The sequence below is a fragment of the Shewanella zhuhaiensis genome (genome assembly GCF_022484835.1).
Lineage (GTDB): Bacteria > Pseudomonadota > Gammaproteobacteria > Enterobacterales > Shewanellaceae > Shewanella > Shewanella khirikhana.
On sequence record NZ_JAKUDL010000007.1, the window covers coordinates 56631 to 114301 of the forward strand.

Here is a 57671-nt window from a genome sequence, read left to right on the forward strand (position 1 = left end):
CGGCCAATGCAAGTTGCCTGGGTTTAATCGATGAAAGCCCGAAAGAGGCGTAGGGAGTGAGGGTTGCCATACATGTCCTTATCTGTCGCAAGGCGGTGACTTTCAGCAGTGCCTTTGCGATACAACCCATTTAATTCAGGAGGTTATCAATAGCAAATGCAGGCGGGCAAGCGCCTTTGCTGTGGTCATCTTTTATCTCGTCAGACAATAAGAGCAGCTTAAACGAAAGTTTTCAACACTTTTGAAAACTTTCGATATCGAAATTAAGTCACCCCAATGACATATGTCATCCGAAACTGCTGACAGCCCACACTGCCTTCAGCCCTGCGAGCGGCAGATACTTATCCCATCAACAGATGGAGGATAGGATCATGCAACAGACTTCAACCGTTTCTGAGTCACTGGATGTGCAATTACAGGCATTTCGGCAGCAGCGCGGCCTGGCAATGCCGCTATCGGGCACCTTTGTCTGGGCTGTACTGTTCGGTCTGAGTTGTATACTGCCCAAGTCGCAGCTGGTGATGGCAACCTTTATCCTGACCGGCAGCATAGTTTACCTTGCCATGGGTATCAGCCGCTTCACCGGCGAAAACATCTCCTTTAAGAAGCAAGCGAACCCTAATTGGTTTGAGACTGTCTTTCTGGCTTCGGTCGGGATGAGCTTTCTTACTTTCAGTATCACCTTGGTGGCGTTCAGGGAAAACTACCTGCTGCTCCCCTTCGCAGTGGCGGTGCAAAGCGGGCTGATGTGGCTGGTGTATGGGGTGTTAGCTGGCCGCACAGTTGCCGTGGTCCACGCGATTGTACGTACCCTGCTGTGCACAGTGGCTTTTTTGCTCTGGCCCGAGCACAGCTTTACGCTGCAGCCGCTGATTGTGGTGTTGTGCTACGGATTCAGCATCCCACTGATGGAAAAGCACTGGCGCCGCCGTCAGGTGCTCAGCTTACATGCCGCCTGACAGTGGCGAATTCAAACACCAAGGGCGCCCGAGACAGGCGCCCCTGTTATACCAGAGGCTTGCTCGCCTTGATGGAAAACACCAAAGGCAGCGGCTTGCCTTCAAGGCGCTGGCGGAAACGCCCGGGTTCCTCTTCCACCAGATTGTCGAAACAGTCATAGGGGCTGAAGTCATATTCCCGCAGTGACTCAATCACCAAACCGGCGTTAATCAGCGCCGACACCACCTCACCCAGATCGTGAGACCAACTGACCATGGTGTTCTCGGCCTCGCGGCTGTTTTCGGTGTAACTACCTTCCTGCTCCACATCGGCCTGGCCGGTGTGAAAATAGTCGTAACCGTCCATCAGTGCCTTGATGGGATGAAACTCGGCAAGGAAGAAAAGACCGCCGGGCTGAAGGCAGGAGGCGATGGTGTTGGCCCAGGCCGTTAAATCCGGCAACCAGCACAGCACCCCGTAGGAGGAATACACCAGCTCGAATTCACCCTGCACCAGAGCACGGGCATCGAGCACATTGCCACAGACGAAGTTCGCTCTGTCATCGAGCTTAAGTTCACTGGCAATGCTTGTTGCGGCGGCAATCGCCTTGGGGGAGAGATCAAGCCCGGTCACCGATGCCGCGCCTTCGCGGGCCCAGGACAGGGTGTCCTGACCGAAGTGGCACTGCAGGTGTAGCAGGCTCTTGCCGCGCACATCCAGCTCGGCGAGCTCTATTTCGCGCAAGCTGGTGTTGCCCGCCAGAAAGCCGGGGAGGTCGTAAAAATCAGATTCGAGATGCAGCTCGGTACGATTGTCCCAAGCGTTTTGATTTACAGTGAGAAAGTCGTCCATGATGTTATTTTTTAGCCGATGTTGCTGCCAAACATACCCGCTTTGACACTCAAGCACCAGCCATTAACAACATGGACGCCGTTTCAGCCAGCCTGCTTTCGAAAGCTTCAACCGGCCAGAGAGACTTTCTTCTTGCCGGCCGCCTCGGCCCGCATGTCGATATACAAGCGATACAGACCAAACAGCGGCAACAGCAGCATCAGCTTAAGTTGAAGGTCCACCAGCGGCAGCTGCGGGAAAGGGGCTTTGGCCTGCAGGGCACTGATCAGCAGCGCCAGATACAAGGCACCCAGTACAAGCATGCTGGTACGGGCCGACAGTCGGCAATCAGGTACGTAGCGCCAGGCGAGACGGGCGCAGCCCCAACCAAGCCAGGCACCCATAACGATATCCAGCGGCCAATGGGCACCATTGGTCACCCGGCTCAGCCCAACCAACACGGCGCCAAGCAGAATAATGGCTTTCAGATCGGCGCGGCGACACAGCGACCAGGCAATACCGGCCAGCGCAAACACTGTCCCCGTATGGGCAGAAGGCAGGCTGTGATTGAGACGCATGGCGCCAACAATCCGAATATCATCCAGCACGGCGGCGGGACGCATCACATCCAGACCCTGCTTCATGGCGTTGATGATAAGCGCGCTGAGGGCAATGGCACCGAGGGCTTTCCACAGCACCGAAGGACGAAAACACAGTAAAGTCACCCACAGGCAGGCGGCGATAACGCCATTGCCCAGATTGGTGATCAAGGCCAGCGGGGTATCAGGAAATGCCCTGCCCGCCTGATTTAGCCACAAAAATCCCTGTTTGCTGGCTTCGGGAAACAGGCTGAAAAAAACAGCCAATGCACCCAAAAGGAAAAATACACTCTGCGCACCAGAGAGTTCTGTGTTACCCAGCTTCATCAAGCCGCCTCATTGTTATTTTTATGTAACTTTCGGCGTTAGCATATCGCTGCTTATGTCAATGAAGTGTCCACATCCGTCATACTTTTGTTGAATAGCACCCGGGCCACCACTTCACTCGGGGCCATTTCGATGGAAAACTGCCAGCCATAGCGCTTGCAAATGTCCTCCACCAGGATAAGCCCTATGCCATGGCTTTCCCCATGGTCTATGGTTTCTCCGCCCAGGTTGGAGATCAGCAGGCCACTGGTATCCACACTCAGGAGTACCCTGGCCCCCACGCTATGTATAAAGGCATTGGCCAGCAGATTTTCAATCAGGCAGCTCACCAGCAGTGGGTGGGCATCAAGCTCGCAGGGCTGTACCCGCATGGCAAAATCGGCGGCGCTGCTTTGCCTGCGGGTAGCAAGACGCTCAAGCAAAGGCGCCAAAAACGCCTCGTCCAACAGGCAGCGGCCATCTTTGCGTTCTGTCTTGCGGGCCAGCAGCAACAGCACACTGGCCAGGTTCTCCATTTGCTGCACCGCCCGCTGGGCACGCTGCATCGGCGGCGCATCCTTCTGCGCCATCTTGCCAAGGGCCAGCTTGAGTACCGTCAGCGGCGTGCGGAATTCATGGCTGACGTAATGGGTGAAGTTTTTCTCCCGCGCCAGCGCCTGCTTTACCCGCGCATGGCTTTGATTCAGGGCGTTGACCAGCGCCACGTATTCGTGGGTATCGTCGGCAAGGGGGATCGGCTGCAATGCCTCATTGCCGGTTTCCAGACTGCCGCGTTCCAGATGCTGCGCCAGGCTGCCAAAAGGTTTACCGATGCGCCTTGCTGTGCTGCGGATGTACAGGCTTGAAAGCAGCAGCAAGGCCGCACCGCCGCCAATCAGCAGGGTATCGAGCAAAAAGTCCTGCCAACCTTCCAATTCAAACAAATCCGGGCGCTGCACCAGATACAGATGCCCAGCCTCCCGGGCCACCACCAGCACGTTAAATTCCACATCAATGTTGGGGTGACGCAGGTTATAAAGCCCGGGCTCACTGGATGGTAGCTGGGCGGCAAGTTCGGCAGGCAGCGATGGCAAAAGCTGGATCTGCGCCTCATCGGAGGGCGATAAGGCGCCATGTTCATAGGCATCGATCAGCTGGGGAGCAACCGTCTGCAAAAAAGCGCCACTGAGGTGGTTTTCCAGCGCATGGATGCCGTATTCAATCAAGAGTGCATAACAGGCCAGCAGCACCGCAGCGCCAATCATAAAGCTGCGGTTAATCTTCTGTTCGATATTGGCATTCACAGCAGCCGGTATCCTTTGCGGGCCTGGGTGTGGATCCGCTTTTCGGTAAAGGGTTTATCGAGTTTTTGCCGCAGCAGATAAATGTGCTTTCGCAAAATATCGTCATCGGGCGGGCCTTCGGGCCAGACTGCCCGCTCCAGCACTTCGCGGCCGATAAGCTCGCCGGGGTGGCGCATCAGGCAGGTCAGCAGCGCAAAACACACCGGCGGCAATAACAGTTCTTCACCGGCGCGGTAGGCTTTATGGCTGCGTAAATCCAGCTCAATATCTTTATAGGTTAATGACTTGGAGAAACCTGCGCCGGAACAGCGTCTCACCACGGCATCAATCCTGAGCCTGAGCTCGTCCAGATCGAAAGGTTTAATCAGGTAGTCATCGGCGCCGGCGCGCAGGCCATCGAGCAGATCTTCACGGGTGTCGCGGGCGGTGAGCATGATGACAGGCGTATTGACGCCGCCGTCCCGCAGGCGCTTGCACAGCGCCAGACCATCCATGCCGGGCAGGTTCAAATCCAGCAGGATCAAATCGTAATTGTTCGACTGCGCTAACCTAAGACCTTGTAATCCATTGATTGCAAAGTCCCAGTCGTTATCACACAACTCTTCAGCCAGAGATGCCGCAATGTCGGCGTTGTCTTCCACCAGCAGAATTTTCACTCGGCGCCCTCGGTAACCTTTTCCGAATTAGATACGGCATTTGCACTTAGGTTCCCGCTGCCAGCCCCTGAGGCTATCAGGGCTTCCTTGCTGACCCTGGACAGTTTTTTCACCGCCAGTTCGCGCCGCAGCGCATCGCCGCGACTGCCAACATGCTCCTGATAAACCAGAGAAAGCGGCCCTCGACCACGCAAATATTTGGCCGCCTTGGGGCCGCCGCCCTGATGTTCACCGAAGCGGCGCGCCACATCTGTGGTCACGCCGGTGTAAAGCTCACCCCCACCACAGCGGATGATGTACAGCTGCCAGCTCTGGCTCACTCAAGCCCCCGGTGATGCAGGTTGAAAACGTACTCCAGCGCCATATCTGCAAACTGGCGATAATAACAACCCGACTCGCCGCCGTGCCCTGCATCCGAATACCGCTGCCAACTGTCTATCACTCAAGCCCCCAGTGATGCAGGAAGAAGCCATACTCCAGCGCCATATCTTCAAACTGGCGGTAGCGGCCGGACTTACCGCCGTGGCCCGCTTCCATATCGGTCACCAGCAGCAGTTCGTTGCTGTCGGTCTTATAGTCACGCAGCTTGGCGACCCATTTGGCCGGCTCAAAATACTGCACCTGAGAATCGTGCAGCCCCGTAGTCACCAGCATGTGTGGATAGGCTTTACGGGCCAGATTGTCGTAGGGAGAGTAGCTCAGCATATAGTCAAAGCTGGGCTTTTCATTGGGGTTACCCCACTCGTCATATTCGTTGGTGGTCAGTGGAATCGACTCATCCAGCATGGTGGTTACCACATCCACAAAGGGTACGCCTGCGTTGATGGCCAGGTACTTTTCACCCGCCATATTGGCCACGGCGCCCATCAGTAAGCCGCCGGCACTGGCACCGCTGGCTACCACCTTATCTTTGGCGCCGTAACCCAGTTTGACCAGGCCATCGGTCACATCGATAAAGTCGGTAAAGCTGTTTATCTTGTTGAACATGCGGCCGGCGTCGTACCAGGGGCGCCCGAGCATTTCGCCGCCCCGGACGTGGGCAATAGCGTACACCACGCCCCGGTCAAGCAGACTCAGGGCCGACAGCGAAAAGTCAGGGTCGACCACGCTGCCGTAGGCGCCATAGCCATATTGATACAGCGGATTGCTGCCATCTTTGTTGAACTTGTCTTTGCGGTACACCACAGACACAGGCACCAGGGTGCCGTCCCGCGCAGGCAACATCAACCGCTCACTCTGATACGCCCCGGCTTCAAAGCCCGGCACCTGCAGCTGCTTTTTCAGTTCGCGCTTGCCGGTACTCAGGTTGTAATCAAAGGTGGAGTCCGGCGTGGTGAGGCTGGAATAGTGAAACCGCACCAGAGTTGAATCCTGCTCCGGATTCATCCCCAGCCAGGTGACATAGGCCGCTTCATCGAATTCGATTTCAGTGGGCGCAGTGCCATCGGGCTGATAGATACGGATATGGGTTTTACCCGCCTCACGGGTTTGCAGTACCAGTGCCGACTTGAGCACCAGCACATCTTCAATCCGTACCGCTTCATCGTAAGGCAATACCTCACGCCACCTGGATTTGTCGGCAGTATGGGCCTTATCGACCGCCATCAAACGGAAATTGGTCGCCTGCCAGTTGGTGAGCACATAGTAGGTGTCGCCAAGCTTGGTAATCGAATACTCATGGTCTTCTTCCCGTGGCAGGAAAGGTACAAACTCGCCAAGAGGCGCATTGGCATCCAGCAGCTGCACTTCACTGGTGGTGGTGCTTTGGTGATAGAGCAGAATTTGGCTGCCATCCAGACTCTTGCCAAGGTCGATATAGAAGCTGTCGTCCACCTCTTCATACACCAGCACATCTTCGCTTTGGGGCGTGCCTAACTTGTGGCGGAATACCTGATAACCCAGCAGGGTTTGCGGATCTTTGGCGATGTAAAACAGGTGCTGGCCATCGTTGGCCCAGATGGCTTCGCCTTCGGTGTTTTCCAGCACATCGTCAAGCAAGGCGCCAGTGGCAATGTCTTTGATATAAATACGGTAAATGCGGCGACTTAAGGTATCTTCGCCAAAGGCCAGCAGCTTGCCGTCTTCGCTGATGGTAGTTCGGCCAAGGGAGTAAAACTCGTGCCCGGCGGCACGTTCATTGGCGTCCAGCAGCACCTGCTCCGGAGCATCGAGCGACACCTTGCGGGCAATGATGGGGTATTCCCGCTCGCCTTCGACCCGGCGGTAGTAATAGTGCCCCTTCCAGCGATAAGGCACCGAGCTGTCATCCTTCACCAGTCGCGATTTCATCTCATCGAACAGGGTGTCTTTCAAGGCCGTCCAGCCGCTCATGCGTGCCTTGGCATAGGCATTCTCGGCGTTCAGATACGCCAGAACCTCGGGGCTTTCACGCTTATCATCCCTGAGCCAATAATAATTGTCGGTGCGACTGACACCATGCAGCGCCATGGTGTGAGGCACCTTGTTGGCAAAGGGGGCGTCAGCGGCTTCAGGCGCCTGGGCGTTGTGATGACTGCAAGCAGACATAAATAAACATACTCCTGCTATCAAGGCGTTAGGCTTCATAATTGCATTCCTTGGCTGAAACTGTACTCAGGGATTTCTGGCGGGCTCATGGTAGCAAAGGGCGCCTGCCCCGACGTTTTTTGTTGTTGTAGATTCTTTTTTGTTGTTGCGGATCATAGTGCTGCCACGTCGTGTGATTTGCAAGACAGGCATAGCAACGGCGTCAAAGAGAAACTGGACTCAGCCCGGGCTTAGTAGGACAATATCGCCGCTGTCATCCAGGTGGCGGCATACATTCTCAGGGCGGGGTGAAACTCCCCACCGGCGGTAGATGAAGGGTCGTGATTTTACAGCACAACTCCTCAAAGCCCGCGAGCGCCTGCGAGCCAAGTTTCGCGCAGGGTCAGCAGATCCGGTGACGCAGCCATGCTGCCATTCCGGAGCCGACGGTGTTGTCCCGAAAGGTGAGCTGTGGCTGCACCTTTCATTCAGGGGCTCAGTCCGGATGGGAGAGAATGGTGAAACAGGTTCGGTTGTCCCGTCTGCCTTTGGCTGGCCGGGGGTTATTGCTTGCCGCAAACATGCATAGCGGCGGCGTAGCCGTACCTCACCTCTTGTCGGTTGCTCTTGCCAGCAATCCGACATGTCTTTCTGTGCCCTGATCCAATAAATCAATGATGTTAAGGAATTTATTATGGATCAGTTTCAATCAAACCCTTCTTTGCTGGCGCAATACGGCAACCCGATTGAGCGGGTCGAAGCGGCCTTATCTGCCCTTCGAAACGGTCAGGGTGTGTTGGTGGTTGACGATGAAGATCGCGAAAACGAAGGCGACCTGATTTTTGCTGCCGAGAGTCTGACGGCGGCGCAAATGGCCATGTTGATCCGCGAATGCTCCGGCATTGTGTGCCTGTGCCTCACCGATGAGCGGGTTAAACAGCTGGAGCTGCCGCCAATGGTGGAAGACAACAGCAGCCAATACGGCACCGCTTTTACCGTGAGTATCGAAGCCAAACACGGGGTTACCACGGGTGTGTCGGCTGCCGATCGGGTGACCACTATCCAGGCCGCCATTGCCGACGGTGCCAGACCTGAGCACCTAGCGCGCCCGGGGCATGTGTATCCACTGCGGGCTCATCCGGCCGGGGTACTGGGTCGTCGCGGCCACACCGAAGGCACGGTTGACCTGATGCGCTTGGCTGGTCTTAAGCCCTTTGGCGTACTGTGCGAACTCACCAACGCCGACGGCACCATGGCCCGTTTGCCCGAAATAGTCGCCTTTGGTCAGCGCCACCAGATGCCGGTGCTGTCCATTGAAGATCTGGTGCAATATCGCGAAGCCCTGCTGGCAAAAAGCGCCTGAGTGAAGTGCGGGGCCGCGGGTGCCACAGCATATTATGTGGCGGCCAATGCCTTAGCCGCGCGGCGAAAGCCAGCCCCGCAATTGCTTGAGTTTTAAACAGCACACCCACCACGAAGGCGACTCAATGTCGCCTTTTTTCAGCCCATTACCGTACACCAACCCCAAAAAATCAGTTTTTTGTCTGCCTTTTGTGACCTGGATTAGAAATCGATGAATTAAGGTTAGCCGCTCAATTTTCGCTGTGCTAAATCTTGCCGACCAAACGCTCTCACAGGGAAGTAAAGAGGTGCGATTACAATCCAAGATGGGGCTCTTTTACACATGGTGTCGCTGCACGACTACAGCCTGAGACAAAAACTGATCCTGTTTGCCGTTTTGCCTATTGTCATGCTGGCGGTATTCGGTATTGTCCGCGCCTGGGGTCTGCATCAGGAATTTCTCACCGCCCACCGCAACGCCATGGCGATTCAGGTCAGCAATCAAGTCAGCGACCTGATTTACGAACTGCAAAAAGAGCGCGGCCTGAGCCTCAACTGGCTGAGCGACCACCCCTCCACCACGGCCAAAGATCTCAACGCCCAGCAATCCATTACCGACCTGCACTACCGCCAGTTAATCCAGAGCGATCCGCTCGCCAAGTTACTTTCTGGGCTTGAAGAAATCGACCGGCAGCTGTTCGATGAATGCCTCGCCAACATCAAAAAAAGCGCCAATCGTCTCACCCTTATTCGCCAGAAGCTGCTGCAGGAGCGGCGTATGGACGAACGCGCTTTTTTCAACGCCTTCAACGATGAACTCCTGCTGCTGGTGAACCAGCTGCAACATCAGACCAATGATGCGGTGCAGTCGCGGGCCTATTCCGACCTGCTGCTGGCTCAAAGGATCCAGGAGCTGGCAGCCCGCGAGCGGGGCCTGCTCAATAATCTGCTCAGCTCAGACTCACTGGAGCTGGCGGCGATGCAGCCGCTACAGGCGCTGATCCTCGAGCAGGCCCACGCCATGGGTCTGGCGCAGGACACCTTTGAGAACGAGCACCGGCTGCTGTTCCTGCGGCTGCAATCCACATTGCAAAACCAGCAGGTGAAAGAAATCCGGCTGCTGCTCGACCAGCAGCGTCAGATTAGCCAGCTCGCCTGGGAACTCAGTGCCGGGCTTGGTTACGGCGGCCTTATCCATCATTTCAAAAACTATTTGCTGCGCGGTGACGAGGCCTATGCCGATGCCTTCAACGCCGACTGGCAACGCATCAACCAGTTGCTGGCACAGCTGGAATCCAACAAACACTTAAGCCATATCCAGCGCAAGGCACTGCAGGATATTCGCGCCACCACCCTCAGCTATCACACCTATTTGCAGCGGGTGCGCGAGCTTAACCTTCAGGGCCTGAACGTGCGGGCGGTGGATGCCCTGGTGCAGGTGGACGACGGTCCCATGATGCGGGCGCTTGAGCAGCTGAAGTATCCAGCACCGCCGGTGGCGGCGTCCCTGTGGTGGGATCTGGCCAGTGAGCGTATTGGTATGCTGCATGATCTAGGCCATCAGATCAGCGGCAATATTGAAGAACTGAGTCGCCATCAGATGCGCATGGCGCTGTTATTTATCAGTATTTACAGTCTAGCCGCCGCACTCACCCTGCTGATATCCCTGCTGCTGGGGCGCAAAATCATCGCCAGCTTTATGGGAAAAATTGAGAGCATTGCCACCGACATGCAGAAGATGGCCGATGATCCCAGGCTGGAGTTAACCATCAAAACCAAGGGCTCGGACGAGATTGCTCGCATGGCCGAGGCCATGAACAAGATGCTCAAAGAGCGCAAGAAGTATCGCCAGGAGCTGGGGCGTGCCGCTGCCGTATTCGAGTATTCCGCCGAAGGCATTATGGTGACCGATGCCGACAACCATATCGAATTGGTCAATCCCGCCTTCAGCCAAATTACCGGCTACAGTCTCGAGGAAGTCAAAGGCCGCAACCCGTCCATTCTCAGCTCCCACCGCAATCCAGCCCACCTGTACGACGCCATGTGGGAATCGCTGCGCACCACGGGCAAATGGGAAGGAGAAATCTGGAACCGCCGCAAGGACGGCCAGGTGTATCCCGAGTACCTCGCCATCACCCTGGTGCGCGACGACGAGGGCCGCATAGTGCAGCACATTGGCCTGTTTATGGACATCAGCCGTCGCAAGCAGTACGAGCAGGACATCTGGTACAAAGCCAATTTTGACACCCTTACCGATCTGCCCAACCGCAAGCTGCTATCGGAGCGTCTGGGCCATGAAATCAAGATGGCGCGCCACGACTCCCGCAAGCTGGCGGTGATGGTACTGGATTTGGACAGGTTCAAATTCGTCAACGACACTCAGGGCCACGACTCGGGCGATCTGCTGCTGAAAGCCGTGGCTGAACGACTGCAGCAGATTTTGGGCTCCACCGACTTTTTGGCCCGCATCGGCGGCGATGAGTTTGTGATAGTGCTGCCAAGATTGGCGCAGGAATCCAGTGTCGAGCAGCAAGCCAAGCGGATCCTCGCCGGGCTCAGCGAGCCCTTTGTGTTGCACGGCGCCAGCGTCGATGTGTCCGCCAGTCTGGGGGTAGGTATTTATCCCCAGGATGGTTTGGATGTGGAAACCCTGCTGCGCAATGCCGAAACCGCCCTCTATGGCGCCAAGGACGATGGTCGCGGCCACTTCAAATACTTCACTCCCGAGATGAATCAGGCGATGGTGGAACGGCTCGCCATGGAGCAGGCGCTGCGCCGCGCCGTGAGCCGGGATGAGTTTTTACTGCATTATCAGCCGGTCATGGACATTAAAACCGGTGACATCACCGCCATTGAAGCTCTGATCCGCTGGCAGGATCCGGACAAGGGGCTGATATCTCCTGCGCGCTTTATTCCGGTCGCCGAGGATATGGGGCTGATGCACGCCATCGGCAATTGGGTGATAGACAAGGCGCTTTGCGACCTGTCGCGCCTGCATGCCATGGGGCACGGTTTGAGTGTGGCCATCAATGTGTCGGCCTGTCAGTGCGAAAGCAAGGGGCTGTCGCTGGAAGAGCAGCTCAGAGGCGCTCTGTCGCGCCACGGCGTAGCGCCGCGCCATTTGCATGTGGAAATCACCGAAAGCATGTTGATGGACGACAGTAATCATTGCCTCGAAGTACTGGGCCGCATCCGCGATTTGGGCTGCGCCATCTATCTGGATGACTTTGGCACCGGCTATTCTTCATTGAGTTATTTGAAGAAATTCCCCATCTCAGTTATCAAGATAGACAAGAGCTTTGTGGAGCAGCTGCCCGGCTGCGACTCAGATGCCAACCTTATCCGGGCCATTGTGCATATGGGTAAGTCGCTGGGGATGAAGCTGGTAGCAGAAGGCATAGAAACCGAACAGCAGCAGGCGTTTTTGCAGATGCTTGGCAGCGACTATGGCCAGGGCTTTTATATCTCCAAACCGCTGGCGTTTGACGAACTGACCCTCTGGCTCAATGAGCGCCTGGATCAGCGCCGAGGCCACTTCGACTCCATGAATATCTGAATCAAAAAAAGCGGCCACCGGGCCGCTTTTTTTGATTCCATTACCGCTTAAACGGCGGCAGGCTTCATAATGCTTTCGGCTTCTTTGGTGGCCAGCATTTCCAGGTCTTTATCGATAAAGAACAGTGCCTTGCCGTCTTCACCTACCAGGCGGATTTTGTCCACTATGCTCTTGAACAGCTTTTCTTCTTCGTGCTGCTCGGCCACGTACCACTGCAGGAAGTGGAACGTGGAGTAGTCATGGCTGGTGAAGGCCGCATGGGCCAATTCATTTATTTTACGGGTAATGGTCTGCTCGTGCTCGTAGGTGTATTCGAACAGCGACAGCAGCGAAGTGAAGTCAGCACGGGGCGCTTCAATGGTGCCAATCAGCGGCAGGCCACCGGTTTCACTCACGTAGGTGAACAGACGACGCATATGACCCATTTCCTCATCGGCATGGGCACGCATAAAGTGGGCCGCCCCTTCAAATCCTTTGTCCTCACACCAGGCGCTCATCTGCAGATAGAGGTTGGATGAGAAAAATTCGAGGTTAATCTGCTCGTTGAGCTTGTCGATCATTGTGGCTGCCAACATGGTTCGTCCTTCATCTTTCGGGTTATTTTTACGTCGCGGCATTGTCCTCAACCCGCTGCAAAAGATCAACAAAATTTACCTAAATCAATGATTTTCAAATAGTAACACTTATCATTCTGATGCTTATGGCGCTTACATTTACTTACCATTGGCTCATGTTCTGTTTACATCTGCCTATTATGCTTCGCAGCATGCCTGAAACAACCGGCCCCAGCCATGAACCTGACCCACACCAGCACCCGCAACCCGGCTGCCACCACAGTTGCTTTGATGCTAATTCTGATGTTTGGTCTGCTGGCCATTGCCAAACTGCCGGTGCAACTGCTGCCCAGCATTGAGCAGCCGCAAATCTCCGTGTTTAACAACTGGCGCGCAGCAGCGCCGCAGGAGATGGAATCCAACATCATAGAGCCGCAGGAAAATGTGCTGCGCCAGGTGCCCGGGGTCACTGAAATGACCTCCAATATTTCCCAGGGCTTTGGTGGCATCACCCTCACCTTCGATGTGGGTACCAATATGCAGGAGGCGATGATTAACGTCATCAACGCTCTCAATCAAACCCCGCCAAGGCCGTTGGACGCCGGCGAGCCCTTTATCAATGTGGGCGGTGGCAACGGCGGTACACCCAATCTGGCATCGCTGCTGATTTACACCCTGCCGGACAACCCCGAGACCGACCTGTCGCGTTACCAAAAGCTGATTGACGATCTGGTGGAACCCAGGCTGCGTCAGGTCACAGGCGTTGGTGCGGTGCAGCTGCAAAGCCGTCTTCCCAAAGAGCTGCACATAGAATTTGACCCCTTCCGCGCCGCAGCGCTGGGTATCACCCTCGATCAGCTGCGCTCGACCATTTCCCGCGCCGCCGATATTTCCGGCGGTACCGCCAAGGTAGGCAGACGCGAGTACACGGTGCGCTTTGCAGGCCAATACCAGCCTGAAACCCTGGGCCAACTGATTGTGGCCTACAACAACGGCCGCCCTGTGTATCTGCACGAGCTGGCCGAAATCCGGGTAACCACCACGGAGCAGCGCGGCTTTACCAAACGCAACGGCTTCCCGGCCTATTACATCACCTTGCAGGGCACCTTCGATGCCAACACTGTGGTGGCACTTGATGGGGTTAATCAGGCCATCGCCGATCTGAACCGTGAGGTGCTCAACCCTCAGGGGCTGACCATAGAGCTGTCGTTCGATGCATCGATTCACATCAAGCGCGCCATTCTGTTGGTGAAAGGTAATCTGGGGATTGGGGTGCTGTTGGCTTTGCTGATCCTGTATGCCTTCCTGCGGGATATGCGCGCCACCCTGATGATTGGCGTGACCATTCCGGTGGCGCTGTTGGTGGCCTTTATCACTCTGGAAGCCATGGGCCGCACCCTCAATATTATTTCCCTCGCCGGGCTGGCCTTCGCGGTGGGACTGGTGCTGGATGCGGCCATCATAGTGCAGGAAAACATAGTGCGGCTGCGCCAGCAGGGAATGGCGCTTGCCGAGGCGGTGCTTACAGGTACTGCCCAGGTTAAGGGTGCCCTGCTCGCTTCCACCGCCACGACTGTGGCCATCTTCCTGCCGGTGCTCTTTATGCCCGGAGTGGAGGGGCAGCTGTTTTCCGATCTGGCGCTGACTCTCTCGGTGGCGGTGGTGTCATCTTTTCTCAGCGCCATCAGCATTATTCCCATGCTCAACATGGTGTGGAAGGTCAAAGCCAACCCTGCTCAAGGCAAGGACTATTGGCGACCACTGGCCGCCTGGATTGGCAAGCTCACCCACAGCCGCAAACTGGCAAGCTTTTGGTGTGCGCTGCTGATTGTGGGCACCAGCGCGGTGAGTCTGGTGTTGATGCCGCGGGTCGATTTTCTGCCCCAGGCCAGCGGCGATGGCATTTTTACCTTCTTCTCCCTGCCGCCCGGCGCCAATATCGAAGCCATGGAGGCCGAGCTTGGCACCTTGCTGATCAGTCGCCTGAAACCCTATTACGACAAGGAAAAACAGCCTTATATCAAGGGCTACAACTTCTCGGTGTACGGCACCTTTAATGTGCTGTTTATCTACCCAGAGGATCCAACCCGCATCGAAGAAATGATAGGGCTGCTTCGCAGCGAAATCCTTAAAGACCTGCCGGATACTCAGGCCTTCCCCAGCCGCAGCACCCTGCTGAACTTTGGCTTTAACGGCGGCCGCGCCATCAATATCGACCTGATTGGCTCTGACATGGAGCAATTGATGGAAGTGGCCTCCGCCGCCATGCCCATCATCAGCGAGGCTCTGCCGGGCGCCGTGGTGCGGCCAATCCCCGGGCTGAGTCTGGCGCAGCCGGAGCTGCAGCTCATTCCCGATGAGCATCGGCTGGCTCAGGCTGGCGCCGACCGCAGCCAGATTGCCAACGCCATTCGCGCCTACACCTCGGGTTTGTGGGTGGGGGAATACTTCGACGGCAACGAGCGCATGGACGTACTGCTGAAAGGACCAACCTGGGAGTACCCAGAGCAGCTCGCCGCCACCCCTGTATTTACTCAGGGCGCCGGGGTGCAAACCGTGGGCGAGCTGGCGCGCATCTCCCGTACCGTGGGGCCGACCCAGCTGCAACGGGTTAACGGCCGCCGAGCGATTTCGCTGTTGGTCATCCCGCCCCAGGATTTGTCCATGGATGAAGCCATGGAGCAACTTAACAACGATACTCTGGATAAAATCCGCTCCCTGTTGCCCGCCGAAGGCTCGCTGGCGTTCCGGGGGGTGGCCGACCGTCTCAGCCATACCATCACCCAGATGGGCACCAACTTCCTGATGGCCGTGATCATTCTGTTCCTGCTGATGGCAGCGCTGTTCAAGTCCGTCAAAGACAGCCTGCTGGTGATACTGTCAATGCCACTGGCCATTTGCGGTGGGGTGCTGAGCCTGCGACTGCTGAACCTGTTTAGCTTCCAGAGTCTGGATTTGCTCACCATGATTGGCTTTATCATCCTGCTGGGACTGGTAGTCAACAACGCTATTTTGCTGGTCGACCAAACCCGTCAGGGCTGCCGCGACGGCATGACTCTGGACGATGCCATTGCCGATGCCATTGCCACCCGGGCCAGGCCGGTGTACATGAGCACCCTCACCTCCATCTTCGGCATGTTGCCACTGATGCTGGTGCCAGGGGTAGGCAGCGAAATCTATCGTGGCCTTGCCGCCGTGATTGTGGGGGGCATGACCTTCTCGGCGCTGTTTACCCTGCTGTTGATGCCAAGTCTGCTGCGTCTTGCCGGCAGCCCCAAGGCCACTACGCCCGTACTGAATGAGGTAACCCAATGAAACCTGCCATCCTGACCGGCTTGCTGCTTGGCCTTGCCCTGAGCAGCGCCCATGGCGCCGATGAACGCACCGTTGGCGTGGCCAGCGTCGAACAACGACCGCTGTCGCCCAAGCTGATGGTGGTGGGCACAGTGCACAGCCGCAGCATTGCCGAACTAACGCCGGGAGTATCCGGCAAACTCGAATGGGTGATGGAGCCCGGCATCCGGGTCAACAGCGGTGAAACCGTTGCCCGACTGGAAGACACCCAGCTCAAGCTGCAACTGGCAGAGCAGCAGGCGCTGGTTGAACGTGAGCAAATTACCCTGAGCCGACTGGAACGCAACCTGGAGCGGCTGGAGCGACTCGCGGGCAGCCAGAGTATTTCCCGCACCGAGCTTGACGATACCCGCTCCGACCGCGACCTGGCCAAGAGCAACCTGACCCTGGCCAAGGTGCGGCTCGATATCATCCGCGACAACCTGAGCCGCACCCAGCTCAAGGCGCCATTCAATGGTATTGTGATTGCCCGCCAGCATCAGGCCGGTGAAGACATAGGCCCGGCGGAACCCGTATTAACCATCACAGACCCGGATCATCTGGAGCTGCGACTGCACGCGCCGCTTAAGCACAGCCGCCGGGTGAATGTGGGTAACGACCTCAGGGTGTATCACAGCCAGGGGGAGTTCAGCGCCCGTATTCGCAGCCTGATCCCTGTGTCAGACGTGCGCAGCCAAACCTTCGAGGCCCGGCTGGATTTGCCCGACGAGATGGCCCAAATAATCAACATAGGCGAGCTGGTATCGATGGCACTGCCGATAGCACCGGCCACCCTCACCACCCTGGTGCCACGTGATGCGCTGGTGCTGCGCTCCAGCGGCGCGGCCGTGTTCAGGGTAAGCAGCGAACAAACCGCCGAGCGCATTCCGGTGACCCTGGGCGACGGCGAAGGTCCCTGGATTGCGGTGGAAGGCGAGCTGAGCCCCGGCGATCAGGTTGTGGTACGCGGCGCCGAAACCTTGAGCGACGGCATGAAACTCAGCATCCGCCCGGGTAAAAGCCAGGCGATAGCCGCGGTGAAATAAGCCTGCCAGCCACTTGTGGCCCCCTTGGGCAGGCAAACTTGCGCTCAAGCACATTTTTGCCTGCCCAGATCATACAGTTATCCCCTCAGGACATGGCATAATGGCCGCTTGTTACCCACATTCGCCAATGACCGAGAACCTGAATGCACAGCCAAGACCCTTGCAGCAAACCGGGACTGATGCACCCGGACGACGCCATCGTTCAACTCCTGAGCCAGGTCAACACCATCAATTACACCGAAGTGGTGCCGCTCACCGACGCCCTGGGTCGGGTGCTGGCCGAAGATCTGGCCAGCCAGATTGACCTGCCACCGTTCAGCAACTCCGCCATGGATGGTTATGCCTTCCGCTTCGATGAGCTGCTCGCCCACAAGGGCGTGCTGACACTTGCCGGCAATGCCTTTGCCGGTCACCCATTCCATGGTGAACTCAAGCCCGGACACTGTGTACGCATCATGACCGGCGCCCCTGTGCCCACTGGCTGCGACACAGTACAGATGCAGGAAGAAACCGAGGCCAATGGCGAGCAAATCCGCATTCAGGCCCCCAAGGCCAAAGGCGCCAATGTGCGCAGCCGCGGCGAAGAGCTAAGCGCCGGTGACAAGGTGCTCACCTCAGGGACCCGCATCCGAGCGGCAGAGCTGGGCGTATTGGCTACCGTTGGCGTCAGTCAGGTGCGGGTGTACCGCAAGCTGCGGGTGGCGTTCTTTTCGACCGGAGACGAGCTGCGCCCGGTGGGCAGCGAGCTGGCACCGGGGCAGATTTATGACTCCAATCGCTACTCCATTCGCGGCCTGCTGGAAAAAGCCAGCATGGATTGGCTCGATTTGGGGGTGATCCCCGACAGTCCCGAAGCCATTCGTCAGGCCTTCCGCGATGCCGCCAGCCGTGCCGATGTGGTGCTCACGTCAGGCGGCGTGTCTGTGGGTGAGGCCGATTTCACCAAACAAATTCTCGGCGAAGAAGGACAAATCACCTTCTGGAAACTCGCCATCAAACCGGGTAAACCCTTTGCCTGTGGCCGCATTGGCGAGGCACTGTTCTGCGGTCTGCCCGGCAATCCGGTCTCTTCCATGGTGACCTTCCAGAAGCTGGTGTGGCCCATGCTGCGTAAGATGCAGGGCATGGCGCAAAAACCGGCTCTGCTGATTGAAGCCACTTTGGCCTCGCCTATTCGCAAACAGCCAGGGCGGGTGGAGTATCAGCGCGGAATTTTAAGCCGCGATGCCAACGGACTCTCGGTGCGGGTCACCGGCAGTCAGGGTTCAGGCATGCTCACCTCCATGAGCCTGGCCAACTGCTTCGTGCATCTGGCCCAGTTCCAAGGCGATACCGCCGCAGGCGAAACCGTGTTGGTGGAACCCTTTGATTCAGTGCTGGATTAAGGACCCATTTTGATGACCGAAGAGATCCTCAGCGACAGCGAGATGCTGCGTTACAGCCGCCAGATTTCCATCAAGGCGATGGACATAGACGGCCAGGAAAAACTCAAGCAGGCCAAGGTGTTGGTGATTGGTGCCGGTGGACTTGGCTGCGCCGCGATTCAGTATCTGGCAGTGGCCGGTGTGGGCGAGCTGACCCTGGTGGACTTCGATACCGTCGAGCTGTCCAACCTGCAACGCCAGGTGTTGCACCGCGACAGCCGCATTGGCATGGGCAAGGTGGAATCGGCCAAAGTCGCCGTGACTGAGCTGAATCCCCATGTGCAGGTCACAGCAATCAACGCCGTGCTGGACGATCCTGAGATGGATGCACTGGTGGCGCAGCATCAATTGGTGCTGGATTGCACCGACAATGTGGCGGTGCGCACTCAGCTCAATCAGGCCTGTTTTAACCATAAGGTGCCGCTGGTGTCCGGTGCTGCCATTCGCATGGAAGGCACTGTCAGCGTGTTTGATTATCGTGGCGATACGCCCTGCTATCAGTGCTTCTCCAGCCTTTTTGGCGAGCAGCAACTGACCTGCGTTGAGTCGGGCATTCTCGCGCCCGTGGTGGGTATGATTGGCTGCATTCAGGCAGTGGAAGCCATCAAGGTGCTGACCGGTATGGGCAAACCGCTGGCAGGACGTCTGCTGATGGTGGATGCCATGACCATGGAAATCCGCGAGATGAAACTGCCAAAGCAAGCAGGTTGCAGTGTTTGCGGCGCATCATCCAGTTAAGGCGAGAATAAAAACAGCAGGGCTGTTTCTTACTCAGCCCAGCCTCGACCACTCCTCGATACCCCAGCCATCCAGGGCCGCAAGACGTTTAAGCAGCGCCGCCCTTGGGTGCTGCGACTCATTAATGTCCAGACTGTGAATACCGTAACGGCGACAAAGCCTCAGCAGCACCAGCGCCAGCTCGTCGGTTTTATCTTTGCTATCCAGCGACAGCCACATCCAGCGTGACCGTTTGGCTTCCCGGGCCACAAAGCCCCCAAGGCGCCTTGGCTCACCCTGCTCCTGTAACACATAGAGCACTCCGGTGCGGGCCGGCAGCTCAGGCAAGGACGTGAGTTTGAGCGTATGAAATCCGAACATCTGCTCTCCTACAACAACAGCGGCAGTAACCTGTTGAAGATGACCAGATTTGTGTTTGGGATCAAGCAGAAAATGGGTGACGAAATGTAACGTCACCCACGGCATCAATAGAAGGGTTTGGGGTCCACATCCAGGGTGGAGGGGGAAACACCGCGCTCGATATGCAGCTCTGACTTGAGCAAGTCGACGAAGGTGACTTCGGTGTAATGGCGGTGCTTGAGCGAATAGAAGCACTTCACCACCGGGTGCAGCGCGTCTCTGTCTTTGGACTCCCACACTATACCCACGCGGCCATCGGACAATTCCACCAGCGAGCCCACAGGGTAAACACCCACACAGCGGATAAACTCGTACACCAGCTCAGTATCCAGGTGGAAAGGGGTGAGGCTGAGCAGAATTTTAAAGGCCGCCGCCGGACTCATGGCCTCTTTGTAACAGCGGGTAGCTGTCAGGGCATCGAAAATATCCACGATGCAGGACATACGGCCATGCAGCGGAATTTCATCACCCTTGAGCCCCTTGGGATAACCACGGCCATCGAGCTTTTCGTGGTGCATCAGGCACACGTCTTTGGATATTTGCGACAGGCCTGTGGCTTCTTCCATCACATCAATGGCATACACCTGATGCAACTTCATGTGCTCAAATTCTTCCGGCGTCAGTTTGCCGGGCTTGTGCAGCACCTTGGAGTCGACCTTGATTTTGCCGATGTCGTGCAAAATGCCGCCGATGGCCATTTGCTTGAGCATCTCGCGGTCGAGCTTGAGGTATTTGCCGAAGGTGACCAGCAGAAAAGCCACGTTCACCGAGTGTTCCAGCAGGTAGGCGTCTTTATCACGCAGCGCCGAGACGCACTTGAGTGCATCATCGTCCAGCATGATTGACTCAATCATGTTGTCTGCCAGCGCCTCAAAGGGGGCAACCTCGATGGCTTTGCCTTCGAAGGTTTCAGACAATACTTTGCGGATCAGCCCCTTGGCTTCGCCCAAAATCTTTTTTGCCTGGGTTTGCCTCACTTCACGGTTGGCTTTGGGCTTGGCCGCTTTGGGGGTGGCATCTGCCTCAACGGCAGCGCCATTGGTCTTTTTCAGACCGCATTCGTCGGACGAACGCTCAACGTCCACCCACACGGATTTAATGCCGTTTTTGCTGAGTTTAGCTATGGTATCCCGGCTTTTGATTTGCCCCGCATTGGCGATGGCAACCTTACCGTTATTATCGATGGCCGTGACAAACATACCCGGCAGCAGTTTGCTGACAGGCAGTTTTAAGAGATTGGTATCCGGCGCCTTATCGGCCATGGCGTGAATTCCCCCGTTTGTCACCATCAAGTGCTAATTATAATCCTAAGCCACAGACTGATGGCTTGCCTGAATCTTTGCTTTATACAACAAAAGACCTAGTAAACAATTCAGGAATACGCATTTTATGACGGTATTGCAACTCACACCACATTTCAAACTGGAAAGGCGGTGCTGCGGAGTGAGTTTTACGGGGAAATATAGGCGCCAACCCTTATAACATCAAATACTTAATTATTATTTCAATTGCTGTTTTTTCATGCACTCAAAACTGCCCACACTCCAGCGCCGATGGGCACAATTGAGACAGGAGGTCAGCACATCGTCCTGCTGCTCATCTTCATCGTCTGCCAAAAAGCCATCGCAGGCCGACGCCGCCTGCCGGGCCTTGATGAGATCCTGCCCAAAACGAAACCAGGCACGGCCATCGCGAATGTCAAAGAACGCGTCCATTAATAGTCCTTCAATTGCTGCTTACGGGCATTACGCCACGCGCCATCGACCCGGCTTACCAAAATCGCACTGCGGCCATGGCGGCGCACCGCCTTGAGCTTGCCCTGAATAAGCACCCGGTCATCATCGGGCAGCGGCTGGTCATCAAGGTCTATCACGGCATCGACACGGGTTTTGGCCAGCAGCGCACGCACCGACAATTCAACGCCCTCGCCTGCATGCTCACCTTTCCCGGCGCCTGCCTTGGCTGAGCCCGCTTGCACAGAGACACCCTGACCCACATCAAAATGCCCCTTGAGCCTGCCATCGTTACCATCGAGCCACAACCCAAGCCCGGCCAACGCACCTATCACCCCCTGACCCGTGCCGCCATGCTCAGACAGATGCACACCCAGGGTATTGGCAAGGGCGTAGGCCTGAGCCTTGGTCAGCACCATGGTCTTGGCGCTGTGACCAAAATCCACAAGCTTGGCTTGGGCGGCAAAATCATCCAGACACACAAACGCAAGACCGGGGTCAGCGGCAGGCGCCGACTCGGCATGCAGCACAGCCACGGCAATCGCCTCGATTGCCGCCGCCGCAGCCTCGCCCTCATAGACAAAGCACATGGCACTGTTGTGGGAAGTGTAGGGAATATCCGGATGTACATACAGCTGATGACGCGACACCCAGGACGCCTCGCCGCCGCACCTGGCCAGCAACGCATTGGCGATATCAGTAGCAATATCTCCGGTGCCACGGGTGCCAATATCGTCGGTGTCATCAATCGCAATCAAATAGCGGTAAGCCATGGTCAGGGCTTCTCCTCATAAGCAGAAAAAGAAATCAAATCATGAGCCTGCATTCGTTTTATCACCGGCGGCACCAGAACAGCTCCCAGCAGCGCAAACACCAACCCACCGAGAAATTCGATACCGCCCTGCGCCAGCGCGGCGCTGAAATCCATTCCGGCAAGGCTGGCAGCCACAAAGTCCCTCAGCCCCCAGGCAAGCGCGCCCGCCAACGCCAGAAAGATAAGCCGCAGCCACAAACTCTTATTGACCAATGAGCCCTTGCCCGGCAGCCCAAACATGGCCAGCAACATCGCCATCAGCTCCATGGCCAGTGCCGGGGCGCCAAATTTCACCAGCAGCAATACCCCCGACTTCCCCACTCCGAGCATCATTGCCAACAGGCCTGACAGCAAGCCGCAGGCGAACATGGCACCAGGGCGCGCCACCACCAGATGACACAACAGATAGAAGAAGCTCATCAGCAACATAGAGTGGCCCGACAGCCCCAGCTTCAACCGCAACATGCTCTTGAGGGCAATCATCAGCGAGGCGCAAAAACCGATAAACAGCGCCTGCTGTAACCCAAAGTCAGTTTTCATCCCTTTCTCCTTGCCGCGGCCATTGGGTAGGGCGCGGATGTTCGCCAAATCGTCGACTTTTTGCCGCCAGTGCCTGGCGCTGGGACAGCTTGAACAGCTCCAGCAGCATCGGCGCTATCACAGTGTTTATCAGCTCGCCCCAGTTGCCGGGCGAAAGCAGCTCTTTGGGTGCAATGCGGGCACCACGAAGACGTTGAATGCGGTAGATCTCGCGGGCTTCCTGCAACAAAAACGGCAGGGCGTTGAGCGAGGCAGTCAGCACAAAGGCCCAGCGCGGCGGCAATGCCGTGGCAAACAGGCCACCCAGGCGCTCGGGTGCAAAACGCACCGCCAAAAACCAGGGCGGCACAAAAGCCAGCACCAGCCGGAACGACACCAGCAGGGCTTCATCGAGACGGCTGCTGCCCCAGAGCACAGCGTAAATGCTGCAGGTAATAACGCATTGCCACAAAAAGAGTTTAAGCAGCGGCATCGGGCTTACCTGGCGACTGCCCAGCACCAGCATGGGCACGGCGAGCCCCGCTACCCACCAAAGCCATACAGGCGGCGCCATCAGGGCTGCCATCGACATGGCCAGGCTCGTCAGCGTTGCCGCCAGGCAGACGGGATCATTTATCCAGCGTTGCCTGTGGTCGCGGCTTAGTTGGGGCGGCTTAGAGCCCAGGACTTTTTCTTCCAGCGCTCTTGACGTCAGAGCTCTTGACTTCAGTGCTCCCGACTTCAGTGCTTTCATGGCGCCGCCTCAGTGCAACGGCCGCGAGGCTGCTGGCCGCAGTCATCGGCAAACAGCGCACCGCCAGCAATCCGCCAGCACGACTGGGTTGCCAGCGACTGGGGCACTCGGTGGCACGCCAGCAGACACGTACCCCCTTCGGACAGATACCACTCCAGCAGCCGCAAGCAGGCGCCAAGGCTGGCATGGTCCAGCCCGGCGAATGGGTCATCCAGCAGCAAAACTGCCGGTTCGGTCAACATCAGAGACGCCAGTAACACCAAGTGCTGTTGGCCCCAGGACAGTTTGTGGGGCGAGCACTCACCAAGGTGGCTGATATTTAAAAAGCTCAGCATACCGGCCACCCGGGCCGACGAATTGGCGGTATGACGGATCCCAAAGGCCAGCTCTTCGCGCACACTGAGCTCAAACAGCTGCCGGCAGGGCCGCTGCAGCATCAGTGCCATGCCGCCTTTCCCGGGTTTCGGCTTTCTGCCGTTGACCGTGATTGGCAGTCGCGTTCCATCCAGCAGCCCGGCTATGGCCTTGAGCAGGGTCGATTTGCCGCTGCCGTTGTCCCCCACCAGCAAGCTAAGCTCGCCGCGACTAAGGCTTAAGGGGGCAGCGGAAACCAGCAGCGGGGGCGCTTTGGCGTCGGGTTTCAGTTCAAAAGGGCCAATGGTGAGGACTTTCTTCCCCAAGTTGGCAGCGCGAAAATCAGCGGCCTGCCCCACACCCTGCGGCTGAGACAAGGCCGCGGCTACAGGCACCAGTTGCTGACCAAGCTGCCAATATTTGTCGATAAGCCCTTGAAACGCTTCAGGGTGATGCTCGGCAATCACAATAGCCATGCCCCGAGCCTTGAGCTGCGCCAGCACGGCTTGCAACTCGGTAACGCCCGCATCGTCGAGCTGTGCCCAGGGTTCATCGAGCAGTAATACTCTGGGTTCAAGCACTAACTGGCTTGCCAACATCAGACGGTATTTTTGCCCGAGCGACAGGGTGTCGACCCGGGTTTCGAGGGGCATGTTCAGACCCGTGCGCTTGAGGGCGGCCTGCACTTTGGCGGGCATCAATTCTGGAGCGAGGCCAATGTTCTCCAGCCCAAATGCCACTTCGGCACCGACAGTACGGCGAATAAGCTGCACCTGCGGGTCCTGCATCACCAGCGCGACGCGCACCCCCTTGCCTGCCAACACGCGCCCAATCAAAGGCCGCTCATTAAGAGCGGCCATGGCATAAAGCAGAGTCGATTTGCCGCTGCCGGTTGTGCCCAGCAGACAATGGCACTCCCCCGGCAACAGCCGTAAATTCACATCGGCAAAAAGCGGCATATCAGGGGCGTAGCCAAAGCCCACCCCTTCGAGCGCTATCAGTGCCTCTGCACTCACAGACGCCAATCCACGCCCACAAACCACTGACGGCCCGCCTGCGGCAGTGACTCACTCTCGGCGTAGTTTTCGTCCAGCAGGTTGGTGGCCTTGATGTAGAGCGACAGCTGGTCGTTGAACAGCGGCTGCGATAACTTGAGGTCCAGCAGGTCGTAGTCGGGCAATTGATGGGCTTCCATTTGCTTGCCGCTGCGAACAAAGTAAATCTGATCCACCACCCGCTGCCAATCCAGGTGCAGCCGGGTGTCGGTGGGCAGACGGTAGTCCAGGGTCACGCCATATTGGTGTTTGGGGCGATACTGCAGACCTTCGGTGCTGCCGGGGGTATCGTCCTCGCTGTCGAGATAGCTGTAGGACAGCCCCAGATCCAGTGATTCAGTCAGTGCCAGTTGCACCCGGCTGTCGATTCCGCGGAAGCGATAGTCGCCCACATTGGCGTAGACCCCGCCCACATCCTTAGCAATATAGTCATTGGCACGGGTTTCATAGGCATAAATTTCCAGACTGCCGAGGCCAAAACCCTGCTCCAGACCAAGCTCAAAATGCTCTGAGGTTTCGCCGGTCAAATCAGCGTTGCCAGCGGAGAGCGAGTGCAGGTTTTCCATGGTCGGGAAGCGCGCTTTGCGCGCTGCCGAGGCGCTCAGGCGGGTATGCTCCAGCGCCTGCCAATAAAGGGCCGCCATGGCAGCAGGCTCGTCCACCGACTGCTCGCCATCATATTGATACCAGGCGCCGCCAAGGGTGGCACCCCAGGCATCGGCCTGATACTGATATTCCGACGCCAAACTATAGAGCCAGGCGCTGTCAGCAAAACCAGTAACGCCAGCGGTGCTGCCCGAACCACTGCCTGAGCCACTACCTGAACCACCGCCCGAACCCGAGCCGCCGGAGCCACTACCTGAGCCACCGCCTGAGCCAGAGCCGCCGCCGGAGCCAGTGCCTGAACCACCGCCAGAGCCGGTACCCGTGCCGGTTGACCCAAACTGCTCAGACACTTCATCCCAGCGCTGCTCTTCTGCACTGGCGGCGAAGGTCAGCAGGCTGCGGCTGCCAAGTTCGCTGATCAGTTGCAGGTTCAGCCCCTGCACCCTGGATTCGCCGCGCTGGCGCTGGGTCAGGGTGTCATATTTACCGTCGCTGTAGACACTTTCCAAAGTCTCGGTGCGATTGAAATAGCCATAACCCCGCAGGGTGAATACGTCGTCAAACTGGTGGGCAAGGCTCAGCTGGGCGCCGGTGTTTTTAAAGTCATCAACCCGTTCAAATTTGGCTTTGCCGCTGCCACTGCCGTCGCGGCCGGGTTTGCCCCACTCGCCCTGGCGCAGGGTGAGGTTGGCACCAATTTGAGTGCGGTCAGAAAGCCAGTAATTACCCTGACCATAAAAGCTGTCGATTTCCTTATCGGCATTGAGGCGATCGCCCTTGGGCTGATTCGGTGCACCGGCATAATCGTCAGACAAGGGCCAGCTGTCACGGCTCTGCCGGGAGGCACTGACAAAACCCTGCCAGCGCTCACCGCTGCCACCCAGCGCCATGTCGGCGTTAAAGGTGTCGTTTTCAGCCAGTTCCATGCGACCACTCACACCGGCATCTGCGCCGCTGCGGGTAATCACATTGATAACCCCGGCCGCGCCGCCCACGCCGTAAAGCACGGATGATGGCCCCACAGACACATCCACCGCGGCAATCTGGCTGGTTGGGATCACGCTGGGGTCGAACTGACCATCGGCGGCACTGCTGGCTGGTACGCCATTGATTAAGAAAGTGACATGGCGGGTCTTGAGACCACGGATATCGATACGGGGCGTGCCTTCACCGCCGGTACGCACATGAATGCCGGGCACTGTGGCCAGCAATTGATCCAATGAGGCCGCGCCGCTTTGGCGAATATCATCGGCATCGATGCGCCAATGGGTGGTGGCCATGGCTTCGGCAGTGGGCTGCTCGCCGCGCACCACCACAACCTCAGCGACGTTCAATAAGGGGTCGCGGGTGTCGGCACCATGGGCCAGCCCGGAGGTAACAGCGAGCGTGAGCAAAGAAAGGCAAAAATAAGGCTTGGATACAGTCATTTTGTTGTTGGAATGGCATACGAATTCCACTATTTCAAAGACCTGGCACCCGAGTCTCAAGCAAAAGAATGACAAAATACGCCTTCGATCGACATATTTTGCATTTGTCCGAAGCCGAAAAGTCCCGTTGGGACATTTTGTCCGACACTGAAATCGGCACAGGGTCAAAAGGGGGCAGATCACACAAGCGATGCAAAGTGACGGGCAACGCACAAAATCAGCATTTGCTCATTTAGCTTTTCGGCCGGATTCACACCTTGGACGCCTGACGATTGACACCGGCCAGCATGCTCTTTAAGTTTGGACGAACAACAATAAAAGCAGTGTGTTGCATCACTACCGGAGACCCTTTTGTCTGTCATGTCGCTGCCCGAGGCACGCCTGTCCCTCGAAGCCAAAATTCAGCGCCTTCGCCTTGCCCCGAGCAGTGAGCCCCTGGTTCAGCTGACCGAGACCGTGCACGCCTTGCCGCTGATCTCCTGGCTGGCATCGCAGGCCGTGTATCCACGTATTTATTGGCATGGCCGCGATAAAGAAGAGGAAGTTGCCGCCATTGGCGTGGCTGCCGATTTCTTTTTCGACAGCCCGGTAACAGACCACAGCCTGGCCGAAATCTATCAGCGTCAGCGGGACTTGAGCCGCAACCAAAACATCCGCTATTACGGCGGGGTGGCATTTGATCGCGAAGTGGCAAGCTGGCCCGAATTTGGCCGGGCGCGCTTTGTGTTGCCACGGATTGAGCTAAGACGCAGTGGCAAAGACTTTGTGCTGCTGCTGAACCTCAATTTTGAAGGCAAGTCGCGGGAAGATGAATGTCAGGCGGCGCTGAATGTGCTGGCGCAAATCCAAAAGCCCAGACCTTTGCCACCACCGGGCAAGGTGAGTCTGCTCGGCCGCAGCGAATACCCTGAGTTTCCACGCTGGAAGCAGTTGGTTGAGCAGGTGACCGCCGACAAGTTCAATCAGCACACCCCCAAGGTAGTGCTGTCGCGACTGTCGCAGCTGGAAATCAACGACCCTGTGGACCCCTGGATGGTGCTCGCCTGCTGGCAGGGGCGCAACCCTTCAAGTTTCCAATTTGGGTTTCAGTTTTCCCCGGAGCGTACCTTTATTTCCTGCTCGCCCGAACGCCTGTATCGACGCCGCCAGCAGGAGCTGTTCACCGAGGCGCTGGCCGGCACCACGCTGCGCGGTATTACCCCGGAAGAAGATGACGCCCTGGCCAATGCACTGCTGGATGACAGCAAAAACAGCCACGAGAATCAGTTGGTGCGTCAGCACATAGTGGAACATCTGGCGCCGCTGAGTCATTACGTGGGTGCCGAAGAATCGCCACGGATCTTTAAACTGCCCCATATCCAACATCTGCACCGGGCTATCCGCGCCGAGCTACGCCCTGGTGTGAATGATTTTCAGCTGCTGCTGGCACTGCACCCTACCCCGGCCGTTGGCGGCCTGCCACGGGACAGCGCCATGAGTTTTATCCGCCAGCAGGAAGGCTACAACCGCGGCTGGTATGCCGGAGCCTGTGGTTATCTGAACAAACACGAGAGTGAGTTTTCGGTAGCTATTCGCAGCGCGCTGATTGAACCCGGCCGTATCAATCTGTTTGCCGGTGCGGGCATAGTTGCGGGCTCAGATCCCGAAGCTGAGTGGCAGGAGCTGGACAATAAACTGGCGACTATTCTGTCGATTCTGGTGGAGCTTTAATCTTCCAACCCCAGCGCCTGTTGGGTTTGTCTGAACAGCTGATCCTGTATGCCATCGTTGATCATCTGTTTATGTGCCTCATCGAAATGCACTTTCAGCGAGGCGCCGAAGCGGGTATCGGCAAAGCCAAAGTACACCTCAGCACTGAGCACATTGTCCATAATCACGTAATTCACCGGCTTGCCTAAGCGGCGGGTGGCGGCCTCCAGCCCCGGACGGTAGTCCAGCACCGCATCGATACGGCCCTCGTTGAGACGCTCAAGCATATCCACCAGGCTGCTGCTTTCTTCGTAATACATGGTGTGGGGAATAATACGGTCGAACCCATAGGCGAGATAGGCCTGCACCTTTCGCAGCGCCAGGCTTTCCAGTCCTTTCCAATCGCGGGCCATGGCGGGGGTAAGCGCGATATCCACCTGATCCAGCTCCACCGCATACTGACTGTATGAGCCACGGCGCAAATCGCCCTGATACACCCCCAACACTACGTCGGCCCGTTCGTGGGTCAGCAGTTGGATACTGCGGGCAAAGGGCACCACTGTGATTTTGAGTTCCCACTCGGGGGCCGGAAATGCCCGTTTGAGAATTTCGAAGTAATAGCCCTCACCCCGGGTATCGGCGTACCCCAACCATGCAGCGGTAACTACCCGGATTTCTACAGGTTTTGCATTAGCCAAGGCACTGAAAAACAGCAGTATGCTACAGGTTAAGGCTCTTACTGATATGGGCATTTGGCCCCCACTCGCCGATGGACCCCATTTGACTAAGTGTAGTGGATTGGTGCCGGAATGATGATTTTGTGCGCTTTCCCCTTGCGTTGTTCGCTGCCATTCTTATAATGCGCAGCCCGGCGAGATATTGAGTAAAAACTCGTCGACTATTTAACCGGCCCCGGGCTTTTGCCCTGCGCTCCTGTTTTATTGCGGGTTCCCTCACCCCGCCAGCCCAACTAAAAAGGTCACAATATGATGTTGCAACTCACAAGCGCCCAGTATCGGCGTGCTCTTTTCCTGCTTGCCGGATTTCATATTCTGGTGATCAGTGCCAGTAACTATCTGGTTCAACTTCCTTTTCAGCTTTTTGGCTTCCATACCACCTGGGGCGCCTTCAGCTTTCCCTTTGTGTATTTGGCGACCGATTTGACCGTGCGCATCTTCGGCCAGCAGGCCGCAAGGCGGATTATTTTTCGCGCCATGGTGCCCGCACTGCTGATTTCCTACTTTATGGGCGTGCTGTTCCATCAGGGCCTGTGGCAAGGTCTGGGCGCAGCGGCAGAATTCAACAGCTTTGTATTCCGCATTGCGCTGGCGTCCTTCGCGGCCTACCTGTTTGGTCAGCTGATGGATATCCGGGTGTTTAACCGCCTGCGCCAGAGCCGCCGTTGGTGGGTTGCGCCTGCAGCCTCAACCTTTGCCGGTAACCTGCTCGATACCCTGGTATTTTTCAGCGTAGCCTTCTACGCCTCCAGCGATGCCTTTATGGCCGAGCACTGGGTGGAAATTGCCACCGTGGACTATGGTTTCAAGCTGTTGGTGAGCATAGGTTTGTTCCTGCCCGCCTACGGCGTGCTGCTGCGAGTGTTGCAGGATAAGATCCTCACCACAGAGAAACCGCAGCAATACTGCTGATGCAACTGGCCAGACCTGTTATAATGCGGCCGTTTTTTGTTCGGCCGCTGCTCAGGTAACGGCCTTTACTCTGCGGGAGAAGTTGATGTACTCCACTCACATTCAAGCCATTACCCAGTTCACCCTGGCCGATGCTCAACTGGCTGCGAGCCTGATGCAAAGCATCCCTGAGTTCGATAAGCCCGTCAGCGCCGAAGCCATGCTAGAGCGCATTGGTGCCGCGCCGGCGCTGTTGCTGCTGTGCCATGTTGAAGACGAACTGGCTGGTTTCAAATTGGGTTATGAGAAATCACCGGGCGAGTTTTACAGCTGGCTGGGTGGCGTATTGCCCGATTTTCGCAAGTTGGGACTGGCGCAATCCATGCTTTTGACGCAGGAGCAATGGGCCAGCGAACAGGGCTACAGCCTGCTTAAGGTAAAGACCCGCAACAGCTTCCCGGCCATGCTGTCGATGCTGGTGCAAAACCGCTATCAGATTGCCGCCATTCAAGGCGAAGGCGTGTCGCTGGCGGAGCAGAAGATCAGTCTGCAAAAAGCACTGGTTTAAAAATTTTGCAAAAACCACTTGCAAACACAATTGAGAATGATTATCGTTAACTTGCGTTCCAAAACTCATCCTTAACTGAAGCGAATTCTTCGGGTTATGGTGTTCCTGAGTTTGCAAAGCACGACATTGCTCACACACTCTATTTGGTGGCCGGGTTGCATAACCCGGCTCTTTTTTTATCTGCCGCACGCCAAACTCCCACGGCTGTTGCACTTAAACCCCATCGGCATACTGCCAGCGCTAACCAGGCCGCTTACACAAGCCCTTCACTGCGTACACCCTAAGCCACCTGCCAACACAGAGTGACATTGCCAGTACAGACCCACGCTTGCAAAGGAGCTTCCTTGTGCTTGCTGCAGCACACTGTGCTGGGTTATCGAAACTTTCGCGGATTTAAGCAAGAGCACCTGTTCGGCGAAAGGAGCAGCCACATGCCGCCCCAAGGGCTTATAGCGACAAAAAGCAGCCCGGCTCAGGCAGCTTTACGTTGCGACTGGAATGTAAAGATGGGAAATAACGATAAACAGGGGTTGCAAATTAAATGAGAATGATTATTATTTAATTGCGTTCCAAACTCATCCCCAACCGGTAATTCGGGCTGGTGTCTCTGAGTTAACATGCACGACATTGCTCACACACTCTTGTGACCGGATCCCCCGAGGATCCGGTTTTTTTTCGCTTGTGCATCAGGCTATTCAGTGAATTTGCGCGCCGCCCAACATCAGGCCTTCGTAGGGGTTTTGCCCCCTGTCTTCCCGCGCCTCGTGATAAAGGCCGATGGTAAACATGGTGCCCTTACCCTGGGTCGAGCTCACTTCGATAGTGCCACCGATACGTTTGATGATGCCATAGCTAAGGGACAAGCCAAGGCCGGTACCGTCGCTGCGGGTGGTGTAGAAGGGGTCGAAAATGCGCCCAAGCTGCTCGGGAGCGATACCGCAGCCTTCATCTTCAATCTCAATCCGCACCCCAATGGGCTCGTCACGCACCACCCAATCGTAGGTACGGATCCAGATCCTGCCCTTACCGTCCATCGCATGGGCGGCGTTAACCACCAGATTAATCAGCACCTGCAACAGTTGCGGCCGATTCACCTCCACTGGATAACTGGCGTTAAGCTCCTGAATAAGCACCACTTCCTGACGCTTGATGGAGTGGCGTACCAGCACCAGCATCTCTTCTATGATGGGGGTGATCTGATGCATCTCCAGCGGCGCATTGAATTCGCCCGGACGGCTGTATTGCAGCAGGCTGCGAATAATGGTGCTGATGCGCCCCACCTGCTCAATCACCAAATCGATTTCTTCTTCGACCCGACCGGCATCGGCGCCAAGTTCGGCCCGCAGCAGTTCCATATTGCCAAGGATAACCGCAGTGGGATTATTGATTTCATGGGCAATACCGGCGGTCAGCTCACCCAGGGCGGTGAGTTTCTCGTTGGTTACCAGCTGCGCCCGGGTTTCGTTGAGCAGCGCCACGTTGCGCTGCAGCTCTTCGGTTTTTTCCTGCAGACTGCGGGTTCGCTCTTCCACTTTCAATTCCAGCTGCTCGGCAGCGGACTGGATCTGGGTGTTGCGCCGCTGCAGCAAATCCAGCATACGGTCGAACTGCTCGGCCAGATTGGCCAGCTCATTGTCTTTCTCAAGCCCCAATTCACCAATACGTACATTGCGGCCCGACTGCACCGCCTTCACCACATGGTGAATACGTTCAATGGGCTGCAGCAAACTGTAGGCGCCGCGATACACCAGCATGCCCGACACCAGTAGAACCAGCATCAAAATGGTGCCCAGTTCAATAATGTTCAGCAGGTAGTTGTGAATAAAAGGCGCTTCGGAAAAACCTGTGTAAATCATGCCAATACGCTGACCACGGATATCGGTCAGCGGCGCGTAGGCCGAAATAAACCAGTCGTTGTACACAAAGGCGCGGTCCACCCAGGTTTGCCCCTGGGTCAGTACCTTGTGGCGCACTTCCTCAGACACCAGACTGCCCAGTGCCCGCCCCTTGTCTTCGCCGTCGCGGGGGAAGAAATGCAGCGGTACGTTGGTGCTGATGCGTACGTTGTCCATAAAGATGGTCACTGTGCCGATAGAGCGCTCCGGCAGCGTGCCCTGGTCGTAAACCAGGTCGCGGATATGGTCGACAATGCGGGTGTCGCGGTTCAGCAGCAGGCCGCCATCGAGATACCAGGCCACCTTGCCACTGTTGTCGGCAATCGGCATCAGGCTGCGGCTCAGCATGCCTCTGTCTTCGATTTCGCGGTCCGGGGCATCGGCACGCAGGGTGGGCAGGATCTCCAGTCGGGCACGGTCGGCAAGCAGAGGATCCAGTCGCGCCAGCCGCGCCGAAGACAACACCATCAGCCCGGAATAGGCACTGCCTTCATGTACCTTGGGCAGCATCAGTCGCAGATCCGGATCGGCAGCGGCCTTTTCCACACTCACAAGGCGCAGAAAATCCAGATCCATGATTTCTTTACGCTGGGCCAGATACTCGTTGAACTCGGGAATGATGGCATCGTTACCCGCCAACTGGGCGCGAAAATAGTTCTGAAACTCCCAGGAGCCCAGCAGGGTTTCGAGTTGTTTCTCCTGCTGCAGCTGCACCTGTTCGAGGGTGTTGTTGGCCACCGTGAGGTCGGCCTTTACCTTCATAAACAACTGCTGGCCGGTGTAACTGATGTTCCAGTAGATGGTGATAAACACCAGGCTCACCAGGGTCAGCAGAATGGGCAGTAAGGTGAGGATCAGGATGCGGTAGCGCACCTTGGCCTGCATCTGGCGCCAGTCAACGCCAAAAAGCTGGGTGAAGAACGACATACTCAGTCCTCCTCGCCCGGGCCTGCATCCAGGTCGAACCATTCCTTGAATTTACGATCGAGGGTTTTACGCGATACCCCAAGCTCGCGCGCAGCCGCCGACTTATTGCCGGCGTGGGCTTCCACCACCGCCAATACATGGTGTTTTTCCACGTCCTTGAGCGGCCACTCCAGCGGATAGCCAAACTGGCCGGGATCAGGCGCCTTGGTGGTTTGCTTCCAATATTCCGCCGGCGGCTTGCCCAGCAAAATGCAGCGCTCAATCATGTTACGCAGCTCGCGGATGTTGCCCGGCCATTCGTGCTGCTGCAATTTGGTCAGGTCTTCATGGCTCCACACCAGCTCGCGCACGCCAAGCTCGGCACCGAGCATCCGGGTAAAGTGATGGGTCAGTTCAACCACATCCTCAGGTCGCTCCCTAAGCGGCGGAATACGGATTTCCAAAACGTTAAGACGATAGTAGAGGTCGCGGCGGAAGTTGCCCGCTTCTACCTCATCGGCCAACTTGCGGTTGGTGGCTGCCACCACCCGCACATCGATGGAGACTTCTTTTTCACTGCCCACCGGGCGGATGGCTTTTTGCTCGAGCACCCGCAGCAGCGCGGTCTGCATCTTCAGTGGCATTTCGCCGATTTCATCGAGGAATATGGTGCCGCCGGAGGCAAAGCTGAACAGGCCTTCCCGCGCCCCCTTGGCACCGGTAAAGGAACCCGCCGCATGGCCAAAGAGTTCGCTTTCGAGCAGCTCAGGCGCAATGGCGCCGCAGTTCACCGGCACGAAGGGCCCCTGACGGCCGGAAAGTTGATGCAGCTGCCTCGCCACCAGCTCTTTGCCGGTGCCGGATTCGCCTTCAATCAGCACCACAGCATTGGTGGGCGCCACCCGGGCGATGATGGATTTCACTTCCTGCATGGCTTCGCTGTTACCGATGATGCTGGAGGAATAGCCAATGGACACTTCACGGCGCAGCATCAGGTTTTCGCGCTTCAGCAGCCGCCGCTCTATGGCCCTGTCCACGGCTTTCAGCATCTGCTCGAGGTGGAACGGCTTCATGATGAAGTCAGACGCACCGGCACGCAGTGCCTGAATGGCCACTTCCATGTCGGCATAGCCGGTCATAAAAATGATGTCTGAGCGACGCTCTTCGTCGGCCAGCGCCTCATGCCAATCGATACCCGAGCGGCCAGGCAGGCGAATATCGACAATCAACAAATCAAAATGACAACGGCTGCGAAGCTGCTCGGCCTCTTCGACGCTGCCGGCGGTTTCCACCAGAGCAAACTTCTTCGACATGGCTTTATTGAGAAAGGAGCGCATCCCCGGCTCATCATCAACAATCAGCACAGAGACAGCAGTAGGCAGTGGTTTGGCAGCTTCGTTCTGGTTCATCTTGTCTTCTTCTGGACATTTTGACGCAATATGTGGTCATTCTATCACCGTGAGGTGGCCGATAGGTCAGTATGGACCACCCAAAATGGCCGTTGGGACAATTTGTCTGAAGGTTTTTGCCACACTTGCGAGCTGCCTCACACTTTGTTCCGGGGACTGTGAAGCAAATCGCTATATATTCCTTGGCACTCAAATTGCTACAAGCAGCAGGAATAGCAACCCGACCCCAGGCCGGGCCATTTTTAAAGGCTAAGTTAAAGCCAAGGAGAAACCATGTTCAGTACCAAACACCTTTTGGGCGCCGCGCTGGCCGCAACACTTATCAGCATCACTCCGGTTCAGGCCGAGGAAGTGATTAAACTGGCGACCACCACCAGCACCGAGAACTCAGGCCTGCTGAAAGAACTGCTGCCCACCTTCGAAGCCCAGAGCGGTTACAAGGTTCAGGTTATCGCCACCGGCACCGGCAAGGCGCTGGCCCTGGGTCGTCAGGGTGATGTGGATCTGGTAATGACCCACGCGCCATCGGCCGAAGCCAAGTTTGTGGAAGAAGGTTTTGGCACCGAGCCGCGCGGCATCATGGAAAACGACTTTGTGGTGCTTGGCCCCAAAAATGACCCAGCCAAAATCAAAGGCAGCGCCAACGCCGAAGAAGCGTTCAGCAAAATCGCCGCCTCAGGCGTGCCTTTCATTTCCCGCGGTGACGACTCAGGCACCCACAAGAAAGAACTTAAAATCTGGCAAGCCGCCAACGTAAAGCCTGACTTCAAAGGCTACACCTCTGTGGGTCAGGGCATGGGCAAAACCCTGCTGATGGCCAACGAAATGCAGGGCTATACCCTGTCTGACCGTGGCACTTACATTGCTTACAAGGGCAAGCTGGATCTGGATGTCGACTTCGATGGCGGCGCCACCCTGGCCAACCCCTATCAGGTGATCCTGATTAACTCTGCCAAATACCCCAATCTGAACCACAAGGGTGCCAAGGCCCTGAGTGACTGGCTGATCAGCGCCGAAGGACAGAAGATGATCAATGACTTCAAGGTACAGGGAGAGCAACTCTTCAAGGCTACCTATCGTCAATGAATGAAGGCTGGTTCGCATTGATACAGCAGGCGCTTGGCCTGCTGTTTTCCCTCGATAAGGACGTTTGGTCCATCATTTGGGTGTCGTTCAGCGTGTCGCTGGCGGCACTGCTTATCACCCTGGTGCCGTCGGTGCTGCTGGGCTTTGTGCTCGCCTTTAAGCAGTTCAAAGGCCGTAACTTTGTGCTCAATCTGGTGCAAACCCTGCAATCCATCCCCACAGTGGTGATTGGGCTGCTGGTGTACCTGCTATTGACCCGCATGGGCCCCCTTGGCGACCTGCGCTGGCTGTTTACCCAAAAGGGCATGATTTTAGGGCAAATGCTGATCTGCGCCCCTGTGCTGATTGCCATGAGCCAGGCCGCCTTTACCAGTGTCGACCGCCGTGCCTGGGAAACCGCCCTTACCCTTGGCGCGTCGCTGCCACGGGCCATTGCCATGGTCAGTCGTGAGCTGCGTGGACCACTGCTGCTGGCGGTTATCGCGGCCTTTTCCCGCATCGTCACCGAAGTGGGCTGCTCGATGATGGTGGGCGGCAATATCGAATATGTCACCCGTAACATTCCCACCGCCATAGCCCTTGAAACCAGCAAAGGCGACTTTGCCCAGGCGATTGCCCTGGGGCTGGTATTACTGTTTCTGGCGATTATTATGAACTTTGCCCTCGGAAGTCTGCGCGGCAAAAACCAGGTAAGGAGTCACTGATGGCCAGCATCATCGCCCGGGAACTGGGCATGAAGTTCCAGCAGCGACACTTGTTTGCCGGGGCCAACCTCACCTTCGCCCAGGGCGACTGCATCTATCTGATGGGCGACAACGGCAGCGGCAAAACCACCCTGATGAAAATCCTCGCAGGCCTGCAAGCCCCCAGCAACGGCAGCGTGACGGCCGAAGGCTTTCCATCCAAGGGGCTTTGGCAGAAAAACAAGCTGCATGGCTGCGCCGTATATCTGCATCAGCACCCGTACCTGTTCGACGGCACAGTCACCGAGAACCTGACCATGGCGGTGAAAATGGGCGTGCGTGACACATCCATCAACGCCAGCATCAAACAGGCGCTGGAAATGGCCAGACTCGACCACCTGGCCCAGAGTCAGGCGAGCCATTTGTCCGGTGGCGAACGTCAACGCCTCGCCATTGCCCGCGCCTGGCTGCTGAAACCCAAATTGCTGATGCTGGATGAACCCGTATCCAACATGGATAAGGAATCCCGCGAGCTGGTGCAAGCCATGACCGCCCAGCTGAAAGCCGATGGCACCGGGCTTTTGATTGCCAGCCATCAGCACGGGCAACTTACTGCCCTTTGCAATCGTCGCTGGCTGATCCAGGATGGCCGTATCGCCACCGATCTCGACGTCAGCTTTCAACCAATACAGGAAACCCACTATGTCCTTGCGAATTGATGCCGTGATCCTTGCCGGTGGCCAGGCCCGAAGAATGGGCGGTCAGGACAAGGGACTTGTCGAATTAATCGGCAAACCCATGATTGAACACGCCATAGATCGCATCCGGCCACAGGTTAAGGAGATCCTGATCAACGCCAACCGCAATCAAAGTCGCTATGCTGAGTACGCCAATTGCGTGTTCGGTGATGAGGACAGCGGCTTTTTGGGCCCGCTGGCCGGCATGGTAGCCGCCATGGGCAAAACCCAGGCTGATCTCTTGTTGGTGGTGCCCTGCGACTGCCCTTGCCTGCCAAGGGATTTGGTGCCACGGATGCTGGCCGCCATGGAGGCAGCAGATGCTGATCTGGCCGTTGCCAGCGATGGCGAGTTTGAGCAGCCGGTAGTCATGCTGCTCAAACCCCAGTTGCGTGACTCAATGAAGGCATTTCTGGATGCCGGTGAGCGCAAAATCGATTTTTGGTACGCCAAACACAAGGTAGCGGTGGAGTCCTTTGCAGACCAGCCGAGCGCCTTCGTAAACGTCAATACGCCAGAGCAAGTAGAACAATTAACCCAGGCGCTGACTCAGTGATTTTTTAGAGGTGAGCATGACCACAGCCTTCCACAATCCGTTGCCCATTCCTGTGCTGGGCTTTTGTGCCTACAGCGGCACCGGCAAGACCACCTTACTGCTGAAGCTCATTCCCGAGCTCAACCGTCGCGGCCTAAAGCTCGCGGTTATCAAGCACGCCCACCACGACTTTGACGTGGATGTGCCCGGCAAGGACAGCTATGAGCTGCGTAAGGCCGGTGCCCGCCAGATGTTGGTGGCCTCCCATGTGCGCTGGGCGCTGATGACCGAAGATGCCCGTGACTCAGACCCTGAGCTCACCCACCTGCTTAAGCAAATCGAAGCCGACAAGGTAGATATAGTGCTGGTGGAAGGCTTTAAAAAGCTCGCCCTGCCCAAGGTGGAACTGCACCGCGCCGCCCACGGCAAGCCGTTTATTCATACTGAAGATCCCAACATTCTGGCGGTAGCCTGCTGCGACGACACAGTACTGCCCGGCGACACCCCAAGGCTTGATATCAACAACGTCAGCAATATCGCCGACTTTGTCGAAAACCATATCCGCAACTGGCGCCCCGCGTGCCCGGTTTTGCCACTGGCGCCGAGCTGTGGCTGCGAAGCCGACATGAGCAAAACCCTGTCGGTACGTCAGGGCATAGATGCCATTCTCGCGCGGGTACTGCCGGTGACCGAGACCGAATTTGCCGCCCTCGATGAACTGGACGGCCGGGTACTCTCCAAAGATGCCATTTCCCCGGTGAATGTGCCTCAGCAAACCAACTCGGCGATGGATGGTTTTGCCTTTCGCTTTAGTGACCCCATGCCCGAGTCACTGTCCATTGTTGGCAGTTCCTTTGCGGGCCACGGCTTTGATGGCACTGTTGGCGCAGGAGAAGCGGTACGCATTATGACAGGCGCGCCGCTGCCAGCCGGCACTGACTCGGTGCAGCCTCGGGAGATGGCCGACGACAAGGGCGACAGCGTGAGCCTGCTGGGCAACCTGACCATAGGGCAGCACGTACGCCTTGCCGGTGAAGATATTGCCGAAGGTGCGGTAGCACTGCCCGGTGCCAGCCGCATCGATGCCGCCGCCACAGGGCTTTTGGCTTCGCTTGGCTTCGACAAACTCAGGGTCAATCGTCGCCCCAGAGTAGCGGTATTTTCCACCGGCGATGAAGTCTCGGCGCCGGGCGAACCGCTCAAGCCCAGCTGCATTTACGACTCCAACCGTTTCACCATCAAGGCCATGGCCAAACGCCTCGGCTGTGAAGTCATCGACCTTGGCATTATTGAAGACAGCGAAGACGCCCTGATGGCAGCGCTGAAAGACGGTGCCAGCCGCGCCGATGTGGTGATAAGCTCCGGCGGCGTATCGGTTGGCGATGCCGATTACATCAAAACCGCGCTGGCGAAGCTTGGCCAAATTGGCTTTTGGCGTATCAATATGCGTCCCGGACGCCCGCTCGCCTTTGGTGAAATAGACAAGGCACTGTTTTTCGGCCTGCCCGGCAATCCGGTGGCAGTGATGGTGTCCTTCCTGCAATTTGTGCAGCCGGCGCTGCGCAAACTTGCTGGCGAGAAAGACTATGCCCCCAAATTCATCCCTGCCATTGCCGATGAGCCGCTGCGCAGCCGCAGCGGCCGCACCGAGTTCTTCCGCGGTATTTACCGCCTCGGTGACGATGGCCGCCTGCATGTGAAAACCACAGGCGCCCAGGGCTCGGGCATGCTGAGTTCCATGGTCAAAGGCAATTGCCTGATTGTGATTGGCGAGCCTGACGAGCAACTGGCTGCGGGCAGCACCGTCTACATTCAGCCCTTCGCCGATTTACTCTAAGGCCACATCATGCAAACCCTTTGCGACAGCTTTGGCCGGACAGTGGAGTATCTGCGCCTGTCGGTAACCGACCGCTGTGATTTTCGCTGCGTTTACTGCATGGAAGAAGACCCCTGCTTTCTGGCCAAGGAGCAGGTACTGAGCCTTGAAGAACTGGCACTTATCGGTCGCGCCTTTTCCGAGCTTGGGGTGAAAAAAATTCGTCTGACCGGCGGCGAGCCACTTATTCGCACCGACTGCGAAGAGCTGGTAAAACAGCTTGGCAGTCTGCCGGGGCTGGACGACCTGTCGATGACCACCAATGGCTCACGCCTCGCCAAGCTGGCGCCCTCGTTAAAGGCCGCTGGGCTTAAGCGGCTTAACATCAGTCTGGATACCTTAAAGGGCGAGCGTTTCTCGGCGCTGACCCGCAACGGCAAGCTGGAGCGGGTCGTGGCAGGGATAGATGCCGCCATAGCCGCCGGCTTTATGCGCATCAAAATCAACTCGGTGATCTTAAAAGACCAGAACGACGATGAGGTGCTGGATCTGGTGGAGTTTTGCCGCAGCCGCAAGCTCGACATTGCCTTTATCGAAGAGATGCCCATAGGGGTGATGGATGAGCGGGAGTCATCCCGCCACTTATCCAGTGACGCGGTGCGGGCCATCATTGAAAGCCGCTATCCGCTCAGTTTGTCGGACAAACGCACCGGCGGTCCGGCGCGCTACTACCGCATGAGTGACAGCCCGATACATATCGGCTTTATCTCCCCCCACAGCCACAACTTCTGCCACGAGTGCAATCGGGTGCGGGTTACCGTGGAAGGCAGGTTGCTGCTGTGCCTTGGCAACGAGCATTCGGTGGATCTCAAGGCAGTCCTGCGCCAACATCCCGGTGATATAGAGCGCCTTAAGGCTGCGATTACCGCCGCCATGCCACTCAAGCCCCGTGAACACAGGTTCGACACCGGAGAGGTGCAAATCCTGCGGTTTATGAACGCCACCGGCGGCTGAACCTTCGCCAATAGCCGTGATACACTGAGTGCCAGCATAACGCTGGCACTGTGTTTTTATGGGGTGAGATTTTCATGGCAATCAAGCGCCGCACCTGGAACAACATCATTATTATCGCCTGCATCGGCATGGTGTCGGTGCTGACGCTGCTCGACAGGCAAATGAACAGCCTGCCGGACGATGCCGTGCCCCTGTTTGACGAGGCTACGCCGCTGACCGGCCTGCAACTGGACGGGCTGGCGCTGGAGCGCAAGGGCGGCGTGTTTGCCTGCGATAAAGATGTCAGCAACTGTGAAGACTGGGGAAAAGCCTGGCTTGAGGTGAAAGTCTCTCCCATGAGCAAAACGCCGGAGCAGCCGAAGAATCCAAAAGAGCTGGTTATTCGTATTGGCACACTTGAGCCGCAGGTGTGGCTGATGTTCGATGACGGCATACTCAAGTCGCCCCAGGGCCACTGGTACCTGATTCCGCCCAGCCTGCGGCTGGCACTGGAGCCAAAGGTCACCGCCAGTCACTGAATCTTTGTCACCACTGTATTTTTGCCTGATTAGCTGGAATAACCCATGCCTGAATTGCCGGAAGTAGAAGTTACCCGCCAGGGAATTGCCCCCCACCTCGAAGGCAACCTGGTCGAAGCCCTCATCGTGCGTAACGCCAGCCTGCGCTGGCCCGTGCCTGAACTCGCCCAGCGTATCGTCGGCCAAACCATTCGCGCAGTGCGCCGCCGTGCCAAATACCTGCTTATCGACACAGATGCCGGTACCAGCATAGTGCATCTGGGCATGTCCGGCAGCCTGCGGGTATTGCCCAAAGACACTCCGGTAGAAAAGCACGATCATATCGATTTGGTGATGCAAAACGGTCGGGTACTGAGGTTTAACGATCCGCGCCGCTTTGGTGCCTGGCTCTGGTGTGAACTGCCGGAAGAAGCCCATCCGCTGCTGGAAAAACTCGGCCCCGAGCCCCTGTCATCGGCATTCCACGCCGAACATCTGATTAACGCTCTCAAGGGCAAGAAGAAGGCCATCAAGCTGTGCCTGATGGATAACGCCATTGTCGTGGGGGTAGGAAATATCTACGCCAACGAGGCGCTGTTTGCCGCCGGGATCCACCCAGAAGCCGAAGCCGGCAAGGTGGATGCCGAGCGCCTGACGGCGCTCACTGCCGAGGTAAAAGCTATCCTCGCCCAGGCTATCAAGCAAGGCGGCACCACCTTGAAGGATTTTACCAACGCCGACGGCAAACCCGGCTACTTTGCCCAGAAGCTGCATGTGTATGGTCGCGGCGGTCAGCCCTGCACTGAATGTGGGCATCTGCTGTCTGAAATCCGGCTTGGTCAACGCACCACGGTTTTCTGCCCCCTGTGTCAGCGTAAATAAATTCACCTATAACGCCATTAAATCCCATTTAATACCATTAGTGGATGAATATTTGTACGCTATGAACTCACCAGCATGCTATGCCCACATCGGCTGCTGGTGAATTATTGCCCGACTCACTATAATGGCGCTCCTTTTGCCGTGCTGTATGCGGTTTTGTTCAGAGTGGGTTACCCCGTGAGTTATGAATATCTCGCCCTGCTGGCTGCGGCCTGCTGGGCCGTTGGCAGTTTGATGTCTGCCACCGCCTCTACCCATTTGGGTGCCTTCGCCTTTACCCGGCTGCGGATGCTGAGCGCCAGCCTGATGCTGTGGCTTATCGCGCTGGTGATGGGCAGCTGGCAAACCCTGACACCCGATAGCCTGTGGCTTTTGGCCGTATCGGGCATCATAGGTATCTTTATTGGTGATACGGCGCTGTTTGCCGCCATGAACCGCCTCGGCCCCCGTCGTGCCGGGGTGCTGTTTGCCACCCACTCACTGTTTTCGGCGCTGCTGGCCTATCTGTTCCTGGGTGAAACTCTTTGGGGCTGGACCCTGATTGGCAGTTCGCTGCTGATAAGCGGCGTGATGACCGCCATCTTGTTTGGTAAACGCAAGGGCGAGGAACATGCATGGGAGAGCGGCAATCAGCAGATCAAACGCGGCATCGCCCTGGCGCTGCTCTCGGCTCTGTGTCAGTCGGTATCGACTTTGATGCTTAAGCCGCTGATGGAAACTGACATAGATGCGGTGGCCGCCTCGGCAGTACGTATGAGCACCGCCTTTGGGCTGCATTTTGCCCTGCTGGTACTGGGCTTTTCGGTCGCCAAAGCCAAGAGCCCGGCCACACCCAGGGTGTTGGCACTGACCGTTGGCAATGCCGCGCTGTCGATGGTGCTGGGTATGACGCTGATTTTGCAGGCACTGAAACATGGCAATGCGGGACTGGTGGCGATTTTGTCTTCGGTCAGCCCGATTCTGGTGCTGCCACTGCTGTGGCTGGTGTACCGCAAAAGCCCGGCTATCGGCGCCTGGCTGGGCGCGGCCATGACAGTGGCAGGCACAGTGCTTATTCTGGCCCACTGATCACCGAATCAAAAAAGCCCCTTCATGGGGCTTTATTTGTTTATAAACAGGCTTAAAACTCGAAGTTCACCTGCACCGGATAGTGATCCGACAGCTCCTTGTAGTGGCCGTTGTGGTAGTAGCGGCCACTGCTCAGGTTCCAGTAACCCTTGAGATACCACCAGTACCAATTCTCGGCAGCCTTGGGATAACGCACGGCCATCTCAGGTGCATTCAGCGGCTGTTTGTGGTCCTTGTGCCAGAAGATGTAATCCAGGGTGTCGTTGTAATCCAGGCTGTAATCAAAGTAGTAGGCATTGGCCTTGGTGAACCAGTTATATTTGGCCGGGAAAGAGCCGATTTCCGGGGTCTGAAAATGCAGGCCTCCGCGCACGGCCGCCAGCATATCGGCCACTTCATCCTGCTTGCTCCATTCCACATTCATATCGCCACCGATAATCACAGGCTCTGAGGCAGGAATGGCTTGTGCTTCAATAAACGACTGAATTTCTGCGAGTTGCCCCAGGCGCACCTGATGCTCCTGTGCCGTATCGCCGTCATGGGTGGCCTGCAGATGGGTACCAATCAGGTGAAAACGCTCACCGTTTTTATCGATTTCCACATAGGCAAAGCCCTTGTTTGAATAGTAATCCCAGCTGCCCTGCAGGCTATGGTTAAACACGTGGGCCTTGCGTTTGATGATGGGGTATTGCGACAGGATCACCACGCCGCCGCGGATCACCACCGGCGAGTTGGAGCAGTTGCCGCTGAGAGCATCCCAGCCACCGCCGCTGCAATCCAGGCCAACGATTGGCGTCTGGTAGGGGTACTGAGTTGCCAGCCTGGCGAGGGCACGCTCCGACTCGCTGTTGAACGCTTCGCTGATTAACAGCACCTCGGGCCTGTCATCCAGGGCAGCAATTACGCCGGGCAGGCGCTCGGCACGATTGGCCTGATCCCAGTCCTGCACGTTCAACTGCATGATATTATAGGCCATCACCTTGAGCGACTCGGCAAAGCTGTGGGGGGCGAACAGTATCAGGGTAAACAACAAAATCTGATGCTTCTTCATGTGTGCATCTCCAGTCCATATGGTTATTGGTATTGTGATTTACCGGCAGAAATCACTGCCGGAACAGCCAATACACCACAGGCCTGTGTCAGGGAGATGTAATTTGAATAAAAGCTTTATGAAAATCAGCCGTCTTTGCGAATCGAATCGAGGAATGCCAGAAATAATTCCGAGTGGGACGACACCCCCAGTTTGGCGTACAAATTCTTACGATGAATTTTCACGGTGCCGGCGCAAATCGACAGCTCCTTACTGATAGACGCGCTCGAGTGCCCCCGCAGCAGCAGGCGGCAAATCTGCTGCTCCCGCCGGGTAAGCTGCTCCTTACCAAACTCCAGAAACCCCTGCTCAAGCCGTTCGTGCAGGCTGTCTTTGGCAGGCCTTTCACCAAAACCGAAGCGGCCGTCGCGCCACAGATTGGCCACAAAGGCCCGTACCAGCGGCTCAAACTGCCGCAATCTGTGCTTGTCGGCTTCATCGAATCGCTGACGATGGTCAGCCCGCATCAGGGAGACCACGGTACGGATCCCCGGCGCCGCCTCTCCGAAGTAACCAATCTCATCCCGCAGCAACATCCGCCGGTAGTACGACAGATAGTATTCACTCAGGAAGAAGTGGTCCGGCGCCAGATCGCGAATGCCATAGAGGTTGGCGGGCACGGCGTCGTAACTGGCTTTGTAGAAGGGGTCCAACAGATAAGGGCCTGCCTGATAGTCGCTGACAAAATCACGGTACTGCTCGGCAGAAAAAGTATGAAACAGGCATAGAGGCACTTCTTCGCCGCTGTAGGCAAACACTACGCAGTGGTCGAAGTCGCAGGCCCGCTTCAACATGGCCACCAGCTCCAGCGCACTCTGGCCATCTGCCGCCCCGGTAAATATCCGGCCTATATCCTCCACCCATTCCAGCAGTGGCCATCTCTCGGTTTGCGGAGCTGTCAGCGCCTCCATGGTCGCCTCCTGTCGACATCAAGCGTTCAATATACTTAACAAATTGAGTCAGTATATGGAATGCAAAACGGCAAAATTATGGAGAAAAAATATACCCACAGGGATATGTAACGATAATTTTCAGCCTCTTATGCTGGCTAATACTTGAGTGCCATAGCCAGTGGCGATGATGACCGGATGCAAATGTGATGAATGAATTTGACATAGAGTTCAGACAGGTTTCCAAGCGTTTTGGGGATCTGAACGCCGTGGACAACATCAGTTTTTCGGTTCCCAAGGGAGCATTCCACTCCTTTTTGGGCGCCTCCGGCTGCGGCAAAACCACCACACTAAGGATGATTGCCGGTTTCGAGCAGGCCAGCTGCGGCGAGGTCTTTATCGACGGCGAGCCCATGAACGGCATTCCCGCCTTCGAGCGTCCAGTCAACATGGTGTTTCAGCACTATGCCCTGTTCCCCCACATGAATGTGGCCGCCAACGTCGGCTATGGTCTGGCTTATCACAAGCCCAAACTCAGCAAAGCAGAGCTGGACAAGCGGGTGGATGAAGCGCTGGAAATGGTGCGCATGGGCCAGTTCAAGACCCGGCGGACTTGGGAGCTTTCCGGCGGTCAGCAGCAACGGGTGGCACTGGCAAGGGCATTGGTGAACAAGCCTAAGGTGCTGTTGCTGGACGAGCCCTTGGCCGCGCTGGACCGCAAGCTTCGCAAAGAGATGCAAACCGAACTGCTCAGACTGCAGCGGGAAGTCGGCATCACCTTTGTGATGGTGACCCACGATCAGGAAGAGGCGCTGTCACTGTCGGATCAGATTTCGGTAATGAAAGATGGCCGCATCATTCAAACCGCCAGCCCAAGGGAGCTGTACGACCATCCCGGCAGCGCCTATGTGGCTGACTTTATAGGCGAATCCAATCTGTTTTTCGGTGAGCTTCAGACCATCGACGGCAATACCCTCACGGTGAAAACCCCCAAGGGTGTGCTACTGGCGGGTCGCAGCAGTGAGGGCGCCAGCGCCCTTACCCCGGGTGCCGAGTGCTGCATCTCGGTGCGCCCCGACCATATCCGCCTCAGCAAACCCTCGGGGCAGCCGCAGGAGCTGGCCAAGGTTATCGACCAGATATTCCTTGGCAACCTGACCGAGTACCAACTGGCCTCTGAGCGTCACGGCACCCTCACGGTTCGTCTGCACGAAGGCAGCGACCAGGCGCCCCTGGACCACGGTGAACTGGTGGCGCTGGAGTGGGCCGCCGACAAGGCAGTCGCCCTGCCGCTTTAATATAACAATTTGTATTAACTTACATTCTCGATGTTTGCAGTGAGAACAAAAATAACGCCGCCACAGCGGCATGAAAGGAGTCAGACCATGAAGAACATCGACAGAAACACCTTTGCCAAAGAACTTGAGCGGCTGCGTAAAGGCAGCATCAGCCGCCGTGAGTTTTTGCGGGTCACCGGCCTTGGTATGGCCACCACAGTGATGGCCAGCGGCATGGCGGGCAGCCTGATGAGCGCCGCCGCCCGCGCCGGTGAAAAAGACATAGGCGACAGAGTTGCGCTGGCCACCTGGCCCAACTATCACGATGCCAGAAATTTCAATGAGTTTGCCACCAAAACCGGCGCCAATGTGCAGGTGAATGTGTTTGGCTCCAACGAAGAGATGCTGGCCAAATTGCAGGCCGGTGGCACCGGCTGGGACGTGTTTGTTCCCACCAACTACACCATCAGCACCTATGTTGAACTTGGGCTTATCGAGCCGCTCGATGTCAGCCGCCTGCCCAACTTCCGCCCCGAAGCCTATGAAAAACGCTTTATGGAGCAGGGCATTATCGACGGAAAAGTGTATGCCGTGCCCAAAAACTGGGGCACCACAGGCATCGTCTATAACAGCAAGCGCATCAGGGCAGTGGAAAGCTGGAAAGACTTCTTCGACATCACCCGCGACTACGGCTCCGGCGGCACCATAGTGCACGACTACCAGCTCACCACCATTGGCAACGCCCTCAAGTACTTCGGCTTCAGCTTCAACTCCTGTGAACCCGCCGAACTGGCCAAGGCCGAGGCGCTGCTGCTGGACTGCAAACCACACCTTTACGCCATTACCTCGGATTATCAGCCACCGCTGAGAAACGGCGATGCCTGGATGTCCATGTGCTGGACCGGCGATGGCTCGCAGCTGCACAGAGACATGCCGGAAATGAAGTACGTGCTCGGCCGCGAAGGTGGCGAGCTGTGGAGCGACTTCTACGCCATTCCCAAGAGCGCCGAGCACAAGGATGCCGCCTACGCGCTGATTAACCACCTGTTGGCACCGGCCACCAATGCCGCCGAAGTGCTGGCCCACGGTTACCCCAGTGGCGACAGCCGGGTCGATGCCCTGCTGCCCAAGACCATGTTGGAAGACCCCATCATGTACCCCGCCGCCGAGCTGCTGTCGGCGCTGGAATTTGGTGCGGCCGCCACCCTGATAAACCCGGACCGCGCCGAGCTTATCGCCCGCTTTAAATCGGCCTGATAAGCAAAACCAAGGAGAAAACCATGGCCAGCCACGCCCTCGTCGCACCGGGTTTGAAGTCCCGGGTACTGATGCTGCTGCCCGCCTCGCTGGGGTTCCTGTTGCTGCTGATGCTGCCCATCGCCGTGATCCTGGCGTTCAGCGTTGGCGAGCGCGGCCCCGCCGGCGGTTATGTCGGCGGCTTCACCCTGGAGCACTACGCCAATCTGGGGGCGCGCTGGTCAGCCTTTAAAAATACACTGGTGCTGGCACCACTTGGCACCCTCGGGTGCCTGTTGGTGGCCTATCCGCTGGCGTACTTTCTGGCGGTAAAAGCCAGCCGCTGGAAGTCGCTGCTGCTGACTCTGGTGATAGTGCCCTTTTGGACCAGCTTTCTTATCCGTACCTATGCCTGGATTTATATTCTCGGCGGCAAGGGCCTGCCCGCGCTGCTCGAAGGCATGGGGTTTGAGTATATGCGGATGCTCAACACCCCGGGGGCCATTACGCTGGGCATCATTTACGGTTATTTGCCGCTGATGGTGTTCCCGATTTTTGTCACCCTCGACAAGCTGGATAAGCGGCTGCTGGAAGCCTCGGCGGACCTAGGCGGCAACCGGCTGTCGACCTTCCTGCGGGTAACCCTGCCCCTGTCCATGCCCGGCATCATCACCGGGGTGATGCTGGTATTTATCCTGCTGATGGGGGAGTTCCTCATTCCGGCCATTCTCGGCGGCGGCAAGGTGTTCTTTGTCGGTAACGCTCTGGTGGACTTGTTCCTGCAGTCACGCAACTGGCCTTTTGGCGCCGCCATCGCCATGACTCTGGTGGCACTGATGCTGGTGATTATTGGCCTGTATCTGCGGCTGGTAAGGCGTTTCAACGACCGTCAGGCCCTGGCCGCGATTTAGGAGTTCAAGATGCTCAGAGGCTACTCGACCCTGGTTTACCTGTTTTTGTACGCGCCGATCCTGTTGGTGGTGGTGTTTGCCTTTAATGCCGGCAGCCACGCCACCAGCTTCGAGTGCTGCGGTGTCAGTTGGTTTGGCAAGGTCACCGACAACCCCTTTATGATGGAGGCGCTGTACAACAGCCTGCGCATCGCCTTCACCTCGGCGGTCATCGCCACCCTGTTTGGCACCATGGCGGTGCTGGCACTGGAAGATGTAAAAGGGCCGCTCAGGGCCACCTTCGATGGCCTCACCTACAGCGCCATTATCATCCCCGGCATTGTGATTGGCATCGCCAGCCTGTCGGCAATGAAGACCCTGTTCGATATGGCCAACCCTGTGATTGAAGCCATTTGGCCAGGCATCTTCGGCGAGGCCCCCAGATTGCAGATGGGCTTTTGGACCGTGGTCGCCTCCCACAGTCTGTTCACCATGGCGCTGGTGATGGTGATAGTACGTACCCGGCTTGAGACCATGGACAAGCGGCTGATTGAGGCCTCGTTCGATCTTTACGCCAGCCCGCGCCAAACCCTGCTGCGGGTGACTCTGCCTTATCTCGCCCCCGGTATTCTGGCGGCCTTCCTGCTGGCGTTCACCTTCAGCTTCGATGACTTCATCATCGCCTTCTTTGTGGCGGGCAGTGAAACCACGCTGCCGATTTATATCTTCTCTTCCATTCGCCGCGGGGTAACCCCGGAGGTGAATGCCATTTCCACCCTGATCATCTGTGTCTCTCTGGCGCTGCTGTTTTCAGCCAGACTGCTCGAAACCCGCGGCCTGAACCGCAGCAAGAGGAATGCATAATGAAAGAGCATCTGTATATCAATGGCGAGTGGGTCAGCCCGGATCTGGGCGGCGGCTTCGATGTGATAAACCCGGCCACCGAAGAGGTATTTCACCGCGCCCCCGCCGGCAGTGAGGAAGACATCAATCATGCGGTCAATGCCGCCCGCAATGCCTTCGAGGGCGACTGGCGCAAGACCACAGGCAAGGACAGAGCCGCGCTACTGAACGGCATCGCCGACTGCATCGAGCGCGACAAAGATACCCTCGCCCACCTGGAAGTGACCGACAACGGCAAGCCGCTGCCTGAGGCACTTTGGGATATAGAAGACACCGCCGGTTGTTTTCGTTATTACGCTGAACTTGCCGAAACCCTCGATGAGCAGCAGGACACGCCGCTGCCCCTGCCGGATGCGCGTTTCAGCTGCCATATCCGCCACGAGCCCATTGGCGTGGCCGGGCAAATCATTCCCTGGAACTACCCCATGCTGATGGCCGCCTGGAAGGTCGCCCCCGCACTGGCAGCCGGGGCCACCATGGTGCTCAAGCCCTCGGAGCTGACCCCGATGACGGCACTGGAGCTTGGCAGCTATGCCGATGAAGTTGGCCTGCCTGCGGGGGTGCTCAACATAGTCACCGGCCTTGGGGTCGAGGCCGGAGTACCGCTGGCCCGCCATCCGGGGGTCGATAAACTCGCCTTCACCGGCAGCGTGCCCACCGGCAGCAAAATCATGTCGGCGGCAGCGCAGCAGATTAAAAATGTCAGCCTGGAGCTTGGCGGCAAGTCAGCCTTTATCCTGTTCGACGATGCCGATATCGAAGCCGCAGTGGAATGGGTGATGTTCGGTATCTTCTGGAATCAGGGCCAGGTGTGCAGCGCCACTTCAAGGCTCTTGGTGCAACACGACATTGCCGATCGCTTCCTTGCCAGACTCAAACAGGAAGCCGACAAAATCCCCCTCGGCAACGGCATGGAACCCGGAATACTGCTGGGGCCACTGGTGAGCCGCGAGCAATACCACAAGGTGCTGCGCTTTATCGACTCGGCCCGTGCCGATGGCGTTGAGATGCTTTGCGGCGGCGATGCGGGTATGGAGAAGGGCTACTTTGTGCGCCCCACAGTGCTGCTGGAGCCGCCGCTGAATCATCCGGTGTGGAGCGACGAAATCTTCGGCCCCGTGCTGGCGGTGAAGCGTTTCAGAACCGAGGCCGAAGCCGTGCAGCTCGCCAATCAGTCACGCTTCGGACTGGCGGCGGCGGTGATGTCGGCAGACCAGGACCGCTGCGCCCGGGTCGCCAACGCCATGCGCGCCGGCATTGTGTGGATCAACTGCTCTCAACCCACCTTCAGCCAGGCGCCCTGGGGCGGCATGAAGCAATCCGGCATCGGCCGCGAGCTTGGCCACTGGGGCCTTCACAACTACCTGGAAACCAAGCAAGTTACCCGTTATCAGGCGAGTGAGCCCTGGGGCTGGTATCTGAAGTAATCAGTCCTTGAGCCAATGCCCGGGATGGTCTGTGTGGTATCTGTATTGCCGCACAGGCGCCGGGCAATCGGCGCTCATGGCCCTGTCGTCCACCAACATCCACTCGTCCCTGTGGGCTATGCCCATGCTCTGCCCCAGTGACAGGTCGAAACAGCTCAATTCCGGCCCCCTGGGGATCAGCAGATAGCGTTTATCTCCAGCGACCTTGCCTTCGGCAAGCCAGGCCCAGGCGTTGCGCTCCTGCTCTTCAACCGGCGCCAGATAACTGAAGTGGGTCACCGACATAGGCGAGAACAAAATGAACTGCTCCTTGAATTTCACCAGCCCGAGCTCGGCGTCTTCCCCTATGGTATCGGCTGTATGTTGCATCAGCGCCTGCGGGGTGCGCATGGGGTCCAGCATCGGATAACCAAAGGTGCCAATCAGCAGCCAACCCAGCAGGGTGACAGCGCCCGCCCCCAGTAGGGATGAGCGGTTTCTGAGCCACCAAATCAGCCCAAGCCAGGCAGCGCCCAGGGCGATAAACAGGATACCTATGCCAGTCAGGTCATTGGTGTAATCGGCAAGGCGCTCAGCCAGTTTGGGATGATGCGCCAGAGCCAGTACGCCCACCAGCACCACAAGCACACCGAGGAACCACAGCAGCCCCTTGACCAACAGCTCAAACCAGCGTTTGGGCGTTTCACCATCGAGCATGGCGGCCATGGCAAGGCAGGCCATGGGCAGAGCCGGCAGGATATAAACGTTACGCTTACCTGGGCTTAGGCTGAAGAACACCACCACCAGCAACACCCACAGCAGCAGTATGGCCACTACAGGGTCAGCCTTGAGCCGATGCCAGAGCTTTTTAGCGTGGGCAATGGCCAGCAGCGGCAGCGGAAACCACAGCCAGGGAATCACACTCAGCACGAAAAAGTACCAGGGCTTGATATGGTGCCAGGCGTTAACGTAGCGCTCACCGGTTTGTTTAAAAAGGATATTTTGCATGTAGGCCTGATGCTCAGGGGTCGCATCCAGCCACACCGCCAGCAGCATGGGAATAAGCCAGCTGCCAATCACCGCCAGCATCACCAGAGGACCGGCAGCTACCTTCCACGACCAGGCATTGTGGGGCAACAGCGCCCTGCCGGTAACTGTGCGCCACCGATACCAGGCCAGCGGCAGCAACATTAATAGCGGCAGAAAACCCACGCCCTTGGTGATGACACCAAGCCCCATAAAGCCCCAGGCGACAAAGAACCAACGCCAGTTCGGCCCCAGCACAAAGTGGCGGATAAGGCCGTAGCAACCCACGGTGATCCAGCAGGCCACCATGGCATCTATCTGGGCATTCTTTGCCTGCATTAAAAACTGCGGCACCAGCAGCAACAGCAGTGCGGCGTTGCGGCCCACCCGCACGCTCCACAGGCGGCAACCCAGATCGTAAACCAGCATCACGGTAATCAGGCCGCAGAGGGCGTTGGGGATCAAAAATGCCAGCTTGAGATTACCAATCAGCGCATAACAGGCGGCAATGGCCCACATAAACACCGGCGGTTTATCGGGATAAAATTCGCCGCCACGGGTGGGAAACAGCCATTCGCCGCCCATTACCATTTCACGGGCAACTTCCACAAAGCGCGGCTCATCCGCAGGCCAGGGCGAGCGCAGCCCCATGCCAATCAGCATCACCAGGGTGGTCAGCAGCAACAGCGACCAGAACACCCTCTGTTTATTGTCATCCTTAAAAAAGCCCAGCAGATAATCCATACCCGTCCCTATGCTTCTTCAGCCAATTCATCCACCTGGCGTTTAAGGTGGCTGCGATACAAGAAGGCGCCGATGGCGCTCGATAGAACAAAGAGCCCTATGCTGATCCCAAGCTGCACATGGTCGGCAAGGCCAATGCCCGCACCGGCAAAGCTGAAAATCAGCATCTGCGGCAAATAGCCAATGGCGCTGCCAAGCACAAAACCACCCACACCAACTTTGGTGGTCCCGGCCAGGAGGTTGGTCAGCAGATTGCTGCCCACGGGCAGCAGGCGGATCATCAACACCTTAAGCCAGGTGTTGCTGGCAATCAGCGCCTCAAACCGCTCCAGTCGGTAGCCAAAGCGGCGACGCAGACTGCTGCGTACAGTCAGGCGCGCAAAGTAAAAGCTCATCAGGCAGCCAAGCACCGCTGCCAATGTGGAGAACAGCGCCCCATAAAAGCCGCCCATGGCAAAGCCGCAAACAAAGGCGATGGCCTGCCTTGGGCCGCCCACTGCGGTAAAAAGACTGCCCGCCATCAGTAGCACAGCCATGGCCTGCAGCCCACCTTCTTTGACGAAACGGGCCACCCAGTTGGAATCGGTGAGATGGTCGAACCAGCCTTCCCTGGCAGCCAGCATGAGTGCCAGCAACACCAGTAAGGTCAGGCTGAGTTTACCGAGGCGTTTAAGATGGGTTTTCATGGCTGGATATGGTCGTCAATCCGCTCGACTTCAGCCACCTTGCCGCGGCGGATCAGCCACATTACCCCCATCAAATCGACTATGCCCACCCAGGCACGGTTCCAGGCGTTGTACTTTGACACACCAGCCTGCCTGTCCCTGTGGTTCACTTCACTGACATGCACTTCGCCGCCGAGGCGTTTGATCAACGCGGGCAGATAACGATGCATATGGTTAAAGTGCGGCAGACGCAAAAAGGTTTCCCGCGGGAAGAGTTTAAGGCCGCAGCCGGTGTCCGGCACGCCGTCATTGAGCAGTGTATCGCGCACCTTGTTGGCAACCCGGGACTGAAAACGTTTCCAGGCAGTGTCTTTTCGATTTTTACGGTAACCGGCGATACAAAAGTGCGGATTGGTGACCTTGTTGGCCACGGCTATCATCGCCGGTATATCGGCAGGATCGTTTTGGCCGTCGGCATCCAGGGTCACTATCCAGTCACCCTTGGCATTAAGCACGCCGGTATGCACTGCGGTGCTCTGGCCGGTACTGTTTTTGTGACGCACAACCCGTGCGTTGCAGCCGCATTCGTTGGCGGCATCCAACACTTCCTGGCCGGTGGCATCACCGCTGCCATCATCGACCACGACGATTTCGAATGTTTGTTCTTCTTTAAGGGCGGCGGCAATTTCCCTGACCAGATTGCCGATGTTTCCCGTCTCATCTTTGGCGGGGATTACCACAGAAATCATTGACCTAAAACTCCTTTTGGCGGTATGCCGTATGGCCAGCATATCGTACGCAAGCCGTAAAGGATAGGGGGGATTTCTTTCGTAAACATGACAAAAAAAGCGCGCCGGATGGCGCGCTTTTTACGATTTGATAACGCCCATTCGGCGATTAGAAACGGTACTCGTAGCTGCCAAATACAGTCGCATCATTGCTTGAGTCAAGCTCGTAGTCTGACTTGGAAACTGTGCCGCCCAGAGTCACCATACCGCTCAGCAGCGGTTGACGATAAGACACCTCCAGCATCAGCAGGTCTTCTTTCACAGGCTGAGGTGCCCACTTATTACCGGTACTGACGCCGTCCTTGTTCAGCTGCGCATAACGCAGGTAGGCGCTGATGCCCTTGCTGTCGCTGAACTGGCCAATCAGGCCCAGCACCCAGGTTTCGGCGTCGCTGTCGTAGGTCGAACCCAGCGAACGGCGATAGTAGCGCGAACCGGAAAGATAGGTTGAATGCTCATAGAAGCAGTTGAAACTGTTGCTGTTCTCGCTACAGGCCACCAGGGTGTCTGTGTACTCAAGGAACAGTTTATATTGCTGATCTTTAAAGCCAAAACGGGTATCAACACCCGCCATCTTGGCGCAATCCGCCAGATCCCACGGCATGGGGCCGCTGGAGTCTTCACAGGTGCGCTCAAGGTAAATACCCACGGGCACATCGAACCAGGTGTCGGCGTAGCGGATGTCCCAACCGGCCATCTGGTTACCCAGGCGCGAATTCAACGAAGGGTCGCAGTCCACAGAGCCATCGGCACATTCACCGCCGCCGGAGATGGTATCCCAGAAGGTACCCAGACCACAGTCCTGACCTTCGCCACACATCTGCACCGTCCAGGAGGCGCCAATTTCCACCTGCTTGATGGGGCGCAAGGTGCCGCGGAAATTCCACAGCAGGGTATCTTCAACCGCTCTGTCATCGTTCATCCAACTGATGCCTGTGGTCAGGGTCCAGGGACCAATCCACGACAGCCAGGGCGTTTCAAAGGCGGCCGCATTATTGCGGCTCAGCATCAGTGACGGCATGGGACGGGCATTATTGGACTTGTGCAGCGCGGTATCGAATCCCGGGCCCCACCACTGCTCCACGGCACCGGCAGAAATCACCCAGTTGCCCAGCACCACAGCCGCCCAGGAATCGTCCAGACGGAAGTCTTTATCATCCTGCGCATCGTAGGCCGCAGTGGCCGACAGCTTAAAGGCAAAACGGTTGTCCATGTATTCATGGGAGGCTTTCAGTTCGCCCTTTTCACGGTAATCACTGCCGTAATGTTGGAACCGCGCCGCATCGGTTGCGGCTGTGCCCTTGATACGGGTATTGCCGCGATTGTCCACCGCCTGACGATAGTAATAGTTAACCCGCGCGAAGGCAGCGGCCACATCCGGCGCCATCATCGACGGCTCAGCCTTGCCCAGATCCACGCCAATACCGGCCCACATCAGCGGAAAGGTATTTACCGGCATAGTGATCACCCCGGCATCTGCCAGCGCCTGAATATCGGCTCTGAGATAAACATCGGAAGAATCCACCCAGGGGGCGGCCTGAGCCTGGGAAGCCAGCAGTGCCAGACTCAGGGCAGATAAAGACAAGTACTTCATTAAAATCCCTTTTTAACTGTTACTTTTTACGGGGCAGCGCCAACAGCTCAGCCGCAACCTCGGGGTGCACAAATTGGCTCACATCGCCGCCATGCAGCGCCACTTCTTTCACCAGGGTGGAAGAAATAAAGGAGTTTTCTTCGGCGGGAGTAAGAAACACGCTCTCAAGCTCGGGGCTTAAGCGGCGGTTCATGTTTGCCAGCTGGAATTCGTATTCAAAGTCAGAAACTGCGCGCAGGCCCCGCACCAGCACGCTGGCCTGCTGCTCTTTGGCGAAGTCCACCAGCAGCCCGGTAAAGCCCACCACTTCCACATTATCCAGATGAGCGGTGACCTTGCGCAGCAGCTCCACCCGTTTCTCCAGTGAAAAACGTGGCTGCTTGGACGGGCTGGCCGCCACACCGATAATCACATGCTTAAACAGATTCGCCGCTCTTTCTATCAGATCGGCATGACCATTGGTGACCGGATCAAAGGTTCCCGGGTAAATGGCTCTTGTGTGCATGCTCAGCGCTCCTATCGCTCAATAATCTTTGGCAGAGCGCCCATATTACCTCGGTTTTTGAGCAGTGACAGCTCATAGCACAGCTTTTGCCACAAACGTTTGCATCTGTTGCGCTCAACCTGACGCCTGTCGGCGGTTTTATTGATTTCACTGCCAAAGTCGCCATTCAGCACCGGAAACGGTCGGCTTACCAGGCAATGCAGGTCCTTTTCAAACCAATACTGGATATCCATATCGATGGGTCTGGCAATGGGATAGGCGCTCGCGAGCAGCTTTTTCGCGCCGCTGGCCGAAACAAACTGCCCCGTGGTGGTCGAGGGCAGCTTTAAACAGCGGCTGAGGCTCAGGCCATCGCCCAAATCGAGCGTCTCAAGGGTGTCCTTGGTTTTGCTGCCATGGGAGAGCTTGATGTAGTCCCAATCATCGGACAAACGTGGCAAGGCCTCGATAAAGCCTTTGATTTCTGGCGTTAATATCGCATCGTCTTCGAGGATAAGCGCAAAATCCAGCTCATCGGCAACAATACGCTCCCAGCAGCGCACATGGCTTAAATAGCAGCCGATTTCACCGTCATTGAGGATCTTATCGTACTTGCGCTGATTCGCTTCCAGGTTAAACACCTGCGATTTTTCATCGGCCGACAGCAGGCTGCCGCGCACGGCGCTGACCCTTTCATAGGGCAGGCCAAGGTCTTCCAGTTGTTTGGCCATGGACGTCATTCTGTCCACGCTGGAATCCAAATTAATTACCAGGACGCTATACTTCATTCGTCTTAGTCTCAATAATCTACAAGAGCGGGATTCTACCATAAGAGATGTCATTTTATTCGGCATCAGTAGCGGAATGAAACCGAGTTAACAAGACATTCAACAGACTGATGATATAATTCGCAGCCTGAACCTAAACTGTCGAGATCATCATGAAACTGCCAATCAGCGTTTTTATCATCACCAAAAACGAAGAGAAGCATCTGGCTAAAACCTTAGCCAGTGTTCAGTGCATGGATGAAATCATCTTGGTGGACTCTGGTAGCACAGATAAAACTCTGGAGATTGCCAGAGAATATGGCGCCACGGTTTATCATCAGGACTGGCTTGGATATGCCAAACAAAAACAACATGCTATGTCACTTTGCAAGCATGAGTGGGTATTGAATCTCGACGGTGACGAGGCCATCACCCCAGAGCTGGTGTCGGCTTTCAAAGAGATCATGACTCAGGATAAAGCAGACAGCGTACGTTTTTGGCGCAACGATATTTTTATTGGCGAGCCACTTTCCCGCTTCAGTAAAAAAGCCAACAACCACAGGTTCTATAAAAAGTCGAAATCCCACTTTGACGGCTCGAGAATGGCGCACGAAAGTGCTACTGTTGACGGAAAAGAGATATTTATCGATCTGGCTTTCAATCATTATGGTTACGATTCAATATCAGCCATAACCACAAAAAATA

The 57671-nt window shown here is 56.9% G+C and carries 51 protein-coding genes, 1 pseudogene and 1 riboswitch (2 of these 53 cut by a window edge); of the genes and pseudogenes, 25 read left to right on the forward strand and 27 right to left on the reverse strand.

Annotation, left to right across the window (positions count from 1 at the left end):
- Nucleotides 1–70, reverse strand: the 5' end (the start) of a protein-coding gene (locus tag MJ923_RS17020; protein WP_240592110.1) for an NPCBM/NEW2 domain-containing protein. The gene continues 3257 nt to the left of window position 1, outside the view; the window shows 70 of its 3327 coding nt (coding positions 1–70); its start codon is at nucleotides 68–70; its stop codon lies beyond the left edge, outside the window.
- 301 nt (nucleotides 71–371) lie between these two features.
- On the opposite strand from MJ923_RS17020, the gene MJ923_RS17025 reads away from it, so the two are divergent.
- Nucleotides 372–959 (forward strand): DUF7010 family protein, encoded by a 588-nt coding sequence (locus MJ923_RS17025; protein WP_240592111.1) that lies wholly within the window; start codon nucleotides 372–374, stop codon nucleotides 957–959.
- 46 nt (nucleotides 960–1005) lie between these two features.
- Here MJ923_RS17025 and MJ923_RS17030 read toward each other — a convergent pair whose 3' ends face one another.
- From MJ923_RS17030 to MJ923_RS17055, 6 genes and pseudogenes are all read right to left on the reverse strand, one after another.
- Entirely contained in the window at nucleotides 1006–1791 is a 786-nt protein-coding gene (locus tag MJ923_RS17030; protein ID WP_240592112.1) for a class I SAM-dependent methyltransferase, read from the reverse strand.
- Nucleotides 1792–1898: 107 nt separating this feature from the next.
- On the reverse strand, nucleotides 1899–2696 hold the full coding sequence (locus MJ923_RS17035; RefSeq protein WP_240592113.1) for a phosphatase PAP2 family protein: 798 nt from the start codon (nucleotides 2694–2696) through the stop codon (nucleotides 1899–1901).
- Between the two features lie 53 nt (nucleotides 2697–2749).
- The gene (locus tag MJ923_RS17040; RefSeq protein ID WP_240592114.1) at nucleotides 2750–3979 is read right to left on the reverse strand and encodes a sensor histidine kinase; all 1230 of its coding nucleotides are present in this window, start codon (nucleotides 3977–3979) and stop codon (nucleotides 2750–2752) included.
- Nucleotides 3976–4635, reverse strand: coding sequence for a response regulator transcription factor (locus MJ923_RS17045; RefSeq protein ID WP_240592115.1), 660 nt, complete (start codon nucleotides 4633–4635; stop codon nucleotides 3976–3978). Before MJ923_RS17045 ends, MJ923_RS17040 begins: the two co-directional genes overlap by 4 nt.
- Nucleotides 4632–4952: pseudogene (locus MJ923_RS17050) on the reverse strand (GIY-YIG nuclease family protein); the annotation flags it as partial. The gene MJ923_RS17045 and the pseudogene MJ923_RS17050, both read right to left, overlap by 4 nt.
- Before the next feature lie 121 nt (nucleotides 4953–5073).
- On the reverse strand, nucleotides 5074–7200 hold the full coding sequence (locus tag MJ923_RS17055; protein WP_240592117.1) for a S9 family peptidase: 2127 nt from the start codon (nucleotides 7198–7200) through the stop codon (nucleotides 5074–5076).
- Nucleotides 7201–7430: 230 nt separating this feature from the next.
- Nucleotides 7431–7661: riboswitch (FMN riboswitch) on the forward strand.
- A 173-nt stretch (nucleotides 7662–7834) separates the two neighbouring features.
- Here MJ923_RS17055 and ribB point away from each other — a divergent pair.
- Complete coding sequence (gene ribB / locus MJ923_RS17060; protein ID WP_240592118.1) at nucleotides 7835–8503, forward strand: 3,4-dihydroxy-2-butanone-4-phosphate synthase; 669 nt, start codon at nucleotides 7835–7837, stop codon at nucleotides 8501–8503.
- Between the two features lie 321 nt (nucleotides 8504–8824).
- Entirely contained in the window at nucleotides 8825–12037 is a 3213-nt protein-coding gene (locus tag MJ923_RS17065; RefSeq protein WP_240592119.1) for an EAL domain-containing protein, read from the forward strand.
- Between the two features lie 47 nt (nucleotides 12038–12084).
- Here the strand turns inward: MJ923_RS17065 and ftnA are convergent, their stop codons facing one another.
- A complete protein-coding gene (ftnA, locus tag MJ923_RS17070; protein WP_126169007.1) occupies nucleotides 12085–12612 on the reverse strand; it encodes a non-heme ferritin in 528 nt (175 codons plus the stop codon).
- 216 nt (nucleotides 12613–12828) lie between these two features.
- Here ftnA and MJ923_RS17075 point away from each other — a divergent pair, with 216 nt between their 5' ends.
- From MJ923_RS17075 to moeB, 4 genes are all read left to right on the forward strand, one after another.
- Complete coding sequence (locus MJ923_RS17075) at nucleotides 12829–15906, forward strand: efflux RND transporter permease subunit (RefSeq protein ID WP_240592120.1); 3078 nt, start codon at nucleotides 12829–12831, stop codon at nucleotides 15904–15906.
- Entirely contained in the window at nucleotides 15903–16970 is a 1068-nt protein-coding gene (locus MJ923_RS17080) for an efflux RND transporter periplasmic adaptor subunit (protein WP_240592121.1), read from the forward strand. Before MJ923_RS17075 ends, MJ923_RS17080 begins: the two co-directional genes overlap by 4 nt.
- 143 nt (nucleotides 16971–17113) lie before the next feature.
- Nucleotides 17114–18355, forward strand: a complete 1242-nt coding sequence (moeA, locus tag MJ923_RS17085; RefSeq protein WP_240592122.1) for a molybdopterin molybdotransferase MoeA — start codon at nucleotides 17114–17116, stop codon at nucleotides 18353–18355.
- Between the two features lie 12 nt (nucleotides 18356–18367).
- Nucleotides 18368–19132 (forward strand): molybdopterin-synthase adenylyltransferase MoeB, encoded by a 765-nt coding sequence (gene moeB / locus MJ923_RS17090; RefSeq protein WP_240592123.1) that lies wholly within the window; start codon nucleotides 18368–18370, stop codon nucleotides 19130–19132.
- A 33-nt stretch (nucleotides 19133–19165) separates the two neighbouring features.
- Here moeB and MJ923_RS17095 read toward each other — a convergent pair whose 3' ends face one another.
- The 8 genes from MJ923_RS17095 to MJ923_RS17130 form a co-directional block, all read right to left on the reverse strand.
- Nucleotides 19166–19492 (reverse strand): hypothetical protein, encoded by a 327-nt coding sequence (locus MJ923_RS17095; protein WP_240592124.1) that lies wholly within the window; start codon nucleotides 19490–19492, stop codon nucleotides 19166–19168.
- A 104-nt stretch (nucleotides 19493–19596) separates the two neighbouring features.
- Complete coding sequence (locus MJ923_RS17100; RefSeq protein WP_240592224.1) at nucleotides 19597–20793, reverse strand: cyclic di-GMP phosphodiesterase; 1197 nt, start codon at nucleotides 20791–20793, stop codon at nucleotides 19597–19599.
- Between the two features lie 237 nt (nucleotides 20794–21030).
- On the reverse strand, nucleotides 21031–21246 hold the full coding sequence (locus tag MJ923_RS17105; protein ID WP_240592125.1) for a hypothetical protein: 216 nt from the start codon (nucleotides 21244–21246) through the stop codon (nucleotides 21031–21033).
- Complete coding sequence (locus tag MJ923_RS17110; RefSeq protein ID WP_240592126.1) at nucleotides 21246–22037, reverse strand: DNA-binding protein; 792 nt, start codon at nucleotides 22035–22037, stop codon at nucleotides 21246–21248. Before MJ923_RS17110 ends, MJ923_RS17105 begins: the two co-directional genes overlap by 1 nt.
- Before the next feature lie 2 nt (nucleotides 22038–22039).
- On the reverse strand, nucleotides 22040–22618 hold the full coding sequence (locus MJ923_RS17115) for a core component of ECF transporter (protein ID WP_240592127.1): 579 nt from the start codon (nucleotides 22616–22618) through the stop codon (nucleotides 22040–22042).
- Nucleotides 22608–23351: an energy-coupling factor transporter transmembrane component T gene (locus MJ923_RS17120; RefSeq protein ID WP_240592128.1), complete on the reverse strand. Its 744-nt coding sequence runs from the start codon at nucleotides 23349–23351 to the stop codon at nucleotides 22608–22610. The genes MJ923_RS17115 and MJ923_RS17120 overlap by 11 nt, the downstream gene beginning before the upstream one ends.
- Nucleotides 23348–24721: an ATP-binding cassette domain-containing protein gene (locus MJ923_RS17125; protein ID WP_240592129.1), complete on the reverse strand. Its 1374-nt coding sequence runs from the start codon at nucleotides 24719–24721 to the stop codon at nucleotides 23348–23350. Before MJ923_RS17125 ends, MJ923_RS17120 begins: the two co-directional genes overlap by 4 nt.
- Nucleotides 24718–26793 (reverse strand): TonB-dependent receptor plug domain-containing protein, encoded by a 2076-nt coding sequence (locus MJ923_RS17130; protein ID WP_240592130.1) that lies wholly within the window; start codon nucleotides 26791–26793, stop codon nucleotides 24718–24720. The genes MJ923_RS17125 and MJ923_RS17130 overlap by 4 nt, the downstream gene beginning before the upstream one ends.
- A 351-nt stretch (nucleotides 26794–27144) precedes the next feature.
- On the opposite strand from MJ923_RS17130, the gene MJ923_RS17135 reads away from it, so the two are divergent.
- Complete coding sequence (locus tag MJ923_RS17135) at nucleotides 27145–28503, forward strand: isochorismate synthase (RefSeq protein ID WP_420854494.1); 1359 nt, start codon at nucleotides 27145–27147, stop codon at nucleotides 28501–28503.
- Here the strand turns inward: MJ923_RS17135 and MJ923_RS17140 are convergent.
- On the reverse strand, nucleotides 28500–29234 hold the full coding sequence (locus tag MJ923_RS17140; RefSeq protein WP_240592131.1) for a substrate-binding periplasmic protein: 735 nt from the start codon (nucleotides 29232–29234) through the stop codon (nucleotides 28500–28502). The two genes, MJ923_RS17135 and MJ923_RS17140, sit on opposite strands and share 4 nt — an antisense overlap.
- Before the next feature lie 237 nt (nucleotides 29235–29471).
- Here MJ923_RS17140 and MJ923_RS17145 point away from each other — a divergent pair, with 237 nt between their 5' ends.
- Nucleotides 29472–30131: a 7-cyano-7-deazaguanine/7-aminomethyl-7-deazaguanine transporter gene (locus MJ923_RS17145; protein ID WP_240592226.1), complete on the forward strand. Its 660-nt coding sequence runs from the start codon at nucleotides 29472–29474 to the stop codon at nucleotides 30129–30131.
- Between the two features lie 85 nt (nucleotides 30132–30216).
- Entirely contained in the window at nucleotides 30217–30678 is a 462-nt protein-coding gene (locus tag MJ923_RS17150; RefSeq protein ID WP_240592132.1) for a GNAT family N-acetyltransferase, read from the forward strand.
- A 695-nt stretch (nucleotides 30679–31373) separates the two neighbouring features.
- Here MJ923_RS17150 and MJ923_RS17155 read toward each other — a convergent pair.
- Together MJ923_RS17155 and MJ923_RS17160 are read right to left on the reverse strand one after the other, a co-directional pair.
- Nucleotides 31374–33500, reverse strand: coding sequence for a sensor histidine kinase (locus MJ923_RS17155; RefSeq protein WP_240592133.1), 2127 nt, complete (start codon nucleotides 33498–33500; stop codon nucleotides 31374–31376).
- A 2-nt stretch (nucleotides 33501–33502) separates the two neighbouring features.
- Nucleotides 33503–34888, reverse strand: coding sequence for a sigma-54-dependent transcriptional regulator (locus MJ923_RS17160; RefSeq protein ID WP_240592134.1), 1386 nt, complete (start codon nucleotides 34886–34888; stop codon nucleotides 33503–33505).
- A 273-nt stretch (nucleotides 34889–35161) separates the two neighbouring features.
- Between MJ923_RS17160 and MJ923_RS17165 the strand changes: the two genes are divergently transcribed.
- The 9 genes from MJ923_RS17165 (at nucleotide 35162) to MJ923_RS17205 (ending at nucleotide 43206) form a co-directional block, all read left to right on the forward strand.
- On the forward strand, nucleotides 35162–35974 hold the full coding sequence (locus MJ923_RS17165; protein WP_240592135.1) for an ABC transporter substrate-binding protein: 813 nt from the start codon (nucleotides 35162–35164) through the stop codon (nucleotides 35972–35974).
- Nucleotides 35971–36678, forward strand: a complete 708-nt coding sequence (locus MJ923_RS17170) for an ABC transporter permease (RefSeq protein ID WP_240592136.1) — start codon at nucleotides 35971–35973, stop codon at nucleotides 36676–36678. The genes MJ923_RS17165 and MJ923_RS17170 overlap by 4 nt, the downstream gene beginning before the upstream one ends.
- Nucleotides 36678–37376, forward strand: coding sequence for an ABC transporter ATP-binding protein (locus MJ923_RS17175; protein ID WP_240592137.1), 699 nt, complete (start codon nucleotides 36678–36680; stop codon nucleotides 37374–37376). The genes MJ923_RS17170 and MJ923_RS17175 overlap by 1 nt, the downstream gene beginning before the upstream one ends.
- Nucleotides 37360–37950 carry a molybdenum cofactor guanylyltransferase MobA gene (gene mobA / locus MJ923_RS17180; protein ID WP_240592138.1) on the forward strand — a complete coding sequence of 197 codons (591 nt, stop codon included), beginning with the start codon at nucleotides 37360–37362 and terminating at the stop codon, nucleotides 37948–37950. Before MJ923_RS17175 ends, mobA begins: the two co-directional genes overlap by 17 nt.
- 16 nt (nucleotides 37951–37966) lie before the next feature.
- Nucleotides 37967–39766, forward strand: coding sequence for a bifunctional molybdopterin-guanine dinucleotide biosynthesis adaptor protein MobB/molybdopterin molybdotransferase MoeA (locus MJ923_RS17185; protein WP_240592139.1), 1800 nt, complete (start codon nucleotides 37967–37969; stop codon nucleotides 39764–39766).
- Between the two features lie 9 nt (nucleotides 39767–39775).
- The gene (gene moaA, locus MJ923_RS17190) at nucleotides 39776–40759 is read left to right on the forward strand and encodes a GTP 3',8-cyclase MoaA (RefSeq protein WP_240592140.1); all 984 of its coding nucleotides are present in this window, start codon (nucleotides 39776–39778) and stop codon (nucleotides 40757–40759) included.
- Nucleotides 40760–40833: 74 nt separating this feature from the next.
- On the forward strand, nucleotides 40834–41277 hold the full coding sequence (locus MJ923_RS17195) for a hypothetical protein (RefSeq protein WP_240592141.1): 444 nt from the start codon (nucleotides 40834–40836) through the stop codon (nucleotides 41275–41277).
- 45 nt (nucleotides 41278–41322) lie between these two features.
- Nucleotides 41323–42138 carry a bifunctional DNA-formamidopyrimidine glycosylase/DNA-(apurinic or apyrimidinic site) lyase gene (gene mutM / locus MJ923_RS17200; protein WP_240592142.1) on the forward strand — a complete coding sequence of 272 codons (816 nt, stop codon included), beginning with the start codon at nucleotides 41323–41325 and terminating at the stop codon, nucleotides 42136–42138.
- A 177-nt stretch (nucleotides 42139–42315) separates the two neighbouring features.
- Nucleotides 42316–43206 carry a DMT family transporter gene (locus MJ923_RS17205; protein WP_240592143.1) on the forward strand — a complete coding sequence of 297 codons (891 nt, stop codon included), beginning with the start codon at nucleotides 42316–42318 and terminating at the stop codon, nucleotides 43204–43206.
- Nucleotides 43207–43258: 52 nt separating this feature from the next.
- On the opposite strand, the gene MJ923_RS17210 is transcribed toward MJ923_RS17205, so the two are convergent.
- Entirely contained in the window at nucleotides 43259–44257 is a 999-nt protein-coding gene (locus tag MJ923_RS17210; protein WP_240592144.1) for a sphingomyelin phosphodiesterase, read from the reverse strand.
- A 125-nt stretch (nucleotides 44258–44382) separates the two neighbouring features.
- Nucleotides 44383–45207, reverse strand: a complete 825-nt coding sequence (locus MJ923_RS17215) for a helix-turn-helix transcriptional regulator (RefSeq protein WP_240592145.1) — start codon at nucleotides 45205–45207, stop codon at nucleotides 44383–44385.
- A 188-nt stretch (nucleotides 45208–45395) separates the two neighbouring features.
- Here MJ923_RS17215 and MJ923_RS17220 point away from each other — a divergent pair, with 188 nt between their 5' ends.
- The 5 genes from MJ923_RS17220 (at nucleotide 45396) to MJ923_RS17240 (ending at nucleotide 50919) form a co-directional block, all read left to right on the forward strand.
- Nucleotides 45396–46484: an ABC transporter ATP-binding protein gene (locus MJ923_RS17220; protein WP_240592227.1), complete on the forward strand. Its 1089-nt coding sequence runs from the start codon at nucleotides 45396–45398 to the stop codon at nucleotides 46482–46484.
- A gap of 87 nt (nucleotides 46485–46571) precedes the next feature.
- Nucleotides 46572–47720: an ABC transporter substrate-binding protein gene (locus tag MJ923_RS17225; protein WP_240592146.1), complete on the forward strand. Its 1149-nt coding sequence runs from the start codon at nucleotides 46572–46574 to the stop codon at nucleotides 47718–47720.
- 23 nt (nucleotides 47721–47743) lie between these two features.
- Nucleotides 47744–48610, forward strand: coding sequence for an ABC transporter permease (locus MJ923_RS17230; RefSeq protein WP_240592147.1), 867 nt, complete (start codon nucleotides 47744–47746; stop codon nucleotides 48608–48610).
- 9 nt (nucleotides 48611–48619) lie between these two features.
- Complete coding sequence (locus MJ923_RS17235) at nucleotides 48620–49453, forward strand: ABC transporter permease (RefSeq protein WP_240592148.1); 834 nt, start codon at nucleotides 48620–48622, stop codon at nucleotides 49451–49453.
- Nucleotides 49453–50919, forward strand: a complete 1467-nt coding sequence (locus MJ923_RS17240) for an aldehyde dehydrogenase family protein (RefSeq protein ID WP_240592149.1) — start codon at nucleotides 49453–49455, stop codon at nucleotides 50917–50919. The genes MJ923_RS17235 and MJ923_RS17240 overlap by 1 nt, the downstream gene beginning before the upstream one ends.
- Here the strand turns inward: MJ923_RS17240 and MJ923_RS17245 are convergent, their stop codons facing one another.
- The 6 genes from MJ923_RS17245 to MJ923_RS17270 all read right to left on the reverse strand — a co-directional run bounded on the left by MJ923_RS17245 (nucleotide 50920) and on the right by MJ923_RS17270 (nucleotide 56987).
- Complete coding sequence (locus MJ923_RS17245; RefSeq protein ID WP_240592150.1) at nucleotides 50920–52668, reverse strand: ArnT family glycosyltransferase; 1749 nt, start codon at nucleotides 52666–52668, stop codon at nucleotides 50920–50922.
- 8 nt (nucleotides 52669–52676) lie between these two features.
- Entirely contained in the window at nucleotides 52677–53354 is a 678-nt protein-coding gene (locus tag MJ923_RS17250; RefSeq protein ID WP_240592151.1) for a TVP38/TMEM64 family protein, read from the reverse strand.
- Entirely contained in the window at nucleotides 53351–54082 is a 732-nt protein-coding gene (locus MJ923_RS17255) for a glycosyltransferase family 2 protein (protein ID WP_240592152.1), read from the reverse strand. The genes MJ923_RS17250 and MJ923_RS17255 overlap by 4 nt, the downstream gene beginning before the upstream one ends.
- Before the next feature lie 148 nt (nucleotides 54083–54230).
- On the reverse strand, nucleotides 54231–55715 hold the full coding sequence (locus tag MJ923_RS17260; protein ID WP_240592153.1) for a capsule assembly Wzi family protein: 1485 nt from the start codon (nucleotides 55713–55715) through the stop codon (nucleotides 54231–54233).
- Between the two features lie 19 nt (nucleotides 55716–55734).
- A complete protein-coding gene (coaD, locus tag MJ923_RS17265; RefSeq protein WP_126168971.1) occupies nucleotides 55735–56220 on the reverse strand; it encodes a pantetheine-phosphate adenylyltransferase in 486 nt (161 codons plus the stop codon).
- Between the two features lie 11 nt (nucleotides 56221–56231).
- Entirely contained in the window at nucleotides 56232–56987 is a 756-nt protein-coding gene (locus tag MJ923_RS17270; protein ID WP_240592154.1) for a glycosyltransferase family 25 protein, read from the reverse strand.
- A 152-nt stretch (nucleotides 56988–57139) separates the two neighbouring features.
- Here MJ923_RS17270 and MJ923_RS17275 point away from each other — a divergent pair, with 152 nt between their 5' ends.
- Nucleotides 57140–57671, forward strand: the 5' portion of a protein-coding gene (locus MJ923_RS17275; RefSeq protein ID WP_240592155.1) for a glycosyltransferase family 2 protein. 224 nt of this gene lie beyond the right edge of the window; 532 of the gene's 756 nt are visible here — the first part of the coding sequence; its start codon is at nucleotides 57140–57142; the stop codon falls past the right edge of the window.

Excerpts from the sequence above, each read along its gene's own strand:
- MJ923_RS17110 (WP_240592126.1), bottom strand. The coding sequence starts at position 22,037 with ATGGCTTACCGCTATTTGATTGCGATTGATGACACCGACGATATTGGC.
- MJ923_RS17225 (WP_240592146.1), top strand. The coding sequence starts at position 46,572 with ATGAAGAACATCGACAGAAACACCTTTGCCAAAGAACTTGAGCGGCTG.
- mobA (WP_240592138.1), top strand. The coding sequence starts at position 37,360 with ATGTCCTTGCGAATTGATGCCGTGATCCTTGCCGGTGGCCAGGCCCGA.
- MJ923_RS17160 (WP_240592134.1), bottom strand. The coding sequence starts at position 34,888 with ATGAACCAGAACGAAGCTGCCAAACCACTGCCTACTGCTGTCTCTGTG.
- MJ923_RS17270 (WP_240592154.1), bottom strand. The coding sequence starts at position 56,987 with ATGAAGTATAGCGTCCTGGTAATTAATTTGGATTCCAGCGTGGACAGA.
- MJ923_RS17210 (WP_240592144.1), bottom strand. The coding sequence starts at position 44,257 with ATGAAGAAGCATCAGATTTTGTTGTTTACCCTGATACTGTTCGCCCCC.
- MJ923_RS17255 (WP_240592152.1), bottom strand. The coding sequence starts at position 54,082 with ATGATTTCTGTGGTAATCCCCGCCAAAGATGAGACGGGAAACATCGGC.
- coaD (WP_126168971.1), bottom strand. The coding sequence starts at position 56,220 with ATGCACACAAGAGCCATTTACCCGGGAACCTTTGATCCGGTCACCAAT.
- MJ923_RS17155 (WP_240592133.1), bottom strand. The coding sequence starts at position 33,500 with ATGTCGTTCTTCACCCAGCTTTTTGGCGTTGACTGGCGCCAGATGCAG.
- MJ923_RS17170 (WP_240592136.1), top strand. The coding sequence starts at position 35,971 with ATGAATGAAGGCTGGTTCGCATTGATACAGCAGGCGCTTGGCCTGCTG.
- MJ923_RS17215 (WP_240592145.1), bottom strand. The coding sequence starts at position 45,207 with ATGGAGGCGCTGACAGCTCCGCAAACCGAGAGATGGCCACTGCTGGAA.
- MJ923_RS17105 (WP_240592125.1), bottom strand. The coding sequence starts at position 21,246 with ATGGACGCGTTCTTTGACATTCGCGATGGCCGTGCCTGGTTTCGTTTT.
- MJ923_RS17150 (WP_240592132.1), top strand. The coding sequence starts at position 30,217 with ATGTACTCCACTCACATTCAAGCCATTACCCAGTTCACCCTGGCCGAT.
- MJ923_RS17095 (WP_240592124.1), bottom strand. The coding sequence starts at position 19,492 with ATGTTCGGATTTCATACGCTCAAACTCACGTCCTTGCCTGAGCTGCCG.
- MJ923_RS17175 (WP_240592137.1), top strand. The coding sequence starts at position 36,678 with ATGGCCAGCATCATCGCCCGGGAACTGGGCATGAAGTTCCAGCAGCGA.
- MJ923_RS17165 (WP_240592135.1), top strand. The coding sequence starts at position 35,162 with ATGTTCAGTACCAAACACCTTTTGGGCGCCGCGCTGGCCGCAACACTT.
- ribB (WP_240592118.1), top strand. The coding sequence starts at position 7,835 with ATGGATCAGTTTCAATCAAACCCTTCTTTGCTGGCGCAATACGGCAAC.
- MJ923_RS17120 (WP_240592128.1), bottom strand. The coding sequence starts at position 23,351 with ATGAAAGCACTGAAGTCGGGAGCACTGAAGTCAAGAGCTCTGACGTCA.
- MJ923_RS17195 (WP_240592141.1), top strand. The coding sequence starts at position 40,834 with ATGGCAATCAAGCGCCGCACCTGGAACAACATCATTATTATCGCCTGC.
- MJ923_RS17235 (WP_240592148.1), top strand. The coding sequence starts at position 48,620 with ATGCTCAGAGGCTACTCGACCCTGGTTTACCTGTTTTTGTACGCGCCG.
- MJ923_RS17035 (WP_240592113.1), bottom strand. The coding sequence starts at position 2,696 with ATGAAGCTGGGTAACACAGAACTCTCTGGTGCGCAGAGTGTATTTTTC.
- MJ923_RS17030 (WP_240592112.1), bottom strand. The coding sequence starts at position 1,791 with ATGGACGACTTTCTCACTGTAAATCAAAACGCTTGGGACAATCGTACC.
- MJ923_RS17230 (WP_240592147.1), top strand. The coding sequence starts at position 47,744 with ATGGCCAGCCACGCCCTCGTCGCACCGGGTTTGAAGTCCCGGGTACTG.
- MJ923_RS17140 (WP_240592131.1), bottom strand. The coding sequence starts at position 29,234 with ATGCCCATATCAGTAAGAGCCTTAACCTGTAGCATACTGCTGTTTTTC.
- mutM (WP_240592142.1), top strand. The coding sequence starts at position 41,323 with ATGCCTGAATTGCCGGAAGTAGAAGTTACCCGCCAGGGAATTGCCCCC.
- MJ923_RS17260 (WP_240592153.1), bottom strand. The coding sequence starts at position 55,715 with ATGAAGTACTTGTCTTTATCTGCCCTGAGTCTGGCACTGCTGGCTTCC.
- MJ923_RS17130 (WP_240592130.1), bottom strand. The coding sequence starts at position 26,793 with ATGACTGTATCCAAGCCTTATTTTTGCCTTTCTTTGCTCACGCTCGCT.
- MJ923_RS17185 (WP_240592139.1), top strand. The coding sequence starts at position 37,967 with ATGACCACAGCCTTCCACAATCCGTTGCCCATTCCTGTGCTGGGCTTT.
- MJ923_RS17080 (WP_240592121.1), top strand. The coding sequence starts at position 15,903 with ATGAAACCTGCCATCCTGACCGGCTTGCTGCTTGGCCTTGCCCTGAGC.
- moeB (WP_240592123.1), top strand. The coding sequence starts at position 18,368 with ATGACCGAAGAGATCCTCAGCGACAGCGAGATGCTGCGTTACAGCCGC.
- MJ923_RS17065 (WP_240592119.1), top strand. The coding sequence starts at position 8,825 with ATGGTGTCGCTGCACGACTACAGCCTGAGACAAAAACTGATCCTGTTT.
- MJ923_RS17220 (WP_240592227.1), top strand. The coding sequence starts at position 45,396 with ATGAATGAATTTGACATAGAGTTCAGACAGGTTTCCAAGCGTTTTGGG.
- MJ923_RS17075 (WP_240592120.1), top strand. The coding sequence starts at position 12,829 with ATGAACCTGACCCACACCAGCACCCGCAACCCGGCTGCCACCACAGTT.
- moaA (WP_240592140.1), top strand. The coding sequence starts at position 39,776 with ATGCAAACCCTTTGCGACAGCTTTGGCCGGACAGTGGAGTATCTGCGC.
- MJ923_RS17250 (WP_240592151.1), bottom strand. The coding sequence starts at position 53,354 with ATGAAAACCCATCTTAAACGCCTCGGTAAACTCAGCCTGACCTTACTG.
- MJ923_RS17115 (WP_240592127.1), bottom strand. The coding sequence starts at position 22,618 with ATGAAAACTGACTTTGGGTTACAGCAGGCGCTGTTTATCGGTTTTTGC.
- MJ923_RS17025 (WP_240592111.1), top strand. The coding sequence starts at position 372 with ATGCAACAGACTTCAACCGTTTCTGAGTCACTGGATGTGCAATTACAG.
- MJ923_RS17100 (WP_240592224.1), bottom strand. The coding sequence starts at position 20,793 with ATGGCCGATAAGGCGCCGGATACCAATCTCTTAAAACTGCCTGTCAGC.
- moeA (WP_240592122.1), top strand. The coding sequence starts at position 17,114 with ATGCACAGCCAAGACCCTTGCAGCAAACCGGGACTGATGCACCCGGAC.
- MJ923_RS17055 (WP_240592117.1), bottom strand. The coding sequence starts at position 7,200 with ATGAAGCCTAACGCCTTGATAGCAGGAGTATGTTTATTTATGTCTGCT.
- MJ923_RS17145 (WP_240592226.1), top strand. The coding sequence starts at position 29,472 with ATGTTGCAACTCACAAGCGCCCAGTATCGGCGTGCTCTTTTCCTGCTT.
- ftnA (WP_126169007.1), bottom strand. The coding sequence starts at position 12,612 with ATGTTGGCAGCCACAATGATCGACAAGCTCAACGAGCAGATTAACCTC.
- MJ923_RS17240 (WP_240592149.1), top strand. The coding sequence starts at position 49,453 with ATGAAAGAGCATCTGTATATCAATGGCGAGTGGGTCAGCCCGGATCTG.
- MJ923_RS17245 (WP_240592150.1), bottom strand. The coding sequence starts at position 52,668 with ATGGATTATCTGCTGGGCTTTTTTAAGGATGACAATAAACAGAGGGTG.